The sequence below is a fragment of the Rothia sp. HMSC065D02 genome (genome assembly GCF_001815285.1).
In the GTDB taxonomy this organism is placed as follows: Bacteria; Actinomycetota; Actinomycetes; order Actinomycetales; family Micrococcaceae; genus Rothia; species Rothia dentocariosa.
The window spans coordinates 85,394-143,064 of the sequence record NZ_KV820092.1 but is presented as its reverse complement, the minus strand read 5'-3'; the positions used below and the strand labels follow the sequence as shown (position 1 = coordinate 143,064).

Genomic DNA, 57,671 nt, shown 5'->3' with positions numbered 1-57,671 from the left:
TACGTACATTAATCTGTACCGTAAACGCCAGCGAGAGCCACAGCAGGCACATACGGAATCCGTCGAAGACTGGCAGTTAGCCCAAGCGGGCGCTCATGATGCTTCAGGGCTACGCTCAGCCGAGATGGAGGCTCTGGATGCGCTCCCGGACACCGAAGTACGGCAGGCTCTCGCCTCACTCACCGAAGACTTCCGCATGGTGGTGTACTACTCCGACGTCGAGGGGTTCTCATATAAAGAGATCGCCGAGATTATGGATATTCCATTAGGAACGGTCATGTCGCGGCTGCACCGCGGACGCCGCATTCTGCGCGAAAAATTACTGGATTATGCTCGCGAAAATGGTTTACGCCCTTCGACTATCGCAAAGGTCGAAGCAAAAGCGGCGAAGAAGAAATAGGCTCAGTTTTATAAACTCGGAAGAAAGGAGTCTGCTATGGAAGAGCAAACACCCGAGAATAGCACGGCACTTACCGAAGATTGTGGCGGCAACCCCTGTTCCACAACACTCAAAAACCTTTATGAATATCTTGATGGCGCTCTCACCGCTGAGGAAATACAAGAAATTCAGAGGCACCTTGATGCTTGCTCGCATTGCACCGAAGCGAAGGATCTTGAGGTCCTTTTGCGTGCGAAGATCAAATCTTCGTGTGACGAGCAGGCGCCTGAATCCCTCAAAGCCAGGCTTTTGGAACATATTGATGAATTTTGTTCGGCGAGTGCCTAAGCCTTCACCGCCTTTGGTCTAAGTTCGCGGCATACTACGGCGAGGAGAAAACTCGACTACCGGGTTTCTCCTCGCTATTCTTCTATAAACCCGCATAATATTGTGTGTTCACCGCGAAAAATGATACACCGTTTTACCTGGATTCTCACCCGTTTGGGGTACCCACCCGGTAGAATGGTTGAAGTGTATGGGCGCGAAGAAGAGCGTCCTCAGGTACAGAGAACCGGCGAGTTCCAGCGCAAACACCAGACAGATTATGGGAGGCAGAGAGTTATACCGATGAGCGAATTGAGTACGGCGCAAAATACCATGGCACATGCATGGGAAGCCCCCACGTACCGGGGTGCGCCTGGGATGAGCGCACGGATGCGCATCCCCGGCTCCAAATCGCTCACCAACCGTTACCTGCTCCTCGCGGCTCTTGCTGATTCTCCCTCACGGTTGCGTGCTCCCCTGCATTCGCGAGACTCAGCCCTCATGATTTCCGCTTTAGAGGCACTCGGAGCCCAGTTCGAGCGTATCGAGACAGGTTCGGAGTTTGGTCCTGATCTTCTCATAACCCCTCTAAATCTTGCTTCGGCTCCCCCAATGGTAAAGATTGATTGTGGACTTGCGGGAACGGTCATGCGTTTTGTACCCGCTCTTGCTGCTTTGATTCCGGGTGATTACAACTTTGATGGTGATCCACAAGCCCGCAAACGGCCGATGGCGGCGCTCTGCGATGGTCTGCGTCAGCTAGGGGCGCGTATTGAACGATCGGGCAATGATTCCGTAGATACCTTGCCTTTCACTCTGCATTCCCCCGGACTTGCGGCCGCATCCGGTACTCCCGCAGAGATCTTTATTGATGCTTCGGCTTCATCGCAATTTGTATCTGCTCTGCTCTTGATTGCGCCTAGGCTTCCTCAGGGGTTAACGATTCGTCACCGGGGAAACGCCGTGCCTTCGATATCTCATATTGAGATGACCCTGCAGACCCTCCGTGACTTGGGGGTACGCGCCGAAGCCGTTGCTGATGAATACGCCTGGCGTGTATTCCCAGACACTATTTCCGGGTTTGATGTCACGGTTGAACCGGATCTTTCTAACGCTGGTCCTTTCCTTGCAGCTGCGATGGTAACGGGCAACTCAGTGACTATTCCCGATTGGCCCGCTCCTACAGCAGACGGTTCCCCCGGAACAACGCAGGGAGGTGATGAGTGGCGTACCATTCTGCCCCGTTTAGGCGGTGCCGTTGAATTCTCTAATGGTTCGCTCACAGTCACCGGGCCCGAAGATATAACCCGGCTTTCCGGGGTCGAGTTTAACCTACAGACTGCAGGCGAACTCGCGCCCACAGTTGCCGCTCTCGTTGTGCTTCTTGACTCCCCGAGCACTCTCACTGGCATTGGGCACCTGCGTGGGCATGAGACTGACCGCCTCGCGGCTCTCGTCGCTGAGATTAACCGTTTGGGCGGGCTTGCCAAAGAAACAGCTGACGGTATTCGCGTTCTTCGCCCCGTTCGACGTCTGCCTCAAGACTCTCCTGTGACGGTACAGACCTATGAAGACCATCGAGTAGCAACGTTCGCGGCGGTTATTGGACTTCACGAACCCGGAGTGCGCATCGAAAACGTTCAGACAACCGCAAAAACACTCCCACAATTCACAGCGCTTTGGCAAAAAATGCTTTCGCAATGGGAAGGAGCGCGCTCGTGAATCCATCCCGAAACCGGTCTTTCGACGAGTGGGATGAATCCGACGTTCGAGTTCGCCCCAATAAAAAGGGTTCTCGACCCCGCACTAAGGAACGCCCCCGGTACAAGCATGCTATACGCGGTCGCGTCGTCACCGTCGATCGTGGTCGGTGGTCAGTAGTTGTCGATGAAGGCACCCCACAGGAGCGGACTCTTATCGCGGCACGGGCACGCGAATTGCGCCGTACCCCCATTGTCACTGGAGACTTTGTAGATGTAGTCGGAGATATATCCGGCGCAAAAGACACCCTAGCGCGCATCGTTCGTTTGGGAGAGCGTTCTTCGGTACTGCGCCGCAGTGCCGATGACACAGATACAACCGAACGTGTGGTGGTGGCCAATGCAAACCAGCTGGTCATTGTGGTTGCTGCTGCGAATCCGCAGCCGCGCACAGGTTTTATCGATCGAGCCGTCGTTGCCGCATATGATGCCGGGATAGAGCCTATTTTGTGCATTACAAAAACCGATGTTTCTCACCCTCAGCAACTACTCGATTATTACAGTGCCTCCGGGCTAAAAATTGTACTCTCGGGGTCAGCTGACGGTCGAGCCCCAAGTGAGTCTGGAGCCGAGGGTCTTCTGCATGCCCCCGTTCATAAGCTTCTCGAAGAGCTTGTGGGTAAGGTATCTGTGCTTCTCGGGCATTCGGGGGTAGGTAAATCTACTTTGGTGAATGCACTCACTGGTGCGGACCGTGCGACTGGGCACGTTAACGCCGTTACGGGGCGGGGTCGTCATACATCTTCGTCAGCTCTCGCCTTACAGCCCGTATCCACGCCTGAGCTTCATGTACCACCCGGAACCTGGATTATCGATACTCCGGGTATACGTTCTTTTGGACTGGCTCATGTTCCGCCGGAGCAGATTGTACAGGCATTCCCCGATCTGGTTCCTGGCGAGCAGGACTGCCCTAAGGGCTGTCATCATACGGCTCAGGCAGTAGACTGCGGTATAAATACTTACGTGCAGGCGGGTAAAGCGGGAGCTAGTGGCGCGGCGCGTTTGGATTCATTGCGAAAACTTTTGCAGGTTGTTCCTGATGAAGAAGCTGATTCCGATAAAGAGCTTGGGGCACTCGTGTAATCGCTCGTATCCTGTACATAAGTACCCAAAGACATAGACCATAGACCACACACGGTAGCATTTGACGACTGATGAGAGATTCATGAACTTTACGACGTCATACACTGATGATTTGAGGCTGGCGCATATCCTGGCGGATAACGTGGATCGCGTCAGCATGTCCCGGTTTAAAGATCTGTCTTTTACCGTGGAACACAAAAGCGACGGCACTCCAGTGACCGAGGTGGATCGTGAGGTCGAGGAACTTCTGCGTGCACAGCTCTCGCGGGTGCGTACACGCGACGGTATTATCGGTGAAGAGCTAGGATCAACAGGTACGGCTGCCAGGCAGTGGGTTATCGATCCTATTGATGGCACGCAGAATTTTGTGCGTGGTGTTCCGGTGTGGGCCACACTCATCGCTCTCCTCGATCAGGGTGAACCGGTTATGGGTCTTATATCTGCCCCGGCGTTACAGCGACGGTGGTGGGCTGCACAGGGTACGGGCGCATACGCTGGTAAATCGCTAACTCAGGCTACACGACTTCAGGTTTCGAGTGTCCCCACGCTCTCTGGAGCCTCGCTCTCCTATGCCGAGTTCAAAGGATGGGAGGGGTTGGGACTCGAGCAGAGTTTTCTCTCGCTAGTCCATGCGGTTAACCGTTCCCGTGCCTATGGTGATTTCTGGTCATATTGTCTGGTGGCCGAAGGGGCTGTTGATATTGCTTGTGAAGCTCAAGTTGCGCTCCACGATATTGCCGCGCTAGTTCCGCTTGTGCATGAAGCAGGCGGAACCTTCACAACAGCAACTGGTGACAATGCAGTAGCTACAGCGCAGGCAGAAGGTACCGCCAGTACTTTGGCTACTAATGGAACCTTGCATCGTTCTGTGATAAGCCACCTTACGCCCGAGTAACCATTCGGACCCTGTGGTAAGGGACGGCGAAGCCCCGGCGGGCCACCAGATTTATGTGTGATAATCCCATCGGGGCTTTTATACAGGCTTTGGCTTTGGTGCACGGTAAATATGCACGCATTGGCAGGCTAATTTCTAGGAAATCGCGAGAAGGTAGAAGAAGAAGTTTCCAACTATTCCTAAAGCTCCTAAGGCTCCCATGACGATACCAAGGGAGGCAAAGGCGCGCATCCTGCCCGTCATGGGGGTAATACGTCCTTTATTCACAGTAAAGGAAAAAATTCCCAGCCATATTGATATAACTATAGGTACCAACGCTAGAAGCATGGTATTTGAGATTGTCGTAAACTCATAGGCACCATAGCCCAGAGAGTCGTAGTCGTCGTGGAGTATGGCGATCCCCAGTACCTGAAAGCCACTAAATCCGGTAAGTACGAGTCCACAAAGCGAAGCAGCAAAAGAACCTATCGAGTAGAAATATCCAGGTCCACGAATTTCGCCGGTAGGTTCCCCGTAAGGTCGCCTGTCCTCGGGTGGAACCTCATATTGGCGAGGAACCCTACGGTAGCCAAAGTCGTAGGCGGCAGCCACGTTTCCAACTGGGGGTACGGCTTGCTGAGCCTGAGGATGAGACGCTCCATCCGTTGCTGAAGCATAAGCCGCCAATGGCACGTCTGAAGCTGCAGAATTCTGCATATCGTGACCCTCCTGTAGCGTTGGAGCTTCGACTTGAGGATATGATGCCTGAGGTGTGTTTGAATCTGGCATAGGATCCTGTCGCGGGTTTTCTGTCATCTTTTTCTCCATACGCGCTGAGTCTTCTTTCTTGATATTACGTTATTCCGGGCTGAAAATCATGCTCTTGCGGCTTTAGCCGTTGCATACTTCCCATATTTTGTTCGGCGCGAAAAAGGCCAAATATAACTGAGCCGCCCACCAGCGATTCTGCTTGTGGGCGGCTCAGTTATCAGGTTTGGGTTTTAGTTCCCTGCCCCTTTAAGGGCTTTTGTGGAGATGCGGGGAATCGAACCCCGGTCCGATGTGGCTTCAACAGGGCTTCTCCGTGCGCAGTTTGTGAAAGCGCTATTTCTCGGCTCCGATGTTTGCACAAACACTTACATCGACAAACCTATTCGTAATAAAAGTCCCATCAGCCCCTACGACGAGGGCTAACAGCAGTGGCCTTTTAAGTCGATGCCGGGTTCTGAGCCAAAGGCATGCTCAGACCGACAGACTGCAACTCGCGCTTAGGCAGCGAGTGCGAAGTCAGTGCGCTTAGATTTTGCACTTATTTTTTTGCAGAGGGCGTTAACGAGATAACCCTGCGTCCTCGGCACGCTTCACCCATCTCAACCCACATCGTCGAAACCGATCATCCCCCTATACTTTTATCAAAAAGCACCATCTACAAACGTTCTCTTCATTGCCCTGAATGTACACAGTACCGTTCGCGATGGTAATGGTTAATTATATCAAGGGGTCTGTCTCTACACAACCACCAGGTTCTTTTACTACCAACACACCAGCATTATTTTACTTATGCACAAGGGGGCGGAACACATCCGTAACGAGATGCTCCGCCCCCTTCATTCAGCGAAAAACCGCTACCTGCCGCTACTGAGCAGGAACAGTCATACGGCTATCGGGGTTATCCCCCACCTGGCAGACCTTGTTGCCGTTACCATCCGGAGTACCGACCTTCTGGCATTCCTGAAGAGTCTGCTGCCCCAGCACAAAAAGGATAGTCGCGATAATAGCTACGATGATACCCACGCCACCGGTAATAATACCGGCGATGGACATTCCCTTACCCTTGCCCAGCTGACGTGACTGGCGAAGCCCCAGAGCGCCCAAAACAATAGCGCCAATACCGAGCAGACCTCCGACGATGAACCATCCGCTCACAATGGCAAGCACACCAAGTACCAAGGAAATAATTGCCATAACCGGAGCGGCCTGCGAGGGACCGCCTGCGTTCTGAGCATTTGCGTCAAACTGAGAAGAACCGTAGGCGGGCTGCCCATACTGCCCCTGCTGGTTCTGGGCACCATAATAGTTTTGATTCTGACTTGTGTATCCCGAATTTACAGCTTGGTTCTGGTATCCGCTCGTCTGCGAGTAAGAATTCTGTTGACCGTAGCCCTGCTGAGCATTTTGTTGTGCAGGTTGGGAACCAGAAGTTCCGTAGGGGGCCTGCTGCTGTGGCTGAGCGTAGGAAGAATTTCCGTTATAAACAGATGATCCGCTCTGCTGCGTCTGAGCAGAGCTCTGACCGTAGCTGTTCTGCTGTGGAGATCCCTGTTGCTGGGCGTTCTGGTATCCCGCAGAATTTTGGTAATTCTGTGCCGAATTACTATTCTGCTGGCCAGAGTTCCCCTGCTGAGAGTAATTCCGTGATTCCTGGGTCGGCTGATATTGGTTGTAACCTTGTGCCGAATTATAACTCTGCTGTGAGGCGTAGCCCTGTCCTGAAGCATTCTGCCCAGTCTGCGAAGAATGCTGGGGTGCAGAATGCTGTTGCTGCCCCGAAACCATGTTCGAGGAGCTAGAGTACTGCGTGTTATAGGAGGGCTGCCCTGCTGATGGAGTAGGCTGCTGATTTTGTGCCTGATCACCGTAGAAAAGATGCTGATTGCCCGAGCCCTGTTGCGGCTGCTGAGGGTACTGCTGCTGGTATGAGTTCTGAGCACCATTGCCCTGGTAGTTCCCCTGCTGGGAACTATTACTCTGGGGAGCCTGCCCCTGATATTGCTGTTGCGCTTGTGAACCCTGATTTTGAGAGTTCTGATCTTGACCAGGCTGTTGCGACTGCCCTTGCGGCTTGTTCTGACCGTAAAGGTTTTCTGACATGCTTTACTATCCTTTGTCTTCGGTGAGGCCGTCGGTTATCCCGGCGTTATTGCTGAGTACCAACTTTCATTATACGAACTTTTATATCGAAAACCATTGGTTACAACACCCTAAACTTCATAAAAATTAGGATGCTCTATCTCACCTATTCCACTATCCTTGAAACACAAACGTGTGGGGTGGGTAGCTTTTTGAGCTACCCACCCCACACGATGAACAATAACTTGGCTACCGAATAGAAGTAGTCCCATCGGTACGGACAGTCATCTTCTGTCCGTTAATCGAACAGGTGACAGAACCGTCACTATTCTGTACACCAGTATTCTTGCAGTCCTGAACCATCATCAAGGTGATAATGACAAAGATAAGAACCACGGCTGATAATATAAAGCCGATAGCACTAGTAACAACACCACCGATAGCCATACCCTTACCACCGCCGGTACCTTTGCTGACCTTACGGAGCGCAATAATGCCAAGGATCAGACCTACAAGGGCAACAACGATAGTGACGAAGCTTAAAGGGATAGCCCCAACTATACTCACAATACCCAACACCAGCGAGGCAATCGCCAAGCCAGCAGGGAGCTTCGTCGGAACGTAACCGGAGTAAGTATTTCCTGCAGGCGCAACGGGTGGCGCAGCAGGAACAAATTTCGGTTGCTCGGGCTGTCCTTCAGAGCGACCGGGTGTATTCTCAGACATAAAACTCCTCCATATTTCTGTCTGTTGTGTTGTCGCATACTTACACGTCCCATCGAGTAAATACGCGTTTATGTCTTGCTAGTAAGTATATCCTACATATGCATTATATGGTGCAGATTTCTAGCTAAAACAGCTAAGTCTTGATGTCCCTAATGGCAGTGTTTCAGAAGCATCAACCAGTAACGCCCAACTCATCTAGCCTAGATAACTATCCCAAGTTGCGGTACCGCATAGCACGTGCCGCCTCCAAATTATCCTGCCTCTCACGCAGCGCCTGACGCTTATCGTACTCACGTTTACCTGTTGCCAAGGCAATCTCAACCTTCACACGCCCACCGCTAAAATACAGCTTGAGGGGCACCACTGTATACCCGGTTTCTTTGAGTTTCTGCTCTAACCGGTTAATCTCTGAACGATGCAGTAACAGCTTACGGCTGCGGCGTGCCGAATGATTCGTCCACGTACCATAGCCATACTCAGCAATATGAATACCTTCCAGCCAGAGTTCGTGATCCTTCACATGGCAGAACCCGTCAGTGATAGAGGCTCCCCCGTCGCGCAGAGATTTCACCTCTGTTCCTAAAAGAACCATGCCCGCTTCATAGGTGTCGACAATATTGTAGTTATGTCGTGCTTTCTTATTCTGCGCAATAATCGAATTATTCGGGTCCGTTTTAGAGCCTTTTTTCTTTTTCTGAGCCATGATATTCCTTATGTATTAGCCTTCGTTAACACGGCGACCGGAGGCGCGCCAACGAATGCCCTCTTCAATAAATCTGTTGAGTCCCCCATCAAGCACGCTTGATGTGTTGCCTTCCTCATATCCGGTACGCAGATCCTTCACCATCTGGTACGGATGGAGCACGTAGGATCGCATTTGATCGCCCCAGCTTGCTTTAATATCACCCGCCAGCTCTTTCTTTTTGGCGTCCTCCTGCTCTTGACGAAGCATAAGTAAACGCGATTGCAGCACGCGCAGAGCCGCAGCCCGGTTTTGAATCTGCGATTTTTCATTCTGCATTGACACGACAATACCCGTCGGAATATGCGTCATACGCACCGCTGAGTCCGTTGTATTGACGGATTGACCACCCGGCCCAGAGGAGCGAAATACATCAACCTTAATCTCAGACTCGGGGATCTCAAGCGCATCGGTCTGCTCGATCAGAGGAATAACTTCAACCGCAGCAAATGAGGTTTGCCTGCGCCCTTGATTATCAAATGGAGAGATACGTACTAGCCGATGGGTGCCCGCTTCAACAGAAAGGCGGCCAAAAGCGTAGGGCGCGTTGACCTCAAAAGTTACGGATTTCAGCCCTGCTTCTTCAGCATACGAGGTGTCCAGCACCTTCGTCGGATAGCCATTCTTTTCAGCCCACCGCAAGTACATGCGCAAAAGCATCTCTGCAAAATCTGCCGCATCCACACCACCCGCGCCTGAACGAATCGTTACAACAGCCTCACGCTGATCGTACTCACCAGAGAGCAGCACCAACACTTCAAGTTCATCCAGCTTCTTCCTCAGCTCTTTACACTCGGCTTCAGCCTCCGCCAATAGGTCCTCTTCGGATGATTCATCTTCGGTCTGTGCTAGCTCGACCATGACCTCAACATCATCAATACGAGACGCTAAGTTCGTTAGACGATTCAGTTCAGCTTGCTTATGGGAAAGCGCGCTTGTTACCCGCTGAGCATGCTCAGGATCATCCCAAAGCTCAGGTGCTGAAGCTTGCTGAGACAGATCTTCAAGAGCGCGCTTGATACCCTCAAGGTCACTCACCGCAACAATTGAGGCGTATATGGAACGCAGATCCTTAATCTCAGCCGAAAAGTCGAAAGATGCCATAGCATTTAAGACTAGCGTGAATCATGCGGAAAGTCCCGCCGAATTACCTTACAACGCTACAGGCACATTTACTTTTCGTCCTTCTGTTGCTGGTGGATGCGGGCGCGAGCCTGAGCCTTCACCTCAAAACCATCAGGAACCACGGCCGAAACGATCGGAGGATGAATCCTAGCACGTAACGTGACATGAACAGTACGGTCATCGCTAATCTGCACCGAGTCTACTTGCAAGTTCACGAATTCGTGAGAAGCTCCACTCTCCTCCAGATATTTGGCAGCAAGCTGCCTAGCTTGAGCGTTGTCTGCAGATTTATCGGAATATTCCGAGAATCCATGTTCTATAGTTCGTGCAATAGAAATGGCTTGCGCATCCGCAAGGTCTTCGAGTCTGTGGGTTTGTACGTGAGCACCCGTGACCGCTAAAGTCACTGATGCTATCAACAGTACCAAAGCGCACATACCAACGATGAGCGGGCTAATGCTCCCCTCATCATTATCACCGTCACGGCTCTGAACGGCATGAATATACGAAACTACCATCTAATTTTCCTTACGGAGTTTCCCGGAAAGCGGATGAAGCAGCAGAGCCTATCTCAGCCTGTCCCCAGGTCACTGATTGTGAGGATACCGGGATAACGCTTGCTCCTAACCCCTGCGGAATTAGGGGAAGGTGTGCATTTACCTGAACCTGGACTTTAATACTCTCTCGCGCGCTACACGACCCTGAACAGCTCAAAGATACCGAGATATCAGATTCTGCAACCCCAAAATCGCGTGCCACAAGCGCGCTCAAACGTTGAGCCTGTTCCTGCGACATCGAAGTCTCAGGCGGCAGCTCCTGAATATATTGAGCTACCTGCGCGCTTGCGGCGTGCGCCCCCAAGATCGAAGCCTGCACTGAAAAAATCGTCAAGACCCCATACATGATAGGGAGCAGCAGCGTAACACCGAGCCCGAGAAATTCAACAATTGCGCTTCCGCGCTCATGTTCATGATCGGTATTCTCTGAATCCTCTGCACGAGTCCGCAGACACAGCGCCAGGTTTCTAAGACTGAATATATGCAGCATGACCACTTACCGAAATAGAACCTGGGAACCCCCATGGCCCCAGTACTGGCAAAGGAGCAGTAACGTGAACCTCAAGAATACGAATTCCAGACGGATCAACATACACCGACGTATGAACATCTTGCGCATAACTCTCAGGCAAGTTCCCCCGAATAATCTGCTCTGCTCGTTCCCGACCTTCCTCAGGGGTGCGATCATACAGCGTGCCGTAGCGAGCGCCCGCGCTTGCCGCATCCAATAGAATATTGCGCGTGTAAAACGCATAGGAAACCTGCAAAATTGCGACGGTCAGCAGTACTAAGAGAGCAGAAACCATCACGAACTCGGTACTGGCATCCCCTCGTTCTGATGGCGGTGCTGCAAGCTCTTGTTCTTGATGTCGGCTCATACGACTAGGGACGAATAAGCGCGATAGCATCGTTAAACATCTTGATCAAAGCTGGTTGGGCAATAGCTAAAATCGCGGCGACCAAGATGGCGCTCATCATGGTAATCATGACCCATCCGGGTACATCTCCGCGTTCTGGGTCGTCTTGCAAGCCTCTATAAGAGGTAAGCAGGAAAGCAATACCGGGAACAGACAGAAACAACATACGAAGTCGAGTAAACATAGTATTTTCCTTATGTGATTGGACTGTTATGGAACCCACCTTAACGGCGAGGTTATGATGTGCTAAAACGCAAGTTTCATCAGTGAAAGACCGGGGAAAATCGCGAATATTACGGTCAACGGCAGAATTAAAAATACTACGGGTGCCAGCATAGCGATCTCCTTTTTCCCAGCTACTTCGAGAAGTTCACGTTTCGCATTATCGCGCACATCCTGAGCTTGAGCCCGCAAAACGTCTGCCAAAGGAGTACCGCGTTCAATAGCTACGGCTACACCATCGACAAATCGGCTAAGGGCTGGAATTTGTGTACTCTGTGCAAATTCGTTGAGTGCCGCCAGTAGGCTGGATCCGGCTCGCGTTTGCGCAAGAATATCGTTAAATTCTCGGGCCAATTCCCCGCGGGAAGTACGGCAAATGCGCTCCAGGGAAGCAAGAGCAGATTCACCCGCAGCCACCGAAAGCGCCATCATCTCTGCAAGCGCGGGAAACTCCGCAATGAGCTGTTTCTCACGACGTACAATAATCTGGCCCAGCCACCAGTCTCGCGCCAGAAAACCGGTAACACCACCCAGGATAATGAGCATCAGACCGCTCCAGAGTGACAATTGGTTTTCCAACAGCCCAATAACGCTCAATACTCCTAAAAGGGCCACCGAACTAACCGCCCAGAGGATTTGTTCGGCACGAAAAGCACTTACAGTCTGATCAATTCCCGCGCGGCGCAAGCGAGCAGCAAGGGCTTCGTCCCTAGACTCTGTAGAACGTACCCGCCCTAGGAACGACTGCATCATAGGTTCCAGGAACGAATAAAGGGCATCTAAAACGCTAGTTCCTGAGGCCTGATTCTCACGGTGCAGGGATTCGCGTATCGAAACGGAGCGCATCTGCGGCGCAATACGTTCTCCAAAGTTCGGCCCACGTCTCTTACGCAATGAAGATGCTATGAGCATTACACCAAACGCGAAGAAAAGCCCGAAGATAATAGCAAAGTTCATGCAAAAACCCTCCTTTCTTGAGGTAGCGCCCCGATACGGAGCATGATGCGGTACGCGATTACCGACAGTCCAGCACCCGCGAACATAAGAACGAAACCGGCAAAAGAGTTATAAATATTTCGAACCGCAGGCTGTGTGGCCATCAGCATCAGTACTACCCATGGAGCAACACAGGCCAACCGGGCGGCGTTGACAGTCCAAGATTGGCGTGCTTGAAGTTCTGCTCGGGTACGCGCATTTTCTCGTAAGAAATTACTCAATGTACCCAGTAGTCGTCCCAAGTCACTGCCGCCGACTTCACGTGCTATTTTGAGTGCTTCAACGATATTATCGGCGACTGGATCAGCAACATATTCCTTAAGCCGATTCAAGGAAGCTACAAAGTCACCGGTTGCACGATAATCCGATCCAAAACGTGCAAAAGCCTCTCGAAGTTCATAAGGTCCGCGGTATGAAAGCTGGATAAGAGCCTCTGGCAGTGAAAGCCCAGCACGAATAGCCGATCGTAAGTGATCAACGGCATCCGGCCAGAGCTGCCAGAGCTTACCCTCACGTACTTTCGCACGGTGGTTTACGACCACGCGAGGCATGATGAAACCACCTCCCATCCCTAGGAAGGCGAAACTCCACAGCCCGGTCAGGGCGAAAAGAAGCACTCCTGCTAAAACCCCACTGAGGATACTCACTCCGGTAAAAGCCGAGGGAGTAATAGTGTGCATCCCAGCTTTACGAAGAGTTACCGCTATCTTCGGTTCCCGTCCAGTCTTGACGGCTCCTTGCGGCATGCTCCAGCATGACCACCATACGAGGAAAACCCCGATCCCCATTGCTAAGCCATAGATAACACCCATTAGCGTCCCACCTTTGCTGCTGCTAATACTTGATCGGGCCGGTGTCCGGCGCGAACCCATTTTTCGGGTGTTGGGATTTCTAAGGCTACGCACACCATTTCACCTTGTTGACGGGTAAAAAGCGGTGACATCTCAATGACGCCGTCTTCTACACGACCGCCCAGCATATAGATCTCTTCTACCTGACGATGCCCGTGGGCGTCGCGGCCACAATGAATTACGAGGTCGAAACAGCTCGCTACGGTGGGCACCACGAAGGCGGATGAGATGTTGTCTCCTGCCAGCAACGGAAGAGTACAAATTTTAGTGACTGCATCCCGTGCAGAATTCGCGTGAATAGTACACATACCCGGTAAACCCGCGTTAAGAGCGATGAGCATATCGAGGGATTCCGCTTCGCGGACCTCGCCAATGAGTAGTCGATCCGGTCTCATACGCAGAGCCTCTTTGACGAGGCGGCGAAGAGCTATTGCGCCTTTACCCTCTAGATTAGGCTGTCTGCATTGCATTCCCACGACATCACGCAGAGGAATAGAAAGCTCAAAGATTTCTTCACAGGTCACCACCCGTTCACGCGGCGGTATAGATGCTGCCAAACAATTTAGCATTGTGGTTTTACCCGCTTGAGTAGCCCCGGACACTAAAATATTGACTCCGCTTTCGACAGCAGCGTGTAAAAACGATGCGGCTCCCGCGCTCAGGGAACCAAGCTTTACGAGGTCGGGAAGACGTTTGGCGCGCACCACAAATTTACGAATGTTGAGGGAGGTGTGGGCTCTCGTAATATCGGGAATCACGGCGTGCAGACGAGATCCATCCGGTAACGAAGCATCGACGAAGGGAGATGATAAATCGACACGTCGTCCCGAAGGCTTAAGCATACGTTCCAAGAGCTGTTGAATAGCCTCATCGCTAAGGTGCAGCCCTGTCAGTTCACTCTCGCCAGCACGAGCCACAAAGATTTCATCGGGTGAATTGATCCAGATTTCTTCGACCTCTTCATCATCAAGATAAGGCTGAAGCGGGCCATATCCACAGAGATCGTTACGCAGCCGATGGATAATCTCTTCGACGTTCTCAAGAGGAGGAAGGGAAGCGCGTACCATCCGTCTTTCGTAGGCGGAAACAGTACTTCTAATGAGCCCTTCGACGGCATCCTGTGACGTGTAAGGGTCAAGGTCTCCGTCGCGAATCGCATCACGGATCTCGGCATCGAGCAGAGAATAATAATCTGGCACGACAGCAGATCTCGGGGTCTCCATTGATGTTCTCCCGGTGAAGTTTAGTGTGGTTGGTATTCTCAACGCTCTCTTAAATCAAAAATTTCGCGTTGATGTCACAATATATCCACCGGAAAACATTCACCAAAACTACACATATTTTATGCGTAATGTTCCTCGAATAATTTCTGACTCTCCTGCTAAGACTTATAGGGCTGTCAATTAATGCGTAGACGGGGTGAGGGGAGAACAACCATTATGGTTGTTCTCCCCTCACCCCGTCAAAACATACAAGAGCCTAGAGGCCCTAGCCACGAATCATCTTGACCGCATCCTTGATGTCCCCGTCGAAACTTAAATTACCGTGGTCAAGTACTACACCGCGATCACATATCTGTGACACCAGGTCGAGGTCATGACTTACGACAACCAGAGTCTTGCCCGCTTGGATGAGCTCTTGAATCCTTGCAATACATTTCTTCTGGAAAGGTTCATCGCCAACCGCCAGAATCTCATCCACCAAGAAAATATCTGGGTTAGTATGCACAGCTACCGAAAACGCAAGACGCAGGTACATACCGGATGAATAAAACTTCACCTCAGTATCAATAAATTCCTCAATTTCAGAGAATGCCACAATATCGTCAAAGGCATCTTCAATCTCTTTTTTGGTCATACCCAGAATAGCGCCATTGAGGAATACATTATCGCGCCCCGTGAGGTCGGGATGAAAGCCTGCACCCACCTCAATAAGGCCCGCGATTTTACCGCGGTTGAGAACCTGTCCGCCTTCAGGCTGCATCACACCAGAAATCAGCTTCAAAAGGGTTGATTTACCGGAACCATTGAGCCCCAAAAGTGCCACACGTTCACCCTGTTTTACATTCAGAGTAATACCATTGAGAGCGTTAAACTTCTCAGACAGGTCGCCTTTACGCCCCTTCATAAGCCATACAAAGGCTTCTTTCATGGAACGCGTATGACGCAGCACAAAGCTTTTAACGAGCTCATCGACTTGAATAACAACCGGAGCATTCGGATCAATCTCAGGCAGATCTATTTTCTCAATCTTCACAAGAATCAGAGCTCCTGAGCGAAGTTGCCCTCAAACTTACGGAAGAGCAAATCGCCGATTAGAACGGTCAGTAAAGAAATACCAATACCTACTGGAGTCCAGAAACTAAACAGATGCGGAACAATCTCAGCAAAATGTCCCGACTTTTCGAGGTCTGCCGTAGGGCGCCAAAAACCGTAGTGGAAAAGTTCAACCGCAACAGTCAGCGGGTTCAGCATAAACACGTTGAAAACCCACGGATACAGAGTGTCACGTACCATGGTCCAGGAGTACAATACCGGAGAGAACCATGTTGCTACCATCAGAAGCATATCAACGATATTCTCGGAGTCGCGGAAGAACACGTTTGCCACACCAAAGATGAGTCCCAGGCCGTAGGACAGAAGCATCACGATAGCCATCCCGGCAAAAATCGCGGCAATATTGCGCAGCCCAGGCCGCCACCCTGCAAAGAAGCAAGCGATGAGCATCACCACGATTTGGGGTATGAAATGTACTACCGCCACCCACACAGTTGAAAGTGAGAAGAGCTCCCTCGGAAGATAAATCTTCCGAATCAGGGCACTGTTAACCACCATCGTGCGGGCACCGTTCCCGAATCCTTCTGAGAAGAAGTTAATCACGATCATGCCCGAAAACAGGTAGATCGCATAGTTGTGCATTCCTCGTTCCAAGCCTAAGAATAAGCCCATGGCAACATAGAACACGCCGAACTGGACGCCCGGCTTAATATAAGACCACAGGATCCCTAGAACCGAGCCACGGTAGCGAACCTGGATTTCCTTATCAACCAGTAGCCTCAAAAGGTACCGATTACGAATGGCATCCAGGATTCCCCGCCCGCGGCCGGGGGCTTTCAAAGGTTCATCGTGCAAAGTGCTCATCGCTTAAGTTCAGACTCCGTATGCTTTGCAAAAGTTTCTGCCCATGCATCATAGGAAGCGACATCGGCTGCAGCATCTTGATACCGCTTGCGCAACTGCTCCCAATCTTTAATGATCCTCGCGTGCAATCTGGTAGCATGAATCAGCTTTGACCGCAGCTGCTGGGGATCACGGCGATACCAGAACAACCCGGTTCCCTCCGCGTTCGTAGCCAGTGCTGAATCAAACTTAGACAGCGTCCACCAGTTAGTTTCTCCGTAGTTAAGTTGAATCTGCGGATGTTCTTTCGCTTCATCATCTACGGGTTTGAACAGCTGACGTGCAACCGTTCTTGCGGTCCACGGCACAAGTTTCTTATATCCCGGTGACTTGAAATTGCGGCGGCCGCGGAAAGGCGGCTTCTTCGATTTAACTGTGGGAAAGTCGTCCACATTCGGCTTCATCTGGGACTCCGGGTACTCCCCCGCCAACTGACGAATTACCGGTAAACGAGCCGAAAGCGACTCATGCAGGTGCTCCGGTCCGGCTAGCAAATCTTCCAGCGCCATGAGGCGGCCTGCTTGAGTGTAATACTGCATTGACAACGTGTGCTTAACGTCCAAGAACATAGAGTCAACCAGCACGCGACCGCCCTTATCGAAGGGAGAATGCAGCAGCGCGGTAATCAGGCGGTTACGTTCATGATAGTAAGCCTGCCAGCCCACCGAGTCATCCTTATCGGTCCATGAAACGTGCCATACACCTGCTCCAGGGAAGGACACTGTAGGGATACCAGCAGCCTTCGCGCGCAAGCCATACTCAGCGTCATCCCATTTAAGGAAAAGCGGTAACGACAGGCCGATCTTGCGGATTACCGAAGTTGGGATAAGGCACATCCACCAACCGTTATAATCCACGTCCACACGACGATGCAGCCAGTGCGTGCTGCGCAGGTTGCTGCGGCCTAAGTCGTGACCCATCGCCATATCCTCGTGAGGCTTCGCGTAGAAGTTACGCCACGGATCAACGACTTCGCCGAATGCATGAAGTACCGAGCGGTCGAACATATCGAACATGTGCGCACCCACGATTGTGGGGTCTTTACAATAGTTTGCGAAAGTCACCATGCGCAAAATTGCTTCAGGCTCCACGATCACGTCATCATCAAGCAGAAGCACATAATCGCTGCCGTTCTTGACTGCCTCGAACATACCGCGCGAGAAACCACCAGAGCCGCCTAGATTCCCCTGGTTAATGATGCGGAACTTACCGGCAAGGGGCTTAACGACCTCCTCGAATTCTTCGTGATCCTGCACCTTCGAACTGCCCTGATCAACAATTAGGAACTCGTGGACGGCATCAAAAATTTCGGGGTTATTGCCAAGCGTACGAATGTTGTCAATACAATAATCGACCTTATTCATGGTCGTAATCTGAACCGTTGCTTGACCGGCCTGAACATCGGCACGGGGCTCAATATCACCTAGCCAATTAGCCTCAACCAGCTCAAGATCTTCAGTTCCAGAAAGATCAAACCAATACCAACCGCCATCGCCGAAAGGCGCTAGGGACAGGGTAAAGATTGATGTTTCGTCCCCCGAAAGGAGCTTTGCATCCACGCGCTGAATAACACCACGACCGTTGGATTTGTATACGATCACCATGCCTTCGCCACGGGTTTGGACGCTTAGTACGACCTCTTTAAGCTCGGTCCAACGGCGCCAATACGATGCTGGGAACGCATTGAAATAGGTGCCAAATGAGAGACTTTGCCCGGGATTAACGTTGATGGAGCGACGACCGATAAGGCCTTCAGCTGCGGTTCGGTTAGCAGCGATATTAGCGGCGCTTTGTTCCTGTACCTGTGCCGCCTCTGTAATACTCGTGGTAGCGTCACCATCAATACGGGTTGGCAACTGAACGCCAGCGGCTACGCCAGCATCCACATACAGGGGTACCACGTCGGTTTCAACCGCGCTAGGGAAAATAACGCGCTGCAGGGTTTTCAGAGTTTGAGTTTCAGCCATAATTATGCGTCAACTCCACCAGATTCAATCTTGGCACCCTGTGCAAAATGCGGACGAATCTTGTTATCAAACATCGACAGCGCCGCGCCGATCGCCATATGCATATCGAGGTACTTGTAAGTACCCAGACGACCCCCAAAAAGAACGTTCTGCTCGCCCTTTGCCAGATCGCGGTACTTCAAAAGTTTTTCACGGTCTACAGAGGTATTTACCGGGTAATAAGGCTCATCGCCCTTATTTGCAAAGCGTGAGTATTCGCGCATAATAACGGTTGCATCCTTGGTGTAATCACGCTCGGGGTGGAAGTGACGGAACTCGTGAATACGGGTAAAAGGAACATCCGCATCAGGATAGTTCATCACGGAACAGCCCTGGAAATCTTCAATCGGCAGAACTTCTTCTTCCAGATCAATGGTGCGCCATGAGAGGTCGCCCTCTGCATAATCGAAGTAACGATCGACGGGACCGGTGTAAACCACAGGAATCTGCCCCAGAACCTTCTCACGAGAATACTCATGATCATCCGAGAAGAAGTCCGTATTCAGACGAACTTCAATATTCGGATGCGCCGCCATGCGTTCCAGCCACGCTGCATACCCGTCGACCGGTAGACCTTCATACTTATCGTTGAAGTAACGGTTGTCGTAGGTGTACCGCACAGGCAGACGCGAAATAATGGATGCAGGCAGTTCCTCCGGCGGGGTCTGCCATTGTTTGGCGGTGTAGTGTTTAATAAAGGCTTCGTACAGTGGGCGCCCAATGAGTGAAATACCTTTGTCGTTGAGGTTTTGCGGGTCGGTACCTGCCAGTTCGCCAGCTTGTTCTGCGATGAGCGCCTTTGCTTCCGCGGGAGAGTAAGCAGCGTTAAAGAACTGGTTAATGGTGCCCAGGTTGATAGGCATGGGGTACACAATACCATTGTGACGAGTGTATACACGGTGCACGTAATTGGTGAACCCAGTAAATCGGTTTACATATTCCCAGACACGCTCGTTGGAGGTATGGAAAAGGTGAGCACCATAGCGGTGCACCTCAATACCAGTCTGCTCTTCATTCTCGCTGTATGCATTACCGCCGATATGAGAACGACGATCCAGCAGAACGACCTTCAGGCCCAATTCGGTCGCTGCCTGTTCTGCAATGGTCAGACCGAAAAGGCCGGATCCGACAACCACGAGATCCGCAGTCATTATTTACTCCTGTATATCATGGGAACTCGCGTTATATCAGCGAATTCACCTGCCGTAGACGCCCTGTGCAAGGGAGCCAATTTTGTTGTGTTTACGGCATACGCTGCCACTGACACAACGATTTTAGTCATTATCTAAAGTTACCCGATAACACCGTCAGTTGCATATTTTCCCGGTACAGCAGACTGAGGTTTACCCTACAACGCACACGGTATAAGTGATAATTCCGAAATTCGAGTGTACCAATCCTATCGAAGAACCGGGCTGAGGTATACGGAGTGTCTCAACTTTTGGTTCAAACTGCACGTCTATGCAACCTCTCTCCGAGACAATCACGCGAACCTGCACATCACGTAATATTTCCGGTTTTTCGCCGTTATTACCGGTAAATTTCCAAAATATCTGTGGATAACCTGCTCATCACATCTGAATCTCACACGTTATCCACAGAACCACGACAAAGCGGTTGAAAGCACATGGCATACCGACTGATATAGAAATATGAAACTTCGGCTTTTCCACACCCCTGATATCGCAGATGCAAGCGCCCAGGAGCGCTTGACTGATCACGATTTCTATCCAAGCCTCTTATCTCTTGAATGTTCCGAACAGACCTCGGGGGCACAGGTACAACACATAATTTCGCCCGCTAAAAATGCATATAGTGTCTTTTCTCCTAGCGGTGATTCCGCTCGTTTAGAAGATTGCGTGGCTGCAGCCGCACCTATGGTACATGGAGCCTGGCTCAAACCCGAGCAACCTTCCGTTGAGAGACCAGCATCAGTTAGTACTCTTTGCGTACTTCGGGGACCGGATGCGGGCCGCTCCTTCTCACTCCCTCGTGGGTTAACCGTTCTAGGTCGCTCCGAAGCGCGTAGCGGTATTTCATTCAATGATCCGTATATCAAGCCACGCCACGCCGAATTTGATGCTTCGGGTTCAGGGGTGACTCTCAGGATTCTAGAGCCAGAGGGGACTGCGCAAAGAACCGGCTCCCGTGCGCACCCAAAGCCTCAAATTCTACAGTGGAACAAACCTTTTATAGTAGGTACTTCACTGTGTGTCATCTGTCCTCCTGGAAAAGCCCCGGAGCTTCCCATGCCCTCACACGATTCTTCGCCTTTTACTCCGGTTATTGTTAATCCGCCCGCTCCCCGAAAACTGGGCATGATGCTGATGACTATCCTGTTACCGCTTGTGGCGGGCGTGGCCTTCGCCCTTTTTACAGGTATGTGGATTTTCTTGCTCATGTCTGTGGCTTCTTCACTTTTTATGCTGATGCATTTTTTCGGGGGCAGAGCGGAAAACCGCAGTGCCGCTGCGTTGGTGAAGAGCAGCGCAAAGCAAGAGTTAGAACGAGCACAGGCACTGCCGACAGCAGGAACACTGTTGCACGCAGCGGCCCCTGACGCTGCACGGTCACCTGCTGTAGTCCTAGGATACGGTCCTCGTCTCCCCTATATTTCGGGGCGAAACGTACGATTTGAGAAGATTTCTCCGCATCCACAGGCTCCACATTATATTCCGGTCCCAGTACCAGGCTTACCTCACGACGTATCGCTGCGTGCCGAACATCTTCATGCTTATTTAGTACAGCTTGTAGCCCATGCACGCGATACCATCACGGTCATAACCGATGCTGAGCATGCCGAAACACCGCTTTACGGTGCTTTACGTTCCTTAGGTGTCTGCCCCCGTGTGTTTCTTCACGAGGGTGCGTCTCAGGCTCACCATATTCTCGAAAAGATATGTGATGCTGCAGAACGCCCAGGAACAGCCTTATCGACTTCACAGGAGGCTGGAGACGACCGGCTTTTCATCATTTCTGCATCACTAGTGCGTTCCATACCGGCTGCGTTGATTAAACGAGCCGCGCAGGGAGCAAGGTTATGCATTGTTCACATGCCTGTCGCCCGTGGAACCGTTGATTCACCTCGCTCTGCTTCGGTATTCACCCATATACCCCACCTGCAGGTACATACCCACGGCGATTACCTAGAATCTGTGCAATATCTGCTTCGCGGCAGCATCACTGATGATACAGCCCACAAAATCACCGGTTCTTCTCAACACGCAGGACTTATGCCTCATGAAGGGATCGTTCAGAACCACCCCTTAGACCTGCACGATATATGTGCTACAGCGGACGGACTCAGTACTGACACATACATTCGTACTTTGGGGGCTTTATCTGCAGTCCAGGCGTCATCTCCCGCAGGGTCAGGACACGGCACCGGTTCGGTCCATACACGCACGCTTGCTTTCTCTGAGCTTACTCAGCAGTCTACGAATCTCCTCTACGAGCAGTGCCTTCAGCGGTGGGAACACAACCGCTACGCAGAGGATATTCGTTGTCTTTTAGGGGCCACCACCGAAGGATTTTGCGATATTGGGTTCACAACACACGGCCCACATTGGCTTCTGGGAGGCACCACCGGCGCAGGAAAATCTCAACTTTTGCGTTCGCTCATCCTCGGTGCGGCTCTGCGATATTCCCCAGAACGGCTGGGGCTTATTCTGGTAGATTTCAAGGGTTCCGCCGGGCTCGGTCCTCTGGCTGAGCTTCCCCATACTCTCAGTTTGCTTAGCGACTTCGATGTTGCCGCCGTTCGCCGCGCGCTTGAGTTTTTACGTGCCGATGTGAACCGACGTGAGCTTGATTTACGCAACTTAGGGGTAAATTCTTATCATGACTACCTGCGGTTGTGCGCTTCAACGGGCGAAATACCACAGTATCCGGAAGTTGTGATTGTGGTCGATGAGTTCCGTATGCTCGTTGAGTCTATGCCGGATGCTATGACCGAGCTAATGCGCATCGCTACTATTGGTCGTTCCTTAGGTATTCACTTGCTCTTGGCAACTCAACGACCTCAGGGAAGTATTTCACAGGATATTCGCGCCAATATTGCTACCAATATCTGTTTGCGTGTGGCATCTGCACAGGATTCATACAATCTCTTAGGGCATGAAAAGGCCGCGCATATTTCCGCGTCCTCTCCTGGGGCTGGATATGTCAGTCTTCCAGATGGTCGTATTCTAGCTTTCCGTGCCCCACTTGTGGACGCTCTTCCGCAGCAACATGCGGACTTCCAACAGATATATCGGTGGGAGACTCCGGGATGGGTTCCCCTAAACGAGATACCCTCCGTACAACAAGTTTCAACCGAAGGTGAGGATACGCTCCTAACCCGTGCCGTGCACAGTATTCGTGACTTATACCTGTCTTCGCACAAGAGCCCTGCGTTTGTTGACCAGTCCGAGCAGAATCCAAGCAGTGTTGCTTATGCCCGCGCACGGTATACTCCTATACCGCAAGCGTTACCGATGAATTTTCCGCTGCACCGCACCTTGCTTGATACCAATATTCCTCAAAGCCTCGGTCCAGAATCCACACTTGAGCGTGGTTATTTATTGGGCACCATCGAAATCCCGCAGTACGGTAAACGGCAGCCTATCCGGCTGGATTTGGAGGCGCATCCGGGTGCCCTAGCCGTGTTAGGAACTGTTCCCGAACGCACCGTAATCATAAACGCGCTCATAGCCCAGGCTATTGCGCGGCAGAACCCTGTCTATGTTTTCACCTCAGATGCCGGGTATCATCGACGCCTGCACTCGTACGCAGATAGTCTTGCCGTACTCGTTGGCCCCCATGAGCCTCAGCATCTTCGATTCTGCCTCGAAAAAATACGTTCGAGCCATCATTCTGCTGACCAGAGCGCTCAGCAGCCTCTGCTTATCTGCGACGGAGTTGACGGATGGCTTGAAATGCTCATGAGAGACCCCCAGACGGAATCATATCTCTACGATGTATTAGCTCAAAGCCACCGTGAGGGCTACCAGGTTGTTTTTACCTCGGCTCTTCCTCTACGAGGTAGATTCAACTCGGTCGCATATTCAACCCTTCTTAGCCGCAGGTTTGTAGAATCGGATTTACTGCGCAAGTCTTCTAAGAGCTATCCGCTACCGTACGCCACACATTTTGCGGTCGAGGGCGGGCTCAACGCCATCCTTGTGGGTGATGTTCCTCTGGAAGCATCAACGCTGTGCCCTGTCGTGGCCTCATGTGAAAATATCGTCGAGCTACAATCGGGTAATTCCGGCTTCTCATACGATAAGTCGCTCTCGCTTCGTCAGTTCCCACGGACTTTTCCCATGCCACAGCTAGAGACAATCGTCATGTGGCATAGAGGCTACAACGCCCAGGGAACACATATATTGTGCGGCTACTCCCGTACGGGCACTCCTAGCTTTCTTCAGGCCAAGGAAGGCGTTTTTATACCCGTTGTAGGTTCCCGGGCCTCAGGTAAAACACATTTTCTTTCTGCGCTTCGAATGCTTAACCCGCATCTGGGAGCTCTCTACATCGATGGGAACACCCCACCCGACGCCCAGAAAATTCGCCAGATGTGCGAGTCGGTACAAGATCCCGAGAAAACTCTGATTCTCATCGATGATCTTGCCTATATACCGGCACCCGCTCAGCAGGTTCTTCTTGAGCTCGGGCCGCGTTTCAGGGCTGTTTGGGTAGCATATACGCCATGGGCACGGTGGCATTCATCCCCCGTTTTGACGGCGCTTTCTGGATGCTCGCGAGCGGTTCTTCTGGCTCCTGCCTCTATCTCTGATGGGGACATTTGTTCTTTGCATGAGATCCCACGCGATATGTATACCGAGGGGATGTTACCGGCTGGGCGCGGAGCACTTGTGGATGCGGGCCGTGTACAGGCTTTTCAGGTTCCCGATGAGGTGTATCAGTCTACACATGATGCCGTTCAGGCTTATCAAGAGTAAATTTATCGACCCGCATAACGGGATAATTCTCGTTCCTCTTCCTCAGTAACTTTGAGTGTATATTTTCGGGTTGCACGGGTGAAGAGGAGCGCGAATGCCGTTCCAGCTAAGAGAATTTCCACACAGTTAATCACTAAAAATGTTACGGCAGCAGCCTGTACTTCTGGGGTAAGACTAAAGTATATGGAGAGGTTAGAAGCACCTACAAAAGCAGCACACAGGCTGATGAGCATCACCCAGACACGAGCATGTCCCTGATAGAAACGAACAGCGCAGAACATGATGCCTACCCCCAAAGCAACTTGAATGAGACTGTTGACGATACGATCTGCGTTCCTCTCAGAGTCATTCATGATGAAAGGTGCGATAATTCCGCGGTACACAAGCACGATGGCAAAAAATCCTAATATACCGGAGGTTATTTTTACAGTAATCGGTACGGTGATGCGTGCTTTCATCGTGTTGGTGGTCTTCCCCATCGTACTCTCCTTGCGGTGGGCTCAGATGCGAGGCTTATAGGCTTTTAATTCTAACTGGCAGTCGTTAAGCACGCATGGTCTGACGTTTTATGTCGTGCATTCGTGAAATTTCGTGCAATTTACTCTTCTTTCATAATTTTTGAACATAGTTATAGGAGTTTCTTAAGTATTGAAACTTAGATACAAGGAGACCCTAAGTGATGCAAACCTCCAAAATTTTAAGATTTTTTTCGGAAAACCCCTTGTCAGAGAGGAATATCCATGCGAAAGTTGATAAGTCAAATTTTTGCACCACTCATTGACGTAAAGATTTGCCTACACGCACACAGAACAAGTTAAGTTATCGCTTGTTGTCAGCTACCGTGCAGTAGCGAAGCACGAGCAAACCATAAGATAGAAGGAGGTCCAGCTGTGGATTGGCGTAGCCGTGCTGCTTGCTTGGATAAGGATCCAGAACTATTTTTCCCTGTTGGAAACACCGGGCCTGCTCTCTTGCAGATTGAAGAGGCAAAAGCTGTTTGCCGCTCGTGCGAGGTTATTGACGTATGCCTCAAATGGGCTATCGAAACCGGTCAAGATTCTGGCGTTTGGGGAGGGACCAGCGAGGATGAGCGTCGTGCGATGAAACGTCGCGCTGCTCGTGCCCGCCGTGCTTCCTAACTATAAGCGCGCATTCTCATAGTAGAAGCCCGGTGTCATTCCTACTTCCGGCAGGAGTGACACCGGGCTTCTGCTATTTTCTTCATACCAAAATGCGACGTCGTACTAACTCAAGACGGCATTGATAATAACGCGCGTGCCCGAAGGCTCATTCGCTTCCCAACGGATTGACCCGTTAAGCTCACTGGCAACTAGAGTGCGTACGATCTGCATTCCTAATCCTTCATGCTCCGCTGTAGGCCGGTATGCATCCGCACCAGATTCTTCGATGGGGTTATCCCCCATACCTCTGCCGTTGTCCGTAATAATAACGGTCAGGGTATTATCCCCCTGCTCATTAATGTTTCGGCACCCTTCAAGAGTCACACGCCCAGTTTCACCGTTCAGCCCATGCTCTACAGCATTTGCAACAACTTCGTTGATAACAAGGGCGAGCGGAGTGGCAAATTGACTGGGAAGTAGCCCAAAGTGCCCCAAGAGCTCTGTATCTACAGTCTGCCCGGGAGAAGCGAGCTCGGCAGCAATATGGAATTGCCGCTCGATAAGCTCGTCAAAATCTACACTCTGCGTTAACCCCTGTGACAGGGCTTCATGCACCGTTGCAATTGTAGCCACGCGTCGCATAGCTTGTTCCAGTCCCTGCTTTGCTTCAGGTGTTGTCATACGTCGCGATTGCAACCGTAAAAGCGCCGAAACCGTTTGAAGATTATTCTTGACACGATGGTGAATCTCTCGGATTGTTGCATCTTTTGTCATAAGCTCCAGCTCGCGGCGACGCAGTTCCGTGACATCACGGCACAAAATAAGTGCACCACGACGTTCCATCCGAAAAGTAGTGCTATGCACGAGCGGAATAGAACGCATCGTTACTCGGGTGCGGCCAATCGTAAGTTCAGTACGTATATCCGCACGGCCCGCTAAAACGAGCTGCAAAGTCTCATCAGCTTCCTCCCCAGAAGGAAGCATATCTCGGGTAACATCCGCCAGGTTGAGGTTCTCAAGATGGTCACCTAGCCCCAAGCGCGCATACATTGAGTTTGCATTGGGTGAGGCCAAAACAACTTGACCTTGTGGATTAATGACGATAATTCCATCAATGGCACGCGGATTACCACGAGTATTATTCTCCTGTGCCAGAGGATCAGGCCAAATACCAAGGTGAATCATCTCCAGCATATTCTCAGTAACCCAGTTATAGATTTCTTCAGCTTGAGACGATGCCCGCACTACAGTGGGAATCGTATGCATACTCAGAAGCGCAATAGTACGGCTATTACGCACTATCGGCACAAAGGTCACTTTCACTCCAGGGCGCATACTGGGCCCGGCTTCCATAACATGGTGAACAATCTTCTGGGTATGCCAAGATTTACGTGCTTCATCGCAGATATTATCGTCCATCGTGTGATCCACAATATCGTGATGAAACAGAGTGTGCACGTTAGACGGGCGTACATGCGCTATTGCTGAAAACCCGCTGGACGCCGACGGTCCAGAAACGCTATCCGGTCCGCTCCCATCAGCCACCACATAGTCAGTGGGGAACCATACAACAAGGTCGCTCTGAGCAATATCGGCAATAATCTGCCACTCCCCGATGATGAGGTGAATCCACTCGGTATCACCAGGGCCGAAACCACCAGGGTTGAGATTACTCTCTGTAAAAGACATTGGGCTCTCCCAAGAAGTTGAATACGTCTAACCTATTCTACGGTTCAACCATGTTTTCTGGATATATGACGTGGAGAGTTTATAGTTTTTACGCCGTATTCATGCGCTATAGACCCTATTGTTACTTTTCGGTTTCGTATCCCGAGAAAAGGATCACCTCAGTTTCCTAAGACCCAACGATACGTATAGTTTACGAATCCCAACAACCAGCGGGCTTCTGGGGGCGTATTCCAGAAGAGTCTGCCCACGAAACCATGCCCGATCCACAGTTTTCCGGTCATACGGCAAAAACCCCGAAATAGGGCTTCGCGGTCCAAAACGTTGCCAGGTATTCGCCAGTTCTCGTTCCGCATCTCGTCCGGTTGCCTCAGCACGCACTTTGTTGAGCCAGATATGAACCTTGGCAGTATCACGAAGGGTGCAGGCGCCTTCACGCATCTGGTCGTACGCGCGGATCGTTCGAGGAATACCGATAATATCGGCATTTCCCAATAAAACGATGTGATCCGCCATTTCAAGAGCCGTTATAGTAGCACCATTACGGCGAGGACCAGTCTGCGCAAAGCCTAGCTCGGCATCAGATTCAAGACATGCCGCTGTGTCAAGAATAATGACGTCGTAGCGATGCGCAAGCCACTTTAAACTATCGCAGAGTGCACGTGTCCGTAGCTCAGGCCAGCGGTCGGGGCGGGTGATACCGCTCAAAAAATCAAGATAATATTTGCCCACCCGCAGAGTACTAATTGCTTCATCGCTGATCTGGGTGTCAAGCTGCCCACGTTCGGCAAAATGACACAGCTGTGCGATACCAGAATAATCGTCTAAAAGACCCAGCAGAGGGCTTAAAGAAGGGTCATAAGTATCCGCATCGACTAAACATACACGCATTCCTTCTGCGGCAGCGCAGTTTGCCAGGTTGAGTGCTAAAGTGCTACGCCCCGGAGCTCCCCCTGTACCCCACACGGCAACAATAGTTCCTCGGTTTTCAGCTTCTACAGCATCTATGTGAGGCCCAGAAAACTGTGGATGATGTTGCCTAGACTGATCTCTAAAATCATTCAGCGTCAGCTGCTGCATATTTTCAAGGTGGACGGAGGCTTTGTAAGCTTCCTGAAGCTGCGGCACTTCAAGCTGAGCCTGCGGAAGACGAGGCAGAGAAAAATCTATACTGTTTTGCTCGGTCTGGTTCCTATCAGGATTTACCAGAGCATAGCCGTAGCCAGAAGTATCGGGGTGCAGGTGTTCTCCTGACCCGTTGTAGAGATTCTGTGTATCATATCCGTAGTGTCCGGAATATCCTGAGTCGTACCCATACCCATTCTCTGCTTTTTGAGGATTTATGCCGAGTTCCTGTTCAGGCTCAACAGATGCCTCATCAAGTAGTTTTTCCACGGCCGCTGGCAATTGATGCGGTTCCGTATCTGCTGCAAGAGGCACAACAAGATCCGGAAGCGGAATATCTTCAGGAACCAAAGCAATGAATTTTACATCTGCTTCGTCCAGTTCGTGCAGAATAGATACGGTAGCTTCCTGGGGCAGACCCACGCTGAGAATAGCACACGCTATTCCGGCGTGGGCATAGCCTAAAGCATCCGCAAAAGTATGGGCGCTTCGAGCAACGCTAACGCGCCCCCGTTGAGATTCGATAGCGCTCAGGATGGTACCGTCGTCTCCTAAAAGTACTAGAGGGATATTATGGACCACTTAGTTCCCCTCAGATTTATACTCAACAGGTACAAGGGTAATTTTTGCCTCTGATGACGTGGCATGCAGAATGTCCGGCAGCTTTTCGGATTCTATCCAAAGCTGTACATTGGCATGCCCGTTCGCGCCCAAAACCCCTTCATCAACCGCAATAGTTGATATTTCTGCATTTTGAACAAGAGGCTTTTGTTCGGATTCATTATCCTCGTTTTTTCCTTCACCCTCAGGCACTTTCTGCTTTTCCTTGCCGGAGGAGATGACCCAAATATCCACACGCTCGCCAGCTTTAAAAGTAGAAGCTATTCCACGATCAAGGGTTACCGTAACAAGCCGTCTGCGCTCCTGGATATTCTCGTGTGCAGATGCCGAGCTAATAAGCTCCCCCGCAGGAATTTGCCGCACAGCGATATACTTTCCTGATTCAAGTTGCTCACGTGAAAGATAGTGATCTTTACTATCACCCAAATTAACCTGTTTTTCAATCAACATATCTGGAGTGATCTTTTGCCCAATAGAAATATCATTCTTCGCAGTGTAATATGTATAAGTCTGATTATTAATTCTAATAATTCCAATAACTCCCGCTATTGAAATCAGAATTAATATAAGACCAACAATAAGCTTCGGGTCTTTAAAGCCCGGCTTATGCATACGCATACTACTTTCTTCAGGTTGATGCATATTCGTCCTGGAGATTTTATTATGCTTCACTGCATAGACCTTTCATTCGGAAGTATCGCTACCTTAGCGGTTTGTAGATGTTTTATGCGCCTTCATCAGGGAACAGGCGCCTAAATTATATAGCACCACACTGCACACCTTGAAAGCAATTATTACAACTTTGAGCGCAATATCGTCTCTTTGTGTACATAATATCTAAACTACAAACCTATGAATATGGGATGTGCAGCTAGATAATTTTTTCAGGCTTATGTGCATAAATAAGCTGGCATAAGCCTATTTAGTAGACTATACTGAAACTACACATTATCTGCTCCCCAAGAGCGCATAGGGACCCAAAGACTCTGTAGCGGAAGGATTTTTACCATGTCTGCACCACGTTTTTTGACACTCAGCGATGTCGCCGAGGAGTTGCAGGTGTCGTTAAGCCAGGTACGAGCACTCGTTCGTAGCGGCGAACTACCAGCAATTCAAATTGGCGGTCGTAACCAATGGCGTATTGAACGCACGCGCTTCGAAGAGTACATTAACGAACGCCACGAACAGACCCTAGAAGCCATTGCCTCCGGCAAAATGACGAAAATCAAAGCCAACTAATTGACCGTCACAATAGCGCATATACGGGATGTGGGGATTATCCTCACACCCTGTTCTTTATATGTCAGCGCATTAGAGTATGCAAAATAAGGTTCGCATGGAGATAACGCCATTTCGATAAAGTCTGCCCCAACTCGTGCGATAACACCTTCAAACATCGTGTTTACTGGCGAAGCACAAGATACCCGCGCTGGCTCTTGCGCCATCATCAAGGCATAGCAAGCATCAGACATGCTGAACCTATAGGCACGAGCCTGCACATCAATTTTGACCTCTGCCGCCTGATTCTCGCATTCCCACCACAGGATACTCGATTCTGGAATAAGGATATTCTCTCGTCCTGTGCTGAGCTGAATCCACCCCTGACCAATCGCTTCAAGATACCCTTCACGAACCATCCCATCCGTACCACAGACTTTTACCCTGCTCCCATGTTGAGCCGCGCATCGCTCACGCATGGTCACCGCCAGATACTCCATGCGGGCACGTCGTTGTGCCTGGTTCTCAAGAGTCCGAAACTGTTCCGCTTCAAACTGTATGTCTAAATCTCGGAATAATCGTTGCATTCTCATGCTATGAGCCTACTGTATTCTAAAGTCTTGAGGCATATTGCACCTCCACAAGCCCCAAAAAATCAGCATTTCTTCGAGAATTATTACTAAATGATTAAGATTCTTCCCTTCAGATTTACACCGACCTTGTAGGCGCGGTAAATATAACATATAAGAACATCAACGACTACCAATGCCAAGGGGGAATACGATGAAGTCACAAGCTCAGATGAGCATCCTCGATGGAGTGCTCAGCATCGGCATTCCCACGCTATCCGTTCTCTCAGGGGTCCTAGCGCATAGTGTTCGCGTTATATCTGAATCTTTGACCGGTTTGGAAAACGCTATGATGATGAGCGTTGAAGTCCTCTCTGCTGCCGTCATGCTCTGGTGGGCTCTTGGCGTTATCCTCGGTGTTGGATACCTTCTGAAAGTCAGAGCCGGTTCCATACGCCTGCACCACCGTGAGGATCGTGGAACTTTTCTGCTCCCCCGATATATACGCAACACTATTCTTACTCTAGGCGGTGCAGCATTAGGTCTTAGCGCGGCATTTGCACCTGCACAGGCCACAGATGCGCATCCGGATATCAGCAACCCTGCAATATCTGCGCCGTCTCAGCTTTCAGCTTCCCCTGCTGCCCTCCCGACTCCGTCTTCACCAGAAGCATTTGTAGAAAATTCTACGCCCAGCACGGCAGCGGATGCTTCACCGCGGGAGTCAGCTGCAGGAACCCCTCAAGGGGTATCGTCTCAGAACTCTCCATTCTACCAGGCTCCTGCCTCATCTCCGCAGGCTACCCATGCCTCCACCCCACCTAGTGAAGTCTCTAAGACCACGGTAGCACCCGTTAAAAAGCGCCAGCAGCAACTTCCAAGTCTTTCACCCTACGCGCAGCCCTATGGTACGCCTCCGCCAAACATATCTGCCGAACCGGCGGTTCCCCCGACAATCCAGCCTCAAGCAGAACATCAGAGTTTGAGCCCGTTCTTCGGCGGCCAACGAGAAGGCGCACCTTCCAGAGAAGTATCACCAGCATCTCGAAACCACGCTACGCGTTCCAGCCACCAAGTTGTTGTGGGTGATTCTCTCTGGTCCATTGCCTCTCACGAGCTGAGCGACGATGCCTCTCCTCCGGAGGTTCTGGAATACTCCCTGAGAATCCACTCCGCCAACCTGGACGTTATGGGGGATAACCCCAATATTCTGTATCCAGGTCAAACTCTCACATTGCCTGACCGATAAGTACGCTATTTTTCTTCTCGACCGATATGTCCAACCACTATGCAAAGGAGCTAAATCATGACCGCTATCAATATTTCTCTTCACGATCTCTCCAAGAAGATCGAGAGCCATTTTCTCAAAGAAGCAGCCGCCAGAGCCAGAGCGCAACAGGGTGATATTCCCGATGTACCACCATCGACCGCGCCAGGAAATCTTGTCCAATCACAATATGGAGTAGTCCTCTCCCCGATCAATATGTACGCTCAAGATCAACAGAATAGAGAAGCTCACCATATGTTGCCACAGAACACTGCTGTTAGGGCACGCATTCGTTCCCGGAAAAGTGCATCTCACGGGCGACCTCTTAAGCGTTCCGATTCTGGAACCCTACGCATTGAGTCGCTTTGTGCAGGCATAGGTCTTGCGGTTCTCGAGGTTCTTATGAAAAAGCGATCCGCGCAACAGTTCAAACACTGGCTGTCACCAGAGTGCTTCACGGCATTGGAACAGCGCCGTTCCTCGCAAGAGCAACATGCTAGTTATCTCGCTTTTACCAAGACCCCGCACGTAGCGCGGAGCCGTGCTCAAAGACTTAATGACGAGACATATGAGGCATGTATTATTCTCACGGACGGTGTTGTAACCAGGGCTATGGCAATGCGGGTGCAGGCTCGCTACGGCGGGTGGTATATTACTGCACTGCACTTTATCTAAACCGCATAACCAGATGTGGGCACCCCAAGATTTTGGGAGTGCCCACATGCATGATGAAAATAGTGATGAAGCTGCTAGTCAGCGTTCTCTACGCGAACATCGGTGCCACCTTCTTCATTGGGTGCAGAGTACTGCAAGAACTTTGGGCGGCTCGGAGACTGAAGCTGCACCGCCGAGGCCTTGGTTCGCTGCTTCGACAAATCCAAATTGAAGAGGTAACTAACGGTCTCTTCGCGAATAGCGTCAAGCATAGCCTGGTACATGCTATAGCCCTCACGCTGGTATTCCACTAGGGGGTCGCGTTGTGCCATCGCACGTAGTCCGATGCCTTCTTTCAGGTAGTCCATCTCGTACAGATGTTCAGGCCAGCGTTCTCCAATAGTCGAGAGCATTACACGACGCTCAATCTCACGCATAGAATCTTCGCCTACAGATTCTTCGCGTTCATCATAGACAAGATGCGCGTCTGCAAGGATCTCTTTGACTATCTGGTCGCGAGTAATCTGGGTTCGATCCCCGGCGTCTTCCGCCAGGTCGTCGGCGGTAATACTGACGGGATATATACTCTCAAGAGCCTCCCACAGGTCGTCAAGATCCCAATCTTCTGCGTGCCCTTCGCTGACACGTTCGTCAATGGCGGTCGTCAAGACCTCGTCCACGAAACCAGAGATCTGTTCCTTGAGATCGTCGCCGTGCAGAATCAGAGAACGGTCCTTATAGATGGCTTCACGCTGGCGGTTAAGAACATCATCGTATTTCAGCACGTTCTTACGCTGTTCTGCGTTACGTGACTCAACGTTTGACTGCGCAGTCGCGATAGCGCGTGTCACCAACTTCGAATCTAGAGAAGAATCTTCCGGAGCCATCGCCATGAGGCGGGTTGCAGCGCCGGTATTAAACAGACGCATAAGCTCGTCGGTGAGTGAAAGGTAGAACCGGGACTCGCCGGGGTCACCCTGACGACCAGAACGACCACGCAGCTGGTTATCGATGCGGCGCGACTCATGGCGTTCGGTGCCTAGCACATAAAGACCACCAAGTTCCGTTACCTCATCGTGCTCGGCCGCTGCTTCTTCCTCGCACTGTTCCAGAATGTCGGGCCAGCGTTTCTCATATGCTTCAGAATCGCGGTTCGGGTCAAGACCCAATTCAGCCATCTTGGCGACAGCCTCGAATTCTGGGTTACCACCAAGCATAATATCGGTACCACGACCTGCCATGTTGGTAGCCACCGTTACGGCACCCTTGCGCCCTGCCTGAGCCACGATGTGAGCCTCACGCTCATTGTTCTTGGCGTTCAATACCTCATGGCGCACGCCTTCTTTTGCAAGTTGACGCGAGAGGTACTCCGACTTCTCAACGCTCGTCGTACCCACCAGAATAGGCTGTCCCTTTTCATGGCGTTTTTTAATATCCTTAACAACGGCTTTGAACTTGGCTACCTCATTACGGTACACCTTATCCGGGTTGTCAATACGCTGCACATCCTTATTCGTAGGAATAGCAACAACACCCAGCTCGTAGGTGCTCATAAATTCAGAAGCCTCAGTCTCCGCAGTACCGGTCATGCCGGAAAGCTTATCGTACATGCGGAAATAGTTCTGCAAGGTTACGGTTGCCATCGTCTGGTTTTCAGGCTTAATTTCGACGCCTTCTTTAGCCTCAATAGCCTGATGGATACCATCGTTATAGCGGCGTCCAGGAAGAATACGACCAGTGTGCTCATCCACAATCAAGACTTCACCGTCGATCACCACATAGTCTTTATTATTGGTAAACAGCTCTTTCGCTTTGATGGAGTTATTCAAGAAACCTATAAGCGGAGTATTCCTGGATTCGTACAGGTTCTTAATGCCCAAATGGTCTTCAACTTTATCGATGCCAGATTCGAGAATACCGACGGTGCGTTTTTTCTCGTCTACCTCGTAATCTTCATCTTCTTTAAGAACGTTTTTTGCGATGCGCGCGAATTCACCGTACCAACGGTTCGCTTCACCTGCAGCTGGTCCCGAGATAATAAGGGGGGTACGCGCCTCGTCAATCAAGATCGAATCGACCTCATCAATAATGGCAAAGTTATGCCCGCGCTGTACCTGCTCGTCAACGGTCCATGCCATATTGTCACGCAGGTAATCGAAGCCAAACTCGTTATTCGTACCGTAGGTAATATCGGCTTCATACTGTTTACGGCGTTGGTCCGGGTCCATCGACGAGAGAATCACGCCAGATTCCATACCAAGGAACCGGTAGACACGACCCATCAGATTCGCCTGATATTCGGCAAGGTAATCATTCACCGTCACCACGTGCACGCCTTTGCCACTGAGTGCATTTAGGTATGCGGGCAGAGTTGCGACAAGGGTTTTACCCTCGCCGGTTTTCATCTCAGCGATATTTCCCAAATGCAGGGCAGCTCCGCCCATAACCTGAACCTTGTAGTGACGTTTTCCAAGGGTACGCTTAGATGCTTCCCGGACGACAGCGAAGGCTTCAGGGAGCATAATATCCAGGGACTCGCCATCCTCAATTCGGGCACGAAACTTATCGGTCTCGCCGCGGAGCTCGGCATCGGTCATAGACGCGAAACTATCCTCAAGCGAATCGACCGCCGCGCTATACGCTTCTAACTGTCGAAGAATTTTTTTATCGCCAGTGCGGAGGATTTTCTCTAAGAAAGATGCCACTGAGCTTCTACTCCTTGTTGTCTTCGTCCCCTCATGAGGGCGACACAAAATGCGCCCACGATTTGAGGCTTTCCTAACTATTGTAGGGCAGAGGTATCTATCTGACAGTCACAGTCCACATTTTTACGCTCTGCGCGGGTAGAAATAATAATTATTTTCCTCACAGGAATATAGCAGAACCCGAAACACTCGCTCGAAAGAAAGCGTTTCGGGTTCTAAATCTAAATTAGTATTAATGAGGAGTGTTGTCTACTCTTCGGTGAGAGTGATAATACCGTAGCTCCATCCTTTACGGCGATATGCGGCTGCCGGTGCTCCTGTTTCTTTATCAATATAAAGGTAGAAGTCATGACCAACGAGTTCCATACGATCCACGGCCTCTGCCGGAGTCAGCTTTTCGCCTACAAAGCTCTTGTGACGAATCTCAATCGGTGAAGCTGCTTCATCGACGAGGGTAACTTCACTGTTGTCGAAGGCTGCTTCTTCAACAGGAACATCAGGTAACAAAATTTCCGTAATCGTCTCGGTAACCGTAGGAAGCGACCCTGTAGCATCTGCAACAGAAACAGGATGCTTACCACCATGTTTACGTAACTTACGACGATCACGTGCTCGACGCAGGCGCTCCAAGAGCTTTCCATAAGTCTCATCAAAGACCGCAAATTTATCATGCCCTTGGGCTTCTGCACGAAGCACCGGTCCACGTCCAACAACGGTAATCTCAACACGAATTGACTCGCCACCAAGATGACCATCTTTAGTAACTTTGACGTCGATATCGCTCACGTTGTCGCCAAGCTGCTCGAACTTTTCGACCTTCTCCTCGACATATTCACGAAGACGATCCGAAATCTTGATATTACGTCCGTAGATGTTGACTTCCACGATATTTCCCTCCAAAGTGTGGGGGTTATGCACCGTACTCGGTTGAGTTCGATACCGGAAACCCGTCCTTGAGGTTCCTTGTCATTATTTTATTACATTCTTATGGTGCATGTCACCGGAAATGACAATTATTTTCGTAGTACGAACACTGTGTATCAAAGCGCAGAATAGCCTTAGTCCGGGTGTACCATAAGGGCTTCCTCGTCCACTTTTTTCTGCATCGACACAGCGGCTACACAGGCTGCTCCCAGAACTCTCGCGCCACCCTGGCGCAAGACTCGTGATGCTTCAAACACGGTGGCACCGGTAGTCATCACATCATCGCACACAATGCACAGTGCCCCAGCTACACTTGCTCTGGGGGACACCCGCATCGCTCCCTCCATACGCTGGGCTCGCGCGCTAGCTCCGAGCGTTTTCTGTCCTACTGTATTCGGTCTTATTAAACGCTGGTATATGTTTTCTTTTTCTAAACTCAAGATATGATGTGTCTTCACCCGCACTTTACGTCTGTGCAGAGCTACAGAACGATTGAGCTCGTGTTCTACCTGTCGCACAAGCAACTCAGCCGGTACGTAACCACGACGCTGCACGCTACGTTGTGATGAAGGGACGGGTATCAATAAGATGCGCGTTCCTGCGGGAACCTGCGCACGGTCAATAATCGTTGCCACGGCCCTGCCCAATGCGCGCGCTAGTTCGGGAACCGCATCAGTACGACCCGCATTCTTCATGGAAAGGATCACATGCGCGAGTGTTTTCTCATAGATACCTGCTGCAACCGCTCCCGGTACGGGGTGCTGCAGCACAGGGGTGTGCACGGCAGAGGTTTGTTTTCTCAGTGAAGTCTCGCACCGAGTACATAAAGCCCGACGAGTGCCAGCAGCATCTAAAAGCGCTGTACCGCCTACACCGCATCCGACACATGTTGCCGGAAAGAACAGCTCCCACGCCGCGTAAAGAGCCTTTTTACCTCTCATTCGAGGTGTCTTACCCATGCTCTTTTACCCTGCGTACGTAATCTCACTCAGCGTACCGCTTATGGGTTTCCAGCCGCGCTCTTCCAGAAGATAGCACTCTCCCGTATCAACGTGCCCAATAATATGACCGCTGTCCCCTGCTGCAGACATAGAGCGCAGTCCCTCCAACCGGTCCAGTTTTGTCTCCTCGCTGTTGAGAGAGGTTAGTTCTGCTTCGCCTGTGGTTGTATTGACGACGGCAAGGGTCTGTTCTCCCGCCCAATCTACACAATGGGGAGATACAGAGGCGTTAACCCGCACTAATTCGGTAAAACTACGCGGTTTACCGCTCTCATCACGTATAATCCCCGAGATAATCAGCATCGACGTATCATCTCGGGAGGCGATGAATGCACCACGTGTACCATCCCGCGAAATTTTAAGAGAGTTAAAAACAAGGCCATTTCGCCAGGGCACAGAGATATTAAGACCTTTTTCTCTTTCCTCAACGCTATCGGATGCAGGGTTAAAGGCGCGCACCGTTCCACTATGATCGGTAGCCCATACCCATCCATAATGGTCAATGCTGGGGCGAGATAGGTCGCGTGTTTCCCAAACTTTTGAGGAATTTGTATCACGCACTGTATAAAGCTTTTTACGCCCCTCACTTAAGTAAGCGTAGGTAGTGCCGTCATATCCGATAGTTGGTGCCGAAGGATCCTTGATTTTTTCCACTAGCGTGCGCTGCGAATCCCCAGCATCAAAATCACGCTGTGTTACTAAACGGTCCTCATTAAGCGCCACAACTTTGGTATTAGGCTGCGTTACCAAAGATATTTCATGAAATCCTTCGGGCTTATCTGATGATAAAATTTCGTGGCCGTTATAGCAGAAAACTACAGTCTCAATACCCGTAAAATTGCTGGCAAGATGCACAATCTGCTGGCGTAAACGTGCTAATTGAAGTTCATCTGTAGATTCGCCTCCAAAATCAACCTTTATCGTATGCTTTTCAGCGTCAAAGTTAGCACCATTAACTTTCATGGACTCATAAGTCGCTGAGAAGACAGATTCCTTGAGGTAATTTGCTGGTCCCATGATTAGGGTTTGAGCCAGCGTTTTAAAAATTTCATCGCTACGTGCGAACCAGCGTAAATCTGGCACCGCGTAGGTATAGCTAGGATCGTAGTAATACAGACGGTAGGATTTGAAAGAACGGTCAAATTCACTGCCGTCTATCCACAACCCGTTGGGGCAGTTACGTATGCGCCACTCACCGCCCTCCTGAATCATCTCGAACGTTTCCGGAGTTGGTGCAGGAGCGTTGATAAAGGAAGTAACTAAACCTCGCTCATCCACACGAGCAGTTTGCTTAATCGAAACCTTATAAATATTATCCTCGCCACGGGTAATACGCGCGGTCTCAGAATATATACGGGTCTGAACCTCTGGAACCCATTGTTGAGCAAACTCTGTCGTTAAGTACTGGCGAGCCACTCCGTAATCATCGGAGCTATCAACACCAGCACGCAGAAAGCCTTCAATAATGCCTTCCGGAGTTCCGCCAACCTGAGGACTCATAGCATGGATTGCAGACTTTCTATCGTCTGCATTATCCAAAGACTCTGAATACTTTTGAATACCCTTGGGATCTGGCAATCCAGAGCATGCCTGCATCAATAAAGCAATACTTCCGACTCCACCCAGAAGCATCGTGCGGCGCGAAAGAGCGGGCAGATTCTCTGACAGCGTCTGTTTGTGCGAAGAGTTTTGAAATATTCTGCGCATTATACCTGTCCTTCAGACGCATCATCTTGAGTTTCATGACGGGTTTTACGCAATGATGTCGAAAGAGTATCGCCCGCAAGAGCGCTGTGAGCATATGCCTCTGGCTCAGGTTCTCCGGTAATCAAGACCGGGGAAGGACCGAGCTCTCCCCCCTGAACAAGCGGCAAGTTCATCGTGAAGCAAGCACCTTTTCCTTTCATGCCCCAAGCCTCAATACGCCCGCCATGCAAACGTACATCCTCGGCGGTAATAGACAAGCCCAATCCGGTACCCCCTAGAGTGCGTTTGCGTGAGGTATCTGCACGCCAGAAACGGTTGAAGACCTGTGCTGCTTCCTCCTCACTCAAGCCGATGCCATGATCGCGCACCGCCACACCCAAGTTTGTTGCATTGGTAGCGATGTAAATATCGACGGGCTTGGATTCACCGTGCTCAATAGCATTAAAGAGGAGATTACGCAAAACACGTTCAATGCGAACCCTATCGATATCAATATCAATATGCGCCTGCTCAGAATGCACAATAAGCCTGGTTCCGGTACGTTCCAGATGCGGGATAACCTCGACCAAAACATCATTAAGAACACTCATAAAGTCTTCAGCGTCGATGTTCAAAACGGCGCTGCCTGCATCAAAGCGCGAAATTTCCAGAAGGTCAGAAAGCAAGGCTTGGAAGCGATCCACCTGGTTATGCATAAGCTCCACACTGCGCGACTGCACAGGGTTGAGGGTGTCACGCGAGTCATAAAGGAGTTCGCTGCTCAGACGTACCGTCGACAACGGTGTACGCAGCTCATGCGACACGTCCGAGACGAATCGCTGCTGCAGAGTCGATAGTCTCTCCAGCTGTGTAATCTGTTCCTGCAGGCTATCCGCCATTTTGTTAAAGGAAATTCCTAATCGCGCAGCCTGATGTTTACCACGAATGTTAACGCGGCGGTTTAGGTCACCGGCAGCAAGTTTCTCTGCTGTAATAGCGGTCGAAGTGATCGGGCGTACCACTAAGCGAGTGACAAACCACACAATTGAAAGTACTAGAATCAGCAACACTGTGAATCCGGTACTTAACACAACATTGATATACATAATGGTCGATTCAGACTCGCTTAAGTCGTACACCATAAACAGCCCATAATTGGGGTTCTGAGGAATGGATACACTCGTTCCAATAATCAAGGCCGGGTAAGGCTCACCATTGGATTTTCCAGGTTCTGAAAGCGTTGTTTTCTCCCAAAAAACACCGGGAGAATCCCGCACAGTATCTTTAAAATCTGTAGGTATTACTGAGGCATCTAGAGGCGCGTTATCGCTACTCTGCTCAGGAATAAACCCCTTCTTCGATTGCTGATCCAAGGACACTAAAACCCAGCGCCTCTGAGTATCGCCGCCAGCGTCAAGAACCGTGAGGTTGTGTTTAACAGTACGTCGAACTTCGCTGTCTTCACGCGCACTAATAGGATCCAACACTCTCTGTACAGTCTCAAATCCCTTACTAGTTTCTTCTAACGCTTGGTTCTTTTTATTCTCAAAAAGCGATGTTGCGATCTGATTAGACAGCGAGGTTCCTACTGCAATAAAAGCAATAAGCATCATGATGCCCGCGCTGGTTACGGACCGAAATTGCAGAGAATGAACCCACAACCGATGAATTGCACGGAATGGGTTGAGGGTTCGCTCTTTCCGGGGCTTAGATTTAAGATCTAAGTCCCGGCTATCGGAGGCTCCAGAGGTTGCGTCAGGTGTGGGCATAGGCAAAGTTACTTTCCAGATATGAAGATGCGCATAGCGGACTGAAATATCACGTTAGGCGGCACCTCCAACGTTCTCTAGGGGTACTTTATATCCGACGCCGCGCACCGTTTGGATAACCTGTTCGGCACCAATATCCGTGAACTTCGCGCGAAGACGCTGCACGTGAACGTTTACCAGAGAATCGCTCACATCGCTGTAGCCCCAGACAGTTTCTAACAGCTCTTGACGGCTCATGGCCTGCCCCGGACGGCGAACCAAAGCTGCAAGAAGGTCAAATTCCAAAGGCGTCATAGGCACTTCAACACCTTTATACTTGAGGGTTCGGCCATCCATATCCATGATGGTATCTCCCACCCGCACCACCAACTGGCGGCTCTCACGCGGGCGCAAACGAGCACGGATACGGGCCATAAGCTCAAGATGTTTGAAGGGCTTTGCAATGTAATCGTCAGCGCCAGCTTCCAGCCCTTTTACCACATCTTCAGTATCGCTTTTAGCAGTCAGCATGATGATAGGCACATTAGATGACGAACGGATCTGCTCGCAGACTTCGATACCGCTCTTCCCCGGAAGCATGAGGTCCAGCAATACCAAATCTGGTGAATGCCGCATAAACGTCTCAAAGGCGCGAGAACCGTTTTCGCAAAAAACTGCGTTATATCCTTCCTGTGCCAGGACAATGCCGATCATTTCTGCAAGAGCGTCATCATCATCAACGACCAGGACGGTCGAGGTGGTGGTGGTCATGGCGTCTCTCCTCTATATTATTCGGTGATTATAGTAATTATCCTAAGCCCTCAGCCACCATTTCTGCGACTATTCGAGCATACTCTGTGGTTCTCGCCATCTGAAGTGTGGCCTCATGCGGGTTTATATGTGTAGTATTTGCACGATGTGTTAGCCCAACCAAACGTATCTCGGCTCTCTGCAGTCCAACATCATTCCACAGTCTCCACAATCTCTGTGCTTGCTGCGGTATAGCATCCGATTCTACGATAGGCAGCCAAAGCCTTGCTCCGGATTCTAGTACGGCCGCCGCTATTTCCCAGCGATGCGGGTCGCTAAGAGGCTGTGCCTGAACGAGGTTCTGGTTTACCTCGTCCGGGTCAAAAAGCAGTTCGGCAAGATTATCTGCCGTTGAAAACGCACGGGCTATAGCGCAAGCATCTGCCACAGAGCTGAGGTTCGACGTGCGATCATCAGGATACGTCAAAGGAACCTTGGTGAGGTTCAGCATAGGCGTTATGGTAAGTTCGGCAAAAGTATTGGCGCAGATACGGTAACTTTCGTAGATTTCGCTAACCGCGGTACCGCTGGGATAGTGCGAAAACCACTCACCGTAGGGATAGTACCCGAAATAATGCGCCCAAGTTCCGGCTCGTCCAGTTGTACCGTAAGACGGGCTTCGGGCTGATCGAGGGCTTGGCGAATAAGAGAGAGGCTCTCCCCTAGCCCTTCTAGGAAGGCATCCCGTATATCGCGTGTCGCCCCCGCATCACTGATGGCACGCTCGCCATTAGGCACATAGACCCGCGCAGCAAGGGTATATGGTCCGCACAGCTGAATTTTGAAACTGGGAGCAGCGTCCTCAGGCACTGAAGCTCCAGAAGACTCACCGCCTACGACATCGGCGAGTGCGTTAATATCTGAGACATAACGGGATCGCGCACGCGCACTTTCGCGGGTACCGCCGCCTCTAGCGTGAACTAATCGCCATCCATAGGACGCGCCTTCAAGTTCCATTCCAGAGAGTGTGGCAATGGTGCGAGCAAGAGTAGTGCTCTGCCAGCCACGCTCTGGAAGCTCCGGTAAGAATGGAAGATGCGGATGCCCCAACTCACCGCGCACACGATGCAGGGCATCTATTATCTGCGTGCCGGGGAATTCGCCTAGTCCGCTGGCTCGTACCGCAACAGTATCGCGCTCAGCAAGCTCGGTAGCGAACTCACGTTCGGGTGCACGATAATCACCCGGTAGCAGCAGGCGCTCGGGCACATACTGTTTTCGGGTGTTTTCGTCCGCAAATCTGGTAGAGAACGAGGTCATCAAATCTACGCTAGCATCTAATCCGTCTGACGGTCGAGAGAATCATCGTTTTGAGCCAGCTCGTCCTTATGCTCGTGCGCTATTTTTTCGTGGTGTCGAATAACCTCGGAAATAATGAAGTTCAAAAATTTCTCCGCAAATTCGGGATCGAGACTAGACTCTTTCGCCATAGCCCTCAGACGAGCTATCTGGGCTTCTTCTCTTCCCGGATCACCCGCAGGCAGGTTATGCTGTGCTTTAAGAACCCCAACGCGCTGGGTGGCTCGAAAACGCTCCGCAAGAATATGAACCAACGCGGCATCGAAATTATCAATAGAGCGCCGCATCGCGAAGAGTTCTTCGTAAACCTCGGCGGAAACTTCGTCTCCCATGGAGGTGGCACGCGGATCAAATTCTTGCTGGGTCATTATAGGTCCTTAGGGGTACGAGCATTACACGGCTGCGTTTTCACGAAGATCATCAAGGTCTTCACGAGCGAGTGAGTAAGCACGGGCTATAGTGGACTGTCCTAAAACTCGTGTGCCCTGGTAAAGCACCATAGTTTGCCCGGGTGCTACGCCAAAGAGCCCATCGTGTAGACGCACCACGGTCTCTACACGAAGTTTTCCGGAGGTTTCGGCATCGGTATCTTCTGCCCATTCAAGATGCGCGGTACCGCGCACCGGGTCTGCATGTGCACGCACTTGGGCGGTAACATCAAAGGTCTCGCTACGCGCGCCGAGTTTTGGTTCCTGAGCAAGAAAATGTTCTGCTTCCGGAACGGGAATTCCAGCCCAGGTGGCCCGAATTCCGCGGATTTCATCGATAGAAAGCAACTCACGAGAACCGACAATAACTTCATTCGTTTTTGGTCGGATTTCGAGAACAAAACGGGGCTTCCCGTCAGGCGCCGGAGTTCCTAAGGCTAGTCCCTTACGCTGCCCAACCGTAAATCCTTGAGCACCAGGGTGTTCCCCCACCACATTGCCGGAGGTATCTTTAATCGTGCCGGGGCGCATTTGAATGTGCTCGCCTAGCCAGGCACGGGTATTACCCTCGGGAATAAAGCAAATATCGTAAGAGTCCGGTTTCTTGGCAACCGAAAAACCACGCCGTTCGGCCTCCGCGCGAACCTCCGCCTTCGAAGGCGTGGTTGCTAGAGGAAACCAGGCGTGTTTGAGCTGTTCGTGGGTAAGGACGCCCAACACATAGGACTGATCTTTTGCCCAGTCGGCGGCTCGATGCAGTTCTCGGTTACCGTCGTCATTGGTGATAACGCGGGCGTAATGACCGGTGACTACCGCATCAAACCCTAGGGAGACGGCACGTTCCAAAAGCGCAGCAAATTTGATTTTCTCGTTACAGCGCATGCAGGGGTTGGGGGTTCGTCCCGCTTCGTATTCGGCGATAAAGTCATCGACCACATCTTCCTTGAAACGCTCCGAGAAGTCCCACACGAAGAAGGGGATGCCCAACTGGGCGCATACGCGGCGCGCATCCATAGAATCTTCAAGGGTGCAGCACCCACGAGAACCGGTGCGGAGCGTTCCGGGCATACGAGAAAGCGCCAAATGCACGCCAACCACATCATGCCCCGCCTCAACGGCACGGGCGGCAGCAACAGCTGAATCGACGCCGCCACTCATAGCAGCCAAAATCTTCACAGAGTTTCCTTATAAACGTTGGGTACGGTTTCGTGGTGAGAATAAATATGAGGTTCTATTGTACGCTTCTTATTGCATGTGCGCAGGTTCTTCGCAATTATCCGCCGTACCAGCGTTGAGCGTCAGGCAGATGTGAGGAAAGACCCGCTTTTGCCGCCTGTGCATAGGCTTCGGGCAGGGCCGCGAGCAACCGAGCAATGTCTTCGCCGGTGCTGGAATGTCCAAGAGTAAATCGTTGCGCACTGCGGGCGGTGTCTTCGTCCAGACCCATGGCAAGAAGCACATGGGATGGTCTTGTTACTCCCGCGTTACAGGCCGAACCGGTTGAGGTTTGAATCCCCTGCATGTCGAGCAGAAAGAGGATGGTGTCTCCTTCTGCGCCTTCAAAAGTAAAGTGAGCATTCGCAGGCAGCCTTTTTTCGCCGGGAAAGGCCTCGGTTGTTGGGTCGATACCGCTCAGGTGAGCTTGTGGAATAACCGCCTGTACCGCCGCTATTAGCTCATTGCGAAGTGCTGCAATACGGATGGATTCTTCTTCGAGATGCTCAATCACATGCGCGGCGGCCTCAGCAAATCCCGCGATCGCGGGGGCATCAATGGTGCCGGAACGCACAGAACGCTCTTGCCCGCCCCCGTGCAAAACCGGGGTGAGCTGCGCTGCTCGCGTGGCGATAAGCGCGCCAATGCCCATGGGACCGCCAATTTTATGCCCGGAAATCGCCATCGTATCAACCCCGCTGTTACGGAAGTTAACGGGTACCGCACCGAAAGCCTGCACCGCATCCGTATGCATGGGAATACCGTATTCAGAGGCTATGGCGGCAATATCTTGAATGGGCTGTACAGTGCCAACTTCATTATTTGCCCACATAACGGTAACTAACGCAACATCCGCAGGGTTTTGGGCTATCAGTTCCCGCACGCTTTCGGGGTCTACCAGCCCCTGCGAATCCACTGGAATCCAGTCGATAACCGCGCTCTCGGTCTTCTGCAGCCATTCACAGGTTTCTTCCACCGCATGATGCTCAATACTTGATACTAGGATACGCCGTCGCACCGGGTCTGCTTCCCTGCGTTTCCAGTACATCCCCTTAACCGCAAGGTTGTCTGCTTCGGTTCCTCCAGAGGTAAAAATAACCTCGGCGGCATCGCATCCTATAGCTCGGGCAATACGTTCGCGAGCGTATTCAACGGTGGCACGGGCATCGCGTCCGGTAGCGTGCAGCGAGGAGGGGTTACCGCCCGCATGCATCTGCTGTACCATTGCGTCTATAGCAGCTGGCAGGACATCGGTAGTCGCTGCGTGATCTAAATAGACCCGGTTCACTATTTCCTCCTCTGGCGTATTGCCCTTATTCTATCGCTGTTCCTCTAACTTTCGGGAGGAATTCGCCATAAATGCGCCGCAGGCTAAACCTAGTAAGAGTCACGACCGGTAGAAATAGTCGCGGTACACTGGGGTACGTGTTCAAGATTCTTTTCTATACCCCCGAAATTCCGGGGAATACGGGTAACGCCATTCGTCTGGCCGCAGTAACCGGGGCTGAACTTCACCTCGTCGAGCCTCTAGGATTCAATTTTGAAGATGCGCATCTGCGCCGTGCCGGGCTGGATTATCACGATCTTGCGGTCGTAACGGTTCATAAGACCCTGCAGGATGCTTGGAAAGCCATGATGCCTGCGCGTGTTTTCGCCTTTACCACCACGGCAACAGCCTCGTATGCGGATCTTGAATATCGTGATGGCGATGTGCTTATGTTTGGTCCGGAGTCCGTGGGCTTACCAGCCGATGTACAGCAGGATGAGCATATTACAGAACGCGTAAAAATCCCCATGATTCCTGGGCGCCGCTCTCTTAATCTAGCGAACTCCGCGTCCATCGCAATTTTTGAGGCATGGCGCCAACACGGATTCACAGGAGGAAAGATTTAGTTGTATGTGTGCCAACCGCCAGGTTCCCCTACTTTTTGAGGATATAGCCGCCGACCCGATGAACGCCGAGTACACGTCACGCGGATGGGAGCCCGTATATTCGGCGAGCGCTCGATCACGCATTATTCTGGTGGGTCAGGCACCCGGGCGTATTGCACAAGAGACTCGTATTCCATGGAATGATGTGAGTGGTCGGTTACTTCGTACATGGTTGAGCGTAAGCGATGACGAGTTTTATAACCCAGAGCTGTTTGCCCTGATGCCGATGGATTTTTATTATCCGGGAAAAGGTAAGCACGGTGATTTACCACCGCGTAAGGATTTTGCGCCGCGTTGGCATCCGCAGCTGCGCGCCATGATGCCGCATGCACAATTAACCATTTTGGTAGGCGCTTATGCGCAAAAGTACTATCTTGATGGAGTTTCTGCTCCGCGGCTTCGCAGCAGCCTTACGGAAACGGTGGCACACGCAGAGGATTATCTGCCGGGTTTTGTGCCTCTGGTGCACCCTTCTCCGCTCAATATTGGCTGGCGCAAGCGTAATCCCTGGTTTGAGGCCGAGAATATACCCGATCTGCGTGAGCGGGTACGTAAAATCTTGGGTACATAGTCTAATCTTGTGAAAGCGTCCTGAAAACCTAGTCTAGGTTTTCAGGACGCTGACCTGTTAGAAACTAGGCGTTGCGGCGCCTCTTAATTTCTTCAACAGCCTGCGGGATGACAGTGAAAAGATCCCCAATGACGCCAAAGTCGGCAATCTCGAATATGGGCGCGTCCGCGTCCTTGTTGATGGCGACAATAGTCTTTGAAGTATCCATGCCGACCTTCTGTTGAAGAGCCCCCGAAATACCCACGGAAACGTATAGTTCGGGAGAAACGCTCTTGCCGGTTTGCCCAATCTGAGTAGAGTGATCCAGCCATCCTGCGTCTGTGACGGCGCGGGTCGAACCAATCGCAGCACCGAGCGCATCCGCCAAATCCTCAATAGGGGCTAAATTTCCGCCGATACCGCGGCCAGCAGCTACAACAATAGCTGCTTCTTCAAGGTTGGGGCGAGCAGATGTAGGCTTCTCGGTCACCTCGGTGATGCGCACCGTCTCGTACTCGGGCAGAGTATAGGTGGTGAGTACGCCCTCCCCCATCGCAGCGGGCGCCTCCGCCGTATCTACCGAGTTGGGGCGTAGGGTTACCAACGGCAGACCCTCAACCCGCACGGTGCTGTCGTACTCCCCCGCCAAAACGTTCTTACGAATATTGAGCGCATCATCCACGTCATGAGCGCCCGTCACAACGCCTACGGGACGAGTTCCCGCCTCAGACTTCCCGAGGCGCACGGCCACGCGCCCCAGAAGCTCAATCGAGTCAATATCATGCGGGGCAAGAACCACATCAGGACCAAACTCAGTAATAGCCTGTACGGCGAGTTCCACTCGGGCAGCAGGCAAAGCATCTGTCATGGATTGCGCTGGGGCAAAGACACGTGCCGCGCCCTGTTCAGCGTAAAACTGTGCGATATCGGCGGAGCCTTGGGCAAATGTCAATACTCCCAGTTGAGTTCCGCCCTGTCCAACACCAGCGCGCAGTCGTGCCAACGCTAAAAGTTCTCGGTCCACACTGCTAGGTTTGGTCGCAAAATTCGTTGTGCCGCCTATAACCAGCACACGGTATGCAGTCGTCATCGTTATCTCCTGTACTGGTTAAATGAGGTTTCGGGATGCCAAGAATTCGACCAGCTGTATGCCGCCGTCGCCTTCATCCACGATGGTTTCACCTGCGGTGCGTTCTTCCCGCGCCTGCGCTTCGATCACGGTAACGGCCGATGCGTTGCCGCCGAACTTAGCAAGCTCATCCGCAATATCCGCTGCGTTCACGGTCGTAATAGGCTTCTTTTTTGCTGCCATCAGCGCCTTAAAATTGGGGTATCGCGGAGTGTTCACCTGGTCGGTCACCGAAATCAAAGCTGGCAATTCAGTTTCACAATGCTGCGAGCGAGTATCCAGGTCCCGGCGTGCCCTAACAGCTCGGCCAGCAATGCTCAGCGACGCCACTTGAGAGATTCCGGTGCGCCCCAAAAGTTCGCTCACCTGAACGGGCACCAATGAAGTCTCACCTTCGGTTGATGCCATACCTGTCAGAATCAGGTCGAAGGTGCCGTGTTCCTGCTCGTAGGTGGAGAGCGCAGCGGCTATGATACGTGAGGTTGCCAGAGCATCAGCCCCTGCGAAAGCATCGTCGAGAATGTGTACGCCTTCGTGTGCACCCAGCTGCAGCGCACGGCGCAGCCCCTTAGAGGCATCTGCTGCGCCTAACGTAAAGGCGATAACTGCAGAATTCGCTGCATCGGTATCTTCCGCTTCGACGATCTGCATGGCGGCTTCTACAGCGTATTCGTCAAGCTCACTCATCACCGATTCGCTGCGGTCTACCCGCAAAGTATCGTCAAGTTTTTGTTCAAATTGGGTGTCTGGCACGTACTTGGTCAGTACGGCGATGCGATATGCGTTTTCGCTCACGCTCATCCTCCTGCGCCTTATGTGTGTGCGGCGCGTTTGTGGGGTTTAGTTAGGTTTGGCTATATTCTACCTTGCCGTGAAATCTTCAGTCAGGGAAACCCGGATATGAGAGCGGTATATTCCTGAACACAGCAAACAAAGGAGAGGCGGCGTTTCTTCATGTGAAACGCCGCCTCAGGCGGTTTTATAGCTCTGTTAATGCTGATTATCGGCGTCGCCGAGCGTCACCTTGATGTTCTTTGTCTCTGACCCCCGTTTAATCTTCATATCCACTGTGGCACCTGCTGCTTGTGCACGCACCACGCCATTGAGGGTCTTACTCTGCTCGATGCGGTGGCCATCCGCCTCGACGATAACATCTCCCTTCTGCAGACCAGCCTTTTCTGCGGGGCTTCCGCTAGAGATATTGGTGACCCGCACACCATCCGGGAAGAACCGAGATTCTCCCTCATTGGTCTGCCCAGGAGCGCTTTCAATATTCGCGCCTAGGTACCCATGGGTTGCTTTGCCTTTGCTAATAATTTCGTCAGAAATGCGCTTAGCGTAGTTCGAGGGAATGGCGTACGCGATGCCCTCATTGCCGCCGCCTTCAGATTCGATCTGAGAGTTGATGCCCACGAGCGCCCCGCTAGAGTTCACCAAAGGACCGCCCGAGTTACCATGGTTCACCGGCGCATCGGTCTGAATCATGGGAATATATACGCCGTCTTTTTCTGCTTCTGCAGCACGGTCGGTGTTAGAGATAACACCCGCAGTCACGGTATCCTGCAGATTATGCGGCGAGCCAAGCGCCACCACGGTTTCACCAGGAACGACCTTCGAGGAGTCGCCAAAGGTAATGGGTTTAAGGTCTAGCCCACTGGGGTCAATCTTAATGACCGCAAGATCCGAGGTTACATCGGTACCCACGATCTTTGCCACGCGAATACTTCCGTCATGCAAACGCACTTCGACTCTAGAGGACTGCTGGGTACCGTTTGTAGAGACTACGTGATTATTGGTGAGAATATGTCCCTGGTTATCGAGAACTTCACCTGTACCAACGCCGTTACCGTCGGTCAGCTTTGATCCTACAGTGACGGTCGAAGGAAGCACCTTCTTAGCTGTATCGGTTACGACTGTGGGATTTGTTGCACTGCCTCCAGCATTTCTACCGGTGACGGATGAACTATTGCTGCTTGTAGATGCGGCAATACCGCCTCCAACACCAGCACCTACGCCGCCGCCCACAAGGGCTGCAAGCAGAGCAGCGGTAAGTACGACACCGGTTCCATATTTCTTCTTGGGCTCTTGCTGAGGATTCTGCCCCTGCCCGGAGTACTGGTTCTGATATCCATTCTGGGGGTTCTGGGAGCTCTGTTGATACCCGGAAGTTTGGTAATTTTGCTGGTAGCCCTGCTGTTGATAACCCGTATTCTGGTAGTCCTGTTGAGCATAGGATCCGGGTGCAGACTGCTGCATCGGACGGGTTGCATCGTTATAACCGTTAGCGCCAGAATCTTGGTTCCAGCCACCAGGGTATTGGGTCATTGTGGTCTCTCCTTGAGGGGCTCTCAATAAATCTTAGGTGATATCTAAATAACCATATTGGCGACAGCGCCAACAGGCACGCGTCTTTTTCTACTGTAAACGCAGTTCTTGTTTTATACCTCCGTTTTCTCTGAGGTTGCACCCGGAATTTCCTGGGAGTTTGCTGAGAACCCTCAAATTCCGGGGTAACTCCACAAACATATTTCAAGAGGTACAGCCTTCCAGAGTCAACTTCACAGCCTACGCTTAAAGACGGGCTCTAAGGTTTAACGAGATCGCATCAAGAAAGGAGCAGACATGCTGACAGCACTCATTATTGGTACCGTGCTGGCCGTTATTCTTGGCTTAGGTACCGGCCTGGTAGCCTGCTGTGCAGGTATAGTGCATCGTCGTTTGGCGCGTGCTCAGTCTTGTTCTTCTGCGCTTGAGCAGCAACTTAGCTCGGCGACCAGCTTATAAAAATCACGAAGATCTTAGTATTACACGCACCAACGACGAAAGCTCGTAATACAAGCTAAGAAGTGCCGTCTACTAAGTGGGGTAACGTCACCTTTTCTTAAGCTTCGTAGAGTCTCTAACAACTCGTGGTGCAGCTGAGTCATATCGCAAGGTGATATTTCTTCAGAAAAATTCCCTTAAGCCGGTCTAAAACAGGGTATGTTTATTGGTATGACTATTCATCGCCGAAACCCTGTCTCTCAAAATTTTTACGATGCCACATCTAGACCCCGTTTACCTCAAAGACCTCTGCCCCGTACTGTGGTTGCCCTCATGCTGTCTTTCGTATGCGCATTAGCAGGTATCGGCGCTAGTTTCATTGCTTACCCGACGGCGGCCCACGCTCAAGCACCTTTCGAGGTCACGCTAAATCCGCAAACCCCTATTATTGACCGGGACGGAACTCTTAATGCCCTATCGGATGGGCTTGAAGACGAGCTCACCGAAGGTTTGAGTAACAGCAATACCCGTCACTCGATAGAAGCCTATATGGTGTTGGTCTCCGGGACCAATGGCAAACCGCTCAAGGAGTGGGGGCAAGAATTCCTGAGTCTCAACCATGCTCGCCCACGCACAGTAGTTTTGCTTATCGATACGTCTAAGAACCAAGGTACTATTATCAGCAATGACCAGAGTTTTATGAGCGATGCATGGGCACATGCCCTGTACGTTAAAGACAATTCGGGCTCCCAAAACAGCAGTATCAAGCGTGTTATCGCTGATCATGGTCTTTACGGTACCGCCGGGCGCATGTTCACTGATATCTTTATCGGGGATCATGACTACTCCACGAGTAATGACGGCAATATCCCCCAGGGACTAAGCGATATTTCCGAAGCCGATGGCTGGTTCGAAAATTTTCTTGTTGCCGCAGGCGTGTTGGTTTTTGTCCTGTTTATTCTGCTTGGAATTCCTGTCCTCATCATCCGCATCGTACGTAAAAACCGTCGAAAAACGGCAGAATTACAAAAATGGCAGAACGACCTGCCGCTCCGCGATCCTTCGCAGGTACAAGTTCCCCAGCAGTATCAAATGCCGAATCGTCCCGGGCACCATATGGTGACGGATACGGAATATATGAAGAACCGCGGCTACGATCTGAATTAGCCAATATTATTCATCCAATGAGTACCGCATCGTGAACAAAAGCGGTAATCCTGGAGTAAACAGTCGACGATCGTATCCTGAGAATTAGTCCGGAATTTCTTCAGATATGTACGCTCTGTGATGACTACCGCTCATGACAGGTTGGTGACCGGTAAGATGGAAGTACGTGTGGGTTTATTCCTCCCACGCCGTGGATAATCACCGCGCGGCATATGCGAAAGAATGGGAGTCTTCCTTTGAGTAATATCACGAATGCTGACCGTCCGTTTGGTTCTCGGCGCATCCGACGTGCCCTCAGCGTAGGTGCTTTAGCTTTTGGCGCCACTATGCTTTCCGTCGCGTTACCGGTGGCGGGCTCTTCGTTCTTGACGCCCGGTATTAGTGCCGCGCAAGCCCAAACTCCCATGACTATCACAGGTAGAGTACAAGACACGACCAATGTCTTGGGCGATACCTCAGAACTTAACTCTAAAATCAGCGAACTCTCTAAAAACCACAATATTGATCTGCATGTGCTGACTATTGATAAGTTTGAGAGCCCCGAAGAGGCTAAGGCATGGACTGAAGAGACAACGAAAAAGAACAGCTACGGTAATGCGGACGCCATTCTTGTCATAGCGACAGAAAGCCGCCGTGCTTACTTCGCTGCTGGAAGTAATAAGGCGCTCAGTTCTGATCAGCAGTCGGAGGTGTACCAAAAATACATCAAGCCAAAACTGCAAAGCGGGGATTACAAAGGTGCAGCTCTTGAGGCGGTCAACGGTATTAACGCCCAAAAAGGGGGCATTAGCCCCGCTGTCGCTATAGGCGGCGGCGCCCTAGGTGTAGCGGGTGTAGCGGGCGCTGGGTACTACATTATGAAACGCCGTCGCTCCAAAAACGAGCCGGGAAGTACGCCTGCATACTCAACATCTAAAGTACCTGAAGTTTCGTTGGAGGAACTGCGCACCCGTGCCGGTGCCGCACTTGTTCAGGCAGATAATTCTATGGTGCAGTCGAAGCAGGAACTTGAATTTGCCCGCGCCCAATACGGTAATGAACACGTCAAGCCTTTTGAAGAGGAACTAACGCGCGCCCAAGAGCTCATGCAGGCATCATTCCACCGTCAGAAACTTCTCAATGATGATGTTCCGGACACCGTTGCGGAACAGCGCGCTTGGTTGAGCGAAATTATCGATAATTCTCAGGAGATTTCTGATATTTCCCGAGATCAGGCGCAGAAGCTCTCTGAAATGCGCAATCTTGAGCACGAAGCTCCCCAGGCTATTGCTAGGCTCCAGGGGCGTATACCGGAACTTCAGCAGATAGTCGAAACCGCGCAGCATACATACGCGCGACTCAAAGACCAGTACTTGCCGAGTGCGTTGGAACCGGTCAGTAAATCTGCAGCTCTGCTGGATTCACACCAACGCCTGGTGACTCAGGAGCTTCAGGAGGCATCTCGTCTAGTGGATGTTTCCCGGTCCGAAGCTGTTGTACACCTGCGCAACGCCGAAGAATCTGCGGCGCAGATTACCTCGCTGGCAGAAGCAGTCAGCAATCATGCATCAGCCTTAGAATCTGCACAATCCAGTCTTAGTACCGACATTTTGAGTATTCAACGTGACGTGGCTGAGGCTAAGAGCCTTGCGGAGTCTCAGAACCGCGCCGAACTCGCCGCGACGGCAGCCGGTATGGAGGCTATTCTTGGGCAGGTTTCACAACAGGCACAAGAACGTCCGAATGATCCTATTGCCCTCACGGAACAACTGCATCAGCTCACAAGCGAGCTGAATCGTTCCATGTCATCGCTTCGCGCCGACCGTGAGCGTGAGCAGGCGGCTAAAGAAAGTCTGTCTCGTACCTTACGTTCTGCAGAGGCTCAGGTGCGCAGCGCATCGGACTTCATTAACAACCGTCGGCGCGGTGTCGGTTCACAAGCTCGTACCTATCTGTCTGAGGCGCAAACCGCGCTGAACGATGCACACCGTTTGCGGGAGTCCGACCCGGTAAATTCGCTCAATAGGGCATATGAGGCTATTTCTTTGGCGAGCGATGCGCAGAACTCCGCAAATCAGGATGTCAACAACTACTGGGATGATAACCGTTATGGTCAAAGCTACGGCGGCGATTCCCTAGCGCAAGGCATGCTCTTAGGTGCTATTTTTAGCGCGATGGGCTCACACTCTGCTTCAGCATCCACCGGTCATCACTGGGGCGGCGGTGACTCCGGTGGAGGCTGGGACTTCGGAGGCGGTGGCGGCGATTTCGGCGGTGGAGACGGCGGCAGCTTCTAACCTACAAGAACATAGGTGTGTCAGAAACGTGTTAGGGTTCTCGTTAACCTCATGTTCTTGTACTCGTCACCTTATAGGCGATATTTTCCCAGTAATTTTTCAGGCTGACCCACGATAATAAGAAAAGTTGCGGCGCTGTACGTGCGAATAAGCTCCTTCCCGGTGCCGCGTGAAAGAAAAGGAAATAACATGGTAAAACAGTCCATTTTCGGTCGTATCGCACAGCTAGCAAAGGCTAATATTAACGCCCTCATTGATGCGGCAGAAGACCCGCAGAAAATGTTAGATCAGATGGTTCGTGACTATACAAATAACATTGTAGAAGCAGAAGCAGCTGTGGCTCAGACTATTGGTAACCTGCGTCTTCTGGAGCAGGATCATGCCGAAGACCTGCGCGACGCCGATGAGTGGGGTTCTAAGGCTCTGGCTGCCTCCAATAAAGCCGATGAGTTCCGTGCTGCAGGCGACACCGCTAACGCGGATAAGTTCGATAATCTCGCAAAGATTGCTCTGGGCAAGCAGATGCAGGCTGAACGTGAGGCAAAGGCCGCAGAACCGCAGATCGCATCGCAGACCCAGGTGGTGGAGCAGCTCAAAGACGGTCTCACCAAGATGCGTGCAAAGCTGGATGAGCTTAAGTCCAAACGCGATGAGCTTAACGCCCGCCAGAAGACCGCTGCCGCTCAGTCTCAGGTAAATGATGCGCTCAAGGCATTCGATGTTATGGATCCCACGAGCGAGGTCTCGCGCTTTGAAGAGAAGGTTCGCCGCGAAGAGGCTCGCGTGCAGGGTCAGCAGGAACTTGCAGCTTCTTCTCTGGACGCTCAGTTCAATGACCTTGAAGAGCTTGGTCGTCAGTCTGAACTTGATGCGCGTCTTGCGGCTCTCAAGAACAAGAACGCATAGTCTTAGCCTGATCGCCTGTTAGATTACGCAGATGCTCCCCAACTCTAGGTTGGGGAGCATCTGCGTTTTACGTTCTATGCTGAAAACCTGTTTCTAGAGTTTAGAGGCACGGTACAGGAACGCCGCCATAGCCTCACGTGAGGTAGCTTCGCCAGGTCGGAAAGTGCCGTCAGGCCAACCAGTAGTAATACCCTGATCTGCTATCCATGAGATTTCCTTATAGAACATAGTAGAGGGGTTTACATCAGCAAACTGCTGTGCACCCGGTGCATATGCGGGAGAACCGTTGAAACGGTAGAAAAACGCTGCCAGTGCCTCACGGCTGATAGCATCATGTGGGCGGAAGGTACCATCGGACCATCCGGTCGTAATTCCCTGCTGTTTAAGCCACACGATTTCCTTATATGCCGGGTGGTTCGGCGTAACATCTGGGAACGGAGAAGTCGCGGGAAGGTCCACGGCAGGGCTACCCGCAAGACGGTAGAGATACGTTGCCACCTGGGCACGATTTACAGCGCTGTACGGACGGAAAGTGCGATCGGCAAAACCGGTCATAATGCGGCGATCCGAGTTCCAACTAATCTCTGTGTAGAACGGATTCGTGGTCGGAAGGTCGCTGTACCCTGCGCCAAAACGGTGACCGCCTGTATCGAGGGATTGCGCCATGATGAGCGGCAGGTCATAATCTTGGTGGCTAAAACCTGGGATCAGTTTCATCTGGGTATTGGTAAAGCCGCTGTTACGGTACGCAGCGTAGCCCTGTTCAACAGCACCTCGGGCGCTCCATGTTGGAGGGTTCGTTGTACCAGAAGTATCGGCGGCGCCGACCCACCAGTACATAGGCTGGTTCTTAATGTTCTGCGGCGCCTCGGTCTGCATGCGCTCATAACCGCCGCCCGCAACGAGGATAGAACCGCCGCCAGAGCGCCATGTGCCCTGACGATCCGCATTCAGCTCATAGGTGATGAACTCGGCGCCTCCGGAGTAACCCATCGTCCACACCTGTGAGGGGTCGATGCCGTTACTCGAAATAAATTGCTGCGCAAAGGAGCGGAAATAGTCGCCGTTGGCGTCAAGGTTTTCCCACCAGGTAATGCCGTTGCCGGATGCATTTTTATCTGGAGACACGACGGGTACAAAAACCATGTTGCGGGCATTTGCGATACGACCCATAGCGGGGAGCATGCCCTGCTCGGGGCTGTGAATCTTAGACTGGTCGTTACGCCAATAGTCGCCGTCAATGTAGAAGACTACGCCCACGGGTTTTGACCAGTCAATACCGTTTGCATACACGTGGTACTGAGAGTTAAGGCCGTTCGGGGCGGTGTAGCTGCGGTATGTCCCGGATGCGACGGTTGCATGGGCGGGTGCGGTAAGGGTAGCGCCCACAATAGCGGGTACGGTGAGTGCGGCCAGGGTTCCGGCACGCATCTTTCTGATGCGGGTCATAGATAGTCCTCGGTTCTCGATTTTCTTGTCGCTATGTGCTGAATAAGGTGCGCTGAATTCAGCCGCTATGTTTGTGTTGTGAGTGATAGACTCCGACAGGGTTAATTCCGCCTACGGAGCAGTGATACTCTGCTGGGATTTGAGATTAGTCCCCTCAGATTTAGGAGCTTTACGAAGTTTGCAATAGCGGAGTAAAGCGTTCAATAGAGTTAAATTACCAGTTAAATAATATTAAATAAAAACATAGGTGAAATTTTCGGTATGGTATGCCGATCAAGAGGTTCTTAAAAATTGCCGCTTGGCAAGAATATACATGAGAGACAATGTGCACCTACCGCCACAGCAGAATCGTACTATATCGCGGTTTGTAGCTTTTTCTAATTCTCAATAGATTTTTAAAGTAAAGGCGTCCTGCTTTTATTCTTATACCATTGCGACAATGGTCACATGGTTATAGAGAATCTACCTCTGGGACGCCCTGAAGGGTTCGCCCAGAAGCTCACGGAAAGATATTTATTCTGTTCGTGAACTTCTGGGTTTTACATGTTGGGCCAGGTCGGGTGCAACCGACCCTCACTATCCCCCACCCCCACATCATCCAAATGCCACCGCTGACCCGTATACACATCCACCTTACGCAACTGCGGATTCGGATTCCCCACATCAGGCTCCTCAGCATGCCCTGGACACCCTTTCGCCCCCGGGTCCTCAATACAAGTCTTGCCCACCGAATGCACCTCAGACTCCCACACCCGCACCAGCACCGGCTCGCTAATACGGGTGATCTCGGTTCCGAAAAACTGCCACGACCCACCATCAATACTGTACTGACCCGCATACCTCACCGTGACATACGCATGAAAATTCCCCACCTGCGGATACGCATAAC

52 protein-coding genes, 1 other RNA gene and 1 pseudogene (1 of these 54 cut by a window edge) are annotated in these 57,671 nt (G+C 51.4%); 16 read left to right on the top strand and 38 right to left on the bottom strand.

Annotation, left to right across the window (positions count from 1 at the left end):
• The 5 genes from HMPREF3016_RS08175 to HMPREF3016_RS08155 form a co-directional block, all read left to right on the top strand.
• Positions 1-400 carry the 3' portion of a sigma-70 family RNA polymerase sigma factor gene (locus tag HMPREF3016_RS08175; protein ID WP_048753754.1) on the top strand. It extends 242 nt beyond the left edge of the window, so 400 of the gene's 642 nt are visible here — the last part of the coding sequence; its start codon lies off the left edge, out of view; it ends in the stop codon at positions 398-400.
• A 36-nt stretch (positions 401-436) separates the two neighbouring features.
• A complete protein-coding gene (gene rsrA / locus HMPREF3016_RS08170) occupies positions 437-727 on the top strand; it encodes a mycothiol system anti-sigma-R factor (protein WP_004005003.1) in 291 nt (96 codons plus the stop codon).
• Positions 728-1,006: 279 nt separating this feature from the next.
• Positions 1,007-2,425 (top strand): 3-phosphoshikimate 1-carboxyvinyltransferase, encoded by a 1,419-nt coding sequence (gene aroA / locus HMPREF3016_RS08165; RefSeq protein ID WP_080974374.1) that lies wholly within the window; start codon positions 1,007-1,009, stop codon positions 2,423-2,425.
• Positions 2,404-3,546 carry a ribosome small subunit-dependent GTPase A gene (gene rsgA / locus HMPREF3016_RS08160; protein ID WP_048755187.1) on the top strand — a complete coding sequence of 381 codons (1,143 nt, stop codon included), beginning with the start codon at positions 2,404-2,406 and terminating at the stop codon, positions 3,544-3,546. The genes aroA and rsgA overlap by 22 nt, the downstream gene beginning before the upstream one ends.
• Positions 3,547-3,628: 82 nt before the next feature.
• Positions 3,629-4,441: an inositol monophosphatase family protein gene (locus tag HMPREF3016_RS08155; protein ID WP_048755186.1), complete on the top strand. Its 813-nt coding sequence runs from the start codon at positions 3,629-3,631 to the stop codon at positions 4,439-4,441.
• A gap of 135 nt (positions 4,442-4,576) precedes the next feature.
• Here the strand turns inward: HMPREF3016_RS08155 and HMPREF3016_RS08150 are convergent, their stop codons facing one another.
• The 17 genes from HMPREF3016_RS08150 to glf all read right to left on the bottom strand — a co-directional run bounded on the left by HMPREF3016_RS08150 (position 4,577) and on the right by glf (position 19,742).
• Positions 4,577-5,236 (bottom strand): hypothetical protein, encoded by a 660-nt coding sequence (locus HMPREF3016_RS08150; RefSeq protein WP_246828523.1) that lies wholly within the window; start codon positions 5,234-5,236, stop codon positions 4,577-4,579.
• A 211-nt stretch (positions 5,237-5,447) separates the two neighbouring features.
• Positions 5,448-5,821, bottom strand: a transfer-messenger RNA (tmRNA) gene (gene ssrA / locus HMPREF3016_RS08145).
• Between the two features lie 234 nt (positions 5,822-6,055).
• Positions 6,056-7,291, bottom strand: a complete 1,236-nt coding sequence (locus HMPREF3016_RS08140) for a DUF4190 domain-containing protein (RefSeq protein WP_070535953.1) — start codon at positions 7,289-7,291, stop codon at positions 6,056-6,058.
• 228 nt (positions 7,292-7,519) lie between these two features.
• A complete protein-coding gene (locus HMPREF3016_RS08135) occupies positions 7,520-7,996 on the bottom strand; it encodes a DUF4190 domain-containing protein (RefSeq protein WP_070535950.1) in 477 nt (158 codons plus the stop codon).
• Between the two features lie 208 nt (positions 7,997-8,204).
• Positions 8,205-8,699, bottom strand: coding sequence for an SsrA-binding protein SmpB (smpB, locus tag HMPREF3016_RS08130; RefSeq protein WP_013397398.1), 495 nt, complete (start codon positions 8,697-8,699; stop codon positions 8,205-8,207).
• Between the two features lie 15 nt (positions 8,700-8,714).
• Complete coding sequence (gene prfB / locus HMPREF3016_RS08125) at positions 8,715-9,842, bottom strand: peptide chain release factor 2 (protein WP_070535947.1); 1,128 nt, start codon at positions 9,840-9,842, stop codon at positions 8,715-8,717.
• A 68-nt stretch (positions 9,843-9,910) separates the two neighbouring features.
• Positions 9,911-10,381 carry a pilus assembly protein TadG-related protein gene (locus HMPREF3016_RS08120; RefSeq protein ID WP_070535945.1) on the bottom strand — a complete coding sequence of 157 codons (471 nt, stop codon included), beginning with the start codon at positions 10,379-10,381 and terminating at the stop codon, positions 9,911-9,913.
• 10 nt (positions 10,382-10,391) lie between these two features.
• Positions 10,392-10,754, bottom strand: coding sequence for a pilus assembly protein TadE (locus HMPREF3016_RS08115; protein ID WP_246825608.1), 363 nt, complete (start codon positions 10,752-10,754; stop codon positions 10,392-10,394).
• A gap of 133 nt (positions 10,755-10,887) precedes the next feature.
• Positions 10,888-11,298 (bottom strand): TadE family protein, encoded by a 411-nt coding sequence (locus tag HMPREF3016_RS08110; protein ID WP_080972560.1) that lies wholly within the window; start codon positions 11,296-11,298, stop codon positions 10,888-10,890.
• A gap of 4 nt (positions 11,299-11,302) precedes the next feature.
• On the bottom strand, positions 11,303-11,503 hold the full coding sequence (locus HMPREF3016_RS08105; RefSeq protein ID WP_239661921.1) for a hypothetical protein: 201 nt from the start codon (positions 11,501-11,503) through the stop codon (positions 11,303-11,305).
• 80 nt (positions 11,504-11,583) lie between these two features.
• Positions 11,584-12,516 carry a type II secretion system F family protein gene (locus HMPREF3016_RS08100; RefSeq protein WP_048753736.1) on the bottom strand — a complete coding sequence of 311 codons (933 nt, stop codon included), beginning with the start codon at positions 12,514-12,516 and terminating at the stop codon, positions 11,584-11,586.
• A complete protein-coding gene (locus HMPREF3016_RS08095; protein ID WP_048753735.1) occupies positions 12,513-13,367 on the bottom strand; it encodes a type II secretion system F family protein in 855 nt (284 codons plus the stop codon). The genes HMPREF3016_RS08100 and HMPREF3016_RS08095 overlap by 4 nt, the downstream gene beginning before the upstream one ends.
• Positions 13,367-14,629: a TadA family conjugal transfer-associated ATPase gene (locus HMPREF3016_RS08090; protein ID WP_048753734.1), complete on the bottom strand. Its 1,263-nt coding sequence runs from the start codon at positions 14,627-14,629 to the stop codon at positions 13,367-13,369. The genes HMPREF3016_RS08095 and HMPREF3016_RS08090 overlap by 1 nt, the downstream gene beginning before the upstream one ends.
• A 265-nt stretch (positions 14,630-14,894) precedes the next feature.
• Positions 14,895-15,662, bottom strand: coding sequence for an ABC transporter ATP-binding protein (locus tag HMPREF3016_RS08085; protein WP_004005021.1), 768 nt, complete (start codon positions 15,660-15,662; stop codon positions 14,895-14,897).
• Between the two features lie 5 nt (positions 15,663-15,667).
• Positions 15,668-16,546, bottom strand: a complete 879-nt coding sequence (locus HMPREF3016_RS08080) for an ABC transporter permease (protein ID WP_004005022.1) — start codon at positions 16,544-16,546, stop codon at positions 15,668-15,670.
• A complete protein-coding gene (locus HMPREF3016_RS08075; protein WP_070741582.1) occupies positions 16,543-18,552 on the bottom strand; it encodes a glycosyltransferase in 2,010 nt (669 codons plus the stop codon). Before HMPREF3016_RS08075 ends, HMPREF3016_RS08080 begins: the two co-directional genes overlap by 4 nt.
• A 2-nt stretch (positions 18,553-18,554) precedes the next feature.
• On the bottom strand, positions 18,555-19,742 hold the full coding sequence (gene glf / locus HMPREF3016_RS08070; protein ID WP_004005025.1) for a UDP-galactopyranose mutase: 1,188 nt from the start codon (positions 19,740-19,742) through the stop codon (positions 18,555-18,557).
• A gap of 1,098 nt (positions 19,743-20,840) precedes the next feature.
• Between glf and HMPREF3016_RS08065 the strand changes: the two genes are divergently transcribed.
• Positions 20,841-24,533, top strand: coding sequence for an FtsK/SpoIIIE domain-containing protein (locus tag HMPREF3016_RS08065; RefSeq protein WP_070741579.1), 3,693 nt, complete (start codon positions 20,841-20,843; stop codon positions 24,531-24,533).
• Between the two features lie 2 nt (positions 24,534-24,535).
• On the opposite strand, the gene HMPREF3016_RS08060 is transcribed toward HMPREF3016_RS08065, so the two are convergent.
• Entirely contained in the window at positions 24,536-25,012 is a 477-nt protein-coding gene (locus HMPREF3016_RS08060; protein ID WP_070741576.1) for a hypothetical protein, read from the bottom strand.
• Positions 25,013-25,423: 411 nt separating this feature from the next.
• Between HMPREF3016_RS08060 and HMPREF3016_RS08055 the strand changes: the two genes are divergently transcribed.
• On the top strand, positions 25,424-25,672 hold the full coding sequence (locus tag HMPREF3016_RS08055; RefSeq protein WP_048753727.1) for a WhiB family transcriptional regulator: 249 nt from the start codon (positions 25,424-25,426) through the stop codon (positions 25,670-25,672).
• Between the two features lie 105 nt (positions 25,673-25,777).
• Here HMPREF3016_RS08055 and HMPREF3016_RS08050 read toward each other — a convergent pair whose 3' ends face one another.
• The 3 genes from HMPREF3016_RS08050 to HMPREF3016_RS08040 all read right to left on the bottom strand — a co-directional run bounded on the left by HMPREF3016_RS08050 (position 25,778) and on the right by HMPREF3016_RS08040 (position 29,728).
• The gene (locus HMPREF3016_RS08050; RefSeq protein ID WP_070535933.1) at positions 25,778-27,343 is read right to left on the bottom strand and encodes a sensor histidine kinase; all 1,566 of its coding nucleotides are present in this window, start codon (positions 27,341-27,343) and stop codon (positions 25,778-25,780) included.
• Positions 27,344-27,496: 153 nt separating this feature from the next.
• Positions 27,497-29,047: a CpaE/TadZ family protein gene (locus tag HMPREF3016_RS08045; RefSeq protein ID WP_246828522.1), complete on the bottom strand. Its 1,551-nt coding sequence runs from the start codon at positions 29,045-29,047 to the stop codon at positions 27,497-27,499.
• Complete coding sequence (locus HMPREF3016_RS08040) at positions 29,048-29,728, bottom strand: SAF domain-containing protein (protein WP_065425179.1); 681 nt, start codon at positions 29,726-29,728, stop codon at positions 29,048-29,050. It abuts the gene before it with no gap.
• A 366-nt stretch (positions 29,729-30,094) separates the two neighbouring features.
• Between HMPREF3016_RS08040 and HMPREF3016_RS08035 the strand changes: the two genes are divergently transcribed.
• Positions 30,095-30,325, top strand: coding sequence for a helix-turn-helix domain-containing protein (locus HMPREF3016_RS08035; RefSeq protein WP_004005036.1), 231 nt, complete (start codon positions 30,095-30,097; stop codon positions 30,323-30,325).
• On the opposite strand, the gene HMPREF3016_RS08030 is transcribed toward HMPREF3016_RS08035, so the two are convergent.
• A complete protein-coding gene (locus HMPREF3016_RS08030; RefSeq protein ID WP_246824226.1) occupies positions 30,322-30,891 on the bottom strand; it encodes a hypothetical protein in 570 nt (189 codons plus the stop codon). The two genes, HMPREF3016_RS08035 and HMPREF3016_RS08030, sit on opposite strands and share 4 nt — an antisense overlap.
• Before the next feature lie 196 nt (positions 30,892-31,087).
• Between HMPREF3016_RS08030 and HMPREF3016_RS08025 the strand changes: the two genes are divergently transcribed.
• Both HMPREF3016_RS08025 and HMPREF3016_RS08020 read left to right on the top strand, forming a co-directional pair.
• Positions 31,088-32,122: a LysM peptidoglycan-binding domain-containing protein gene (locus HMPREF3016_RS08025; protein WP_070448577.1), complete on the top strand. Its 1,035-nt coding sequence runs from the start codon at positions 31,088-31,090 to the stop codon at positions 32,120-32,122.
• A gap of 57 nt (positions 32,123-32,179) precedes the next feature.
• Complete coding sequence (locus tag HMPREF3016_RS08020; RefSeq protein ID WP_048755172.1) at positions 32,180-32,815, top strand: Rv3235 family protein; 636 nt, start codon at positions 32,180-32,182, stop codon at positions 32,813-32,815.
• Positions 32,816-32,889: 74 nt separating this feature from the next.
• Here the strand turns inward: HMPREF3016_RS08020 and secA are convergent, their stop codons facing one another.
• The 11 genes from secA to HMPREF3016_RS07970 form a co-directional block, all read right to left on the bottom strand.
• A complete protein-coding gene (gene secA, locus HMPREF3016_RS08015; RefSeq protein WP_013397419.1) occupies positions 32,890-35,499 on the bottom strand; it encodes a preprotein translocase subunit SecA in 2,610 nt (869 codons plus the stop codon).
• A 249-nt stretch (positions 35,500-35,748) separates the two neighbouring features.
• Positions 35,749-36,384, bottom strand: a complete 636-nt coding sequence (hpf, locus tag HMPREF3016_RS08010; protein WP_037231053.1) for a ribosome hibernation-promoting factor, HPF/YfiA family — start codon at positions 36,382-36,384, stop codon at positions 35,749-35,751.
• Between the two features lie 173 nt (positions 36,385-36,557).
• Complete coding sequence (locus HMPREF3016_RS08005) at positions 36,558-37,205, bottom strand: ComF family protein (RefSeq protein WP_246828521.1); 648 nt, start codon at positions 37,203-37,205, stop codon at positions 36,558-36,560.
• Between the two features lie 183 nt (positions 37,206-37,388).
• Entirely contained in the window at positions 37,389-39,131 is a 1,743-nt protein-coding gene (locus tag HMPREF3016_RS08000; RefSeq protein WP_065423727.1) for an LpqB family beta-propeller domain-containing protein, read from the bottom strand.
• Entirely contained in the window at positions 39,131-40,879 is a 1,749-nt protein-coding gene (mtrB, locus tag HMPREF3016_RS07995; protein WP_048753714.1) for an MtrAB system histidine kinase MtrB, read from the bottom strand. Before mtrB ends, HMPREF3016_RS08000 begins: the two co-directional genes overlap by 1 nt.
• Before the next feature lie 54 nt (positions 40,880-40,933).
• Positions 40,934-41,629, bottom strand: a complete 696-nt coding sequence (gene mtrA, locus HMPREF3016_RS07990; RefSeq protein ID WP_013397424.1) for an MtrAB system response regulator MtrA — start codon at positions 41,627-41,629, stop codon at positions 40,934-40,936.
• Positions 41,630-41,666: 37 nt separating this feature from the next.
• Positions 41,667-42,119, bottom strand: coding sequence for a hypothetical protein (locus HMPREF3016_RS11345; protein ID WP_246828520.1), 453 nt, complete (start codon positions 42,117-42,119; stop codon positions 41,667-41,669).
• A 5-nt stretch (positions 42,120-42,124) separates the two neighbouring features.
• Positions 42,125-42,928: a uroporphyrinogen decarboxylase/cobalamine-independent methonine synthase family protein gene (locus tag HMPREF3016_RS11340; RefSeq protein WP_246828519.1), complete on the bottom strand. Its 804-nt coding sequence runs from the start codon at positions 42,926-42,928 to the stop codon at positions 42,125-42,127.
• A 17-nt stretch (positions 42,929-42,945) separates the two neighbouring features.
• On the bottom strand, positions 42,946-43,335 hold the full coding sequence (locus tag HMPREF3016_RS07980; protein WP_004005049.1) for a chorismate mutase: 390 nt from the start codon (positions 43,333-43,335) through the stop codon (positions 42,946-42,948).
• Between the two features lie 24 nt (positions 43,336-43,359).
• The gene (mnmA, locus tag HMPREF3016_RS07975; RefSeq protein WP_048753711.1) at positions 43,360-44,571 is read right to left on the bottom strand and encodes a tRNA 2-thiouridine(34) synthase MnmA; all 1,212 of its coding nucleotides are present in this window, start codon (positions 44,569-44,571) and stop codon (positions 43,360-43,362) included.
• Between the two features lie 97 nt (positions 44,572-44,668).
• On the bottom strand, positions 44,669-45,898 hold the full coding sequence (locus HMPREF3016_RS07970) for a cysteine desulfurase family protein (RefSeq protein ID WP_048753710.1): 1,230 nt from the start codon (positions 45,896-45,898) through the stop codon (positions 44,669-44,671).
• 137 nt (positions 45,899-46,035) lie between these two features.
• Between HMPREF3016_RS07970 and HMPREF3016_RS07965 the strand changes: the two genes are divergently transcribed.
• On the top strand, positions 46,036-46,503 hold the full coding sequence (locus HMPREF3016_RS07965; protein ID WP_048753708.1) for a tRNA (cytidine(34)-2'-O)-methyltransferase: 468 nt from the start codon (positions 46,036-46,038) through the stop codon (positions 46,501-46,503).
• 4 nt (positions 46,504-46,507) lie between these two features.
• Positions 46,508-47,113, top strand: a complete 606-nt coding sequence (locus tag HMPREF3016_RS07960; RefSeq protein ID WP_048753706.1) for a uracil-DNA glycosylase family protein — start codon at positions 46,508-46,510, stop codon at positions 47,111-47,113.
• 64 nt (positions 47,114-47,177) lie between these two features.
• On the opposite strand, the gene HMPREF3016_RS07955 is transcribed toward HMPREF3016_RS07960, so the two are convergent.
• From HMPREF3016_RS07955 to HMPREF3016_RS07945, 3 genes are all read right to left on the bottom strand, one after another.
• A complete protein-coding gene (locus tag HMPREF3016_RS07955) occupies positions 47,178-48,182 on the bottom strand; it encodes an electron transfer flavoprotein subunit alpha/FixB family protein (protein ID WP_070741569.1) in 1,005 nt (334 codons plus the stop codon).
• 18 nt (positions 48,183-48,200) lie between these two features.
• Positions 48,201-49,022 carry an electron transfer flavoprotein subunit beta/FixA family protein gene (locus HMPREF3016_RS07950; protein ID WP_070448585.1) on the bottom strand — a complete coding sequence of 274 codons (822 nt, stop codon included), beginning with the start codon at positions 49,020-49,022 and terminating at the stop codon, positions 48,201-48,203.
• Between the two features lie 189 nt (positions 49,023-49,211).
• Positions 49,212-50,546, bottom strand: coding sequence for a S1C family serine protease (locus HMPREF3016_RS07945; protein ID WP_048753702.1), 1,335 nt, complete (start codon positions 50,544-50,546; stop codon positions 49,212-49,214).
• Positions 50,547-50,843: 297 nt separating this feature from the next.
• Between HMPREF3016_RS07945 and HMPREF3016_RS11085 the strand changes: the two genes are divergently transcribed.
• The 4 genes from HMPREF3016_RS11085 (at position 50,844) to HMPREF3016_RS07930 (ending at position 55,333) form a co-directional block, all read left to right on the top strand.
• The gene (locus HMPREF3016_RS11085; RefSeq protein ID WP_168162335.1) at positions 50,844-51,005 is read left to right on the top strand and encodes a hypothetical protein; all 162 of its coding nucleotides are present in this window, start codon (positions 50,844-50,846) and stop codon (positions 51,003-51,005) included.
• 312 nt (positions 51,006-51,317) lie between these two features.
• Entirely contained in the window at positions 51,318-52,151 is an 834-nt protein-coding gene (locus HMPREF3016_RS07940; RefSeq protein ID WP_239661919.1) for a hypothetical protein, read from the top strand.
• A 236-nt stretch (positions 52,152-52,387) separates the two neighbouring features.
• Positions 52,388-54,427 (top strand): TPM domain-containing protein, encoded by a 2,040-nt coding sequence (locus HMPREF3016_RS07935; RefSeq protein WP_070741567.1) that lies wholly within the window; start codon positions 52,388-52,390, stop codon positions 54,425-54,427.
• A gap of 189 nt (positions 54,428-54,616) precedes the next feature.
• On the top strand, positions 54,617-55,333 hold the full coding sequence (locus tag HMPREF3016_RS07930) for a PspA/IM30 family protein (RefSeq protein ID WP_013397437.1): 717 nt from the start codon (positions 54,617-54,619) through the stop codon (positions 55,331-55,333).
• Positions 55,334-55,426: 93 nt separating this feature from the next.
• Here HMPREF3016_RS07930 and HMPREF3016_RS07925 read toward each other — a convergent pair whose 3' ends face one another.
• Positions 55,427-56,782 carry an S-layer homology domain-containing protein gene (locus HMPREF3016_RS07925; RefSeq protein WP_070741564.1) on the bottom strand — a complete coding sequence of 452 codons (1,356 nt, stop codon included), beginning with the start codon at positions 56,780-56,782 and terminating at the stop codon, positions 55,427-55,429.
• A 539-nt stretch (positions 56,783-57,321) separates the two neighbouring features.
• A pseudogene (locus tag HMPREF3016_RS07920) lies at positions 57,322-57,671 on the bottom strand (hypothetical protein); the annotation flags it as partial.

Bases quoted from the DNA above. Each gene is read 5' to 3' on its own strand.
- rsgA (WP_048755187.1), top strand. From the start codon at position 2,404: ATGGGAAGGAGCGCGCTCGTGAATCCATCCCGAAACCGGTCTTTCGAC.
- HMPREF3016_RS11345 (WP_246828520.1), bottom strand. From the start codon at position 42,119: ATGCTGAACCTCACCAAGGTTCCTTTGACGTATCCTGATGATCGCACG.
- HMPREF3016_RS08110 (WP_080972560.1), bottom strand. From the start codon at position 11,298: ATGAGCCGACATCAAGAACAAGAGCTTGCAGCACCGCCATCAGAACGA.
- HMPREF3016_RS08095 (WP_048753735.1), bottom strand. From the start codon at position 13,367: ATGGGTGTTATCTATGGCTTAGCAATGGGGATCGGGGTTTTCCTCGTA.
- HMPREF3016_RS08075 (WP_070741582.1), bottom strand. From the start codon at position 18,552: ATGGCTGAAACTCAAACTCTGAAAACCCTGCAGCGCGTTATTTTCCCT.
- HMPREF3016_RS11340 (WP_246828519.1), bottom strand. From the start codon at position 42,928: ATGACCTCGTTCTCTACCAGATTTGCGGACGAAAACACCCGAAAACAG.
- glf (WP_004005025.1), bottom strand. From the start codon at position 19,742: ATGACTGCGGATCTCGTGGTTGTCGGATCCGGCCTTTTCGGTCTGACC.
- HMPREF3016_RS08035 (WP_004005036.1), top strand. From the start codon at position 30,095: ATGTCTGCACCACGTTTTTTGACACTCAGCGATGTCGCCGAGGAGTTG.
- HMPREF3016_RS08060 (WP_070741576.1), bottom strand. From the start codon at position 25,012: ATGGGGAAGACCACCAACACGATGAAAGCACGCATCACCGTACCGATT.
- HMPREF3016_RS08090 (WP_048753734.1), bottom strand. From the start codon at position 14,629: ATGGAGACCCCGAGATCTGCTGTCGTGCCAGATTATTATTCTCTGCTC.
- mtrA (WP_013397424.1), bottom strand. From the start codon at position 41,629: ATGACCACCACCACCTCGACCGTCCTGGTCGTTGATGATGATGACGCT.
- HMPREF3016_RS08080 (WP_004005022.1), bottom strand. From the start codon at position 16,546: ATGAGCACTTTGCACGATGAACCTTTGAAAGCCCCCGGCCGCGGGCGG.
- prfB (WP_070535947.1), bottom strand. From the start codon at position 9,842: ATGGCATCTTTCGACTTTTCGGCTGAGATTAAGGATCTGCGTTCCATA.
- HMPREF3016_RS07930 (WP_013397437.1), top strand. From the start codon at position 54,617: ATGGTAAAACAGTCCATTTTCGGTCGTATCGCACAGCTAGCAAAGGCT.
- HMPREF3016_RS08100 (WP_048753736.1), bottom strand. From the start codon at position 12,516: ATGAACTTTGCTATTATCTTCGGGCTTTTCTTCGCGTTTGGTGTAATG.
- HMPREF3016_RS07940 (WP_239661919.1), top strand. From the start codon at position 51,318: ATGCTGTCTTTCGTATGCGCATTAGCAGGTATCGGCGCTAGTTTCATT.
- HMPREF3016_RS08150 (WP_246828523.1), bottom strand. From the start codon at position 5,236: ATGACAGAAAACCCGCGACAGGATCCTATGCCAGATTCAAACACACCT.
- mtrB (WP_048753714.1), bottom strand. From the start codon at position 40,879: ATGCCCACACCTGACGCAACCTCTGGAGCCTCCGATAGCCGGGACTTA.
- HMPREF3016_RS08020 (WP_048755172.1), top strand. From the start codon at position 32,180: ATGACCGCTATCAATATTTCTCTTCACGATCTCTCCAAGAAGATCGAG.
- HMPREF3016_RS08050 (WP_070535933.1), bottom strand. From the start codon at position 27,343: ATGTCTTTTACAGAGAGTAATCTCAACCCTGGTGGTTTCGGCCCTGGT.
- HMPREF3016_RS08025 (WP_070448577.1), top strand. From the start codon at position 31,088: ATGAAGTCACAAGCTCAGATGAGCATCCTCGATGGAGTGCTCAGCATC.
- HMPREF3016_RS07945 (WP_048753702.1), bottom strand. From the start codon at position 50,546: ATGACCCAATACCCTGGTGGCTGGAACCAAGATTCTGGCGCTAACGGT.
- HMPREF3016_RS08105 (WP_239661921.1), bottom strand. From the start codon at position 11,503: ATGTTGTTTCTGTCTGTTCCCGGTATTGCTTTCCTGCTTACCTCTTAT.
- aroA (WP_080974374.1), top strand. From the start codon at position 1,007: ATGAGCGAATTGAGTACGGCGCAAAATACCATGGCACATGCATGGGAA.
- HMPREF3016_RS08000 (WP_065423727.1), bottom strand. From the start codon at position 39,131: ATGCGCAGAATATTTCAAAACTCTTCGCACAAACAGACGCTGTCAGAG.
- rsrA (WP_004005003.1), top strand. From the start codon at position 437: ATGGAAGAGCAAACACCCGAGAATAGCACGGCACTTACCGAAGATTGT.
- HMPREF3016_RS08040 (WP_065425179.1), bottom strand. From the start codon at position 29,728: ATGCATCAACCTGAAGAAAGTAGTATGCGTATGCATAAGCCGGGCTTT.
- HMPREF3016_RS07925 (WP_070741564.1), bottom strand. From the start codon at position 56,782: ATGACCCGCATCAGAAAGATGCGTGCCGGAACCCTGGCCGCACTCACC.
- smpB (WP_013397398.1), bottom strand. From the start codon at position 8,699: ATGGCTCAGAAAAAGAAAAAAGGCTCTAAAACGGACCCGAATAATTCG.
- HMPREF3016_RS07955 (WP_070741569.1), bottom strand. From the start codon at position 48,182: ATGACGACTGCATACCGTGTGCTGGTTATAGGCGGCACAACGAATTTT.
- HMPREF3016_RS11085 (WP_168162335.1), top strand. From the start codon at position 50,844: ATGCTGACAGCACTCATTATTGGTACCGTGCTGGCCGTTATTCTTGGC.
- HMPREF3016_RS08155 (WP_048755186.1), top strand. From the start codon at position 3,629: ATGAACTTTACGACGTCATACACTGATGATTTGAGGCTGGCGCATATC.
- HMPREF3016_RS08135 (WP_070535950.1), bottom strand. From the start codon at position 7,996: ATGTCTGAGAATACACCCGGTCGCTCTGAAGGACAGCCCGAGCAACCG.
- HMPREF3016_RS08120 (WP_070535945.1), bottom strand. From the start codon at position 10,381: ATGGTAGTTTCGTATATTCATGCCGTTCAGAGCCGTGACGGTGATAAT.
- HMPREF3016_RS08065 (WP_070741579.1), top strand. From the start codon at position 20,841: ATGCCCTCACACGATTCTTCGCCTTTTACTCCGGTTATTGTTAATCCG.
- HMPREF3016_RS08140 (WP_070535953.1), bottom strand. From the start codon at position 7,291: ATGTCAGAAAACCTTTACGGTCAGAACAAGCCGCAAGGGCAGTCGCAA.
- HMPREF3016_RS07960 (WP_048753706.1), top strand. From the start codon at position 46,508: ATGTGTGCCAACCGCCAGGTTCCCCTACTTTTTGAGGATATAGCCGCC.
- HMPREF3016_RS07950 (WP_070448585.1), bottom strand. From the start codon at position 49,022: ATGAGCGTGAGCGAAAACGCATATCGCATCGCCGTACTGACCAAGTAC.
- HMPREF3016_RS07980 (WP_004005049.1), bottom strand. From the start codon at position 43,335: ATGACCCAGCAAGAATTTGATCCGCGTGCCACCTCCATGGGAGACGAA.
- HMPREF3016_RS08030 (WP_246824226.1), bottom strand. From the start codon at position 30,891: ATGCAACGATTATTCCGAGATTTAGACATACAGTTTGAAGCGGAACAG.